Origin of the sequence: Vibrio sp. Of7-15, assembly GCF_022347565.1 — a bacterium.
Classification (GTDB): domain Bacteria; phylum Pseudomonadota; class Gammaproteobacteria; order Enterobacterales; family Vibrionaceae; genus NORP241.
Genome location: NZ_JAKRGH010000020.1, coordinates 1 through 57,671, shown reverse-complemented (window position 1 = coordinate 57,671; position 57,671 = coordinate 1). Strand labels below are relative to the sequence as shown.

The 57,671-nt window shown below is 41.4% G+C and carries 54 protein-coding genes, 1 pseudogene and 1 riboswitch (1 of these 56 running past the window's edge); of the genes and pseudogenes, 26 read left to right on the top strand and 29 right to left on the bottom strand.

Going from position 1 to position 57,671, the window contains the following annotated elements; translation table 11 throughout:
• A protein-coding gene (locus MHO82_RS18310; protein WP_239186154.1) for a DUF6701 domain-containing protein crosses the window boundary here: on the bottom strand, nt 1-904 show its beginning. 3,128 nt of this gene lie to the left of the window's left edge; 904 of the gene's 4,032 nt are visible here — the first part of the coding sequence; its start codon is at nt 902-904; its stop codon lies off the left edge, out of view.
• A gap of 217 nt (nt 905-1,121) precedes the next feature.
• Between MHO82_RS18310 and MHO82_RS18305 the strand changes: the two genes are divergently transcribed.
• Together MHO82_RS18305 and purT are read left to right on the top strand one after the other, a co-directional pair.
• Nucleotides 1,122-1,538 (top strand): globin domain-containing protein, encoded by a 417-nt coding sequence (locus MHO82_RS18305; protein ID WP_239186152.1) that lies wholly within the window; start codon nt 1,122-1,124, stop codon nt 1,536-1,538.
• Between the two features lie 124 nt (nt 1,539-1,662).
• Nucleotides 1,663-2,838 carry a formate-dependent phosphoribosylglycinamide formyltransferase gene (gene purT, locus MHO82_RS18300; protein WP_239186150.1) on the top strand — a complete coding sequence of 392 codons (1,176 nt, stop codon included), beginning with the start codon at nt 1,663-1,665 and terminating at the stop codon, nt 2,836-2,838.
• Nucleotides 2,839-2,907: 69 nt separating this feature from the next.
• On the opposite strand, the gene MHO82_RS18295 is transcribed toward purT, so the two are convergent.
• Together MHO82_RS18295 and MHO82_RS18290 are read right to left on the bottom strand one after the other, a co-directional pair.
• Nucleotides 2,908-3,552: a thiopurine S-methyltransferase gene (locus MHO82_RS18295; protein ID WP_239186148.1), complete on the bottom strand. Its 645-nt coding sequence runs from the start codon at nt 3,550-3,552 to the stop codon at nt 2,908-2,910.
• Nucleotides 3,553-3,624: 72 nt separating this feature from the next.
• Nucleotides 3,625-3,903: a hypothetical protein gene (locus MHO82_RS18290; RefSeq protein ID WP_239186146.1), complete on the bottom strand. Its 279-nt coding sequence runs from the start codon at nt 3,901-3,903 to the stop codon at nt 3,625-3,627.
• 224 nt (nt 3,904-4,127) lie between these two features.
• Between MHO82_RS18290 and MHO82_RS18285 the strand changes: the two genes are divergently transcribed.
• The 3 genes from MHO82_RS18285 to MHO82_RS18275 all read left to right on the top strand — a co-directional run bounded on the left by MHO82_RS18285 (nt 4,128) and on the right by MHO82_RS18275 (nt 6,823).
• Entirely contained in the window at nt 4,128-4,922 is a 795-nt protein-coding gene (locus tag MHO82_RS18285; protein WP_239186144.1) for a transporter substrate-binding domain-containing protein, read from the top strand.
• Nucleotides 4,923-4,942: 20 nt separating this feature from the next.
• Entirely contained in the window at nt 4,943-5,701 is a 759-nt protein-coding gene (locus tag MHO82_RS18280; protein WP_239186142.1) for a transporter substrate-binding domain-containing protein, read from the top strand.
• A gap of 210 nt (nt 5,702-5,911) precedes the next feature.
• On the top strand, nt 5,912-6,823 hold the full coding sequence (locus MHO82_RS18275) for a DMT family transporter (protein ID WP_239186140.1): 912 nt from the start codon (nt 5,912-5,914) through the stop codon (nt 6,821-6,823).
• A 15-nt stretch (nt 6,824-6,838) separates the two neighbouring features.
• Here MHO82_RS18275 and MHO82_RS18270 read toward each other — a convergent pair whose 3' ends face one another.
• Both MHO82_RS18270 and umuD read right to left on the bottom strand, forming a co-directional pair.
• On the bottom strand, nt 6,839-8,095 hold the full coding sequence (locus tag MHO82_RS18270; RefSeq protein ID WP_239186138.1) for a Y-family DNA polymerase: 1,257 nt from the start codon (nt 8,093-8,095) through the stop codon (nt 6,839-6,841).
• 9 nt (nt 8,096-8,104) lie between these two features.
• A complete protein-coding gene (umuD, locus tag MHO82_RS18265) occupies nt 8,105-8,506 on the bottom strand; it encodes a translesion error-prone DNA polymerase V autoproteolytic subunit (protein WP_239186136.1) in 402 nt (133 codons plus the stop codon).
• A gap of 168 nt (nt 8,507-8,674) precedes the next feature.
• Between umuD and MHO82_RS18260 the strand changes: the two genes are divergently transcribed.
• Complete coding sequence (locus tag MHO82_RS18260; RefSeq protein ID WP_239186134.1) at nt 8,675-9,490, top strand: transporter substrate-binding domain-containing protein; 816 nt, start codon at nt 8,675-8,677, stop codon at nt 9,488-9,490.
• Between the two features lie 94 nt (nt 9,491-9,584).
• Here MHO82_RS18260 and MHO82_RS18255 read toward each other — a convergent pair whose 3' ends face one another.
• Nucleotides 9,585-11,018, bottom strand: a complete 1,434-nt coding sequence (locus tag MHO82_RS18255) for an endonuclease/exonuclease/phosphatase family protein (protein ID WP_239186132.1) — start codon at nt 11,016-11,018, stop codon at nt 9,585-9,587.
• A gap of 335 nt (nt 11,019-11,353) precedes the next feature.
• Entirely contained in the window at nt 11,354-11,767 is a 414-nt protein-coding gene (locus tag MHO82_RS18250; protein ID WP_239186130.1) for a nuclear transport factor 2 family protein, read from the bottom strand.
• Between the two features lie 171 nt (nt 11,768-11,938).
• On the opposite strand from MHO82_RS18250, the gene MHO82_RS18245 reads away from it, so the two are divergent.
• Nucleotides 11,939-12,268 carry a helix-turn-helix domain-containing protein gene (locus MHO82_RS18245; protein WP_239186128.1) on the top strand — a complete coding sequence of 110 codons (330 nt, stop codon included), beginning with the start codon at nt 11,939-11,941 and terminating at the stop codon, nt 12,266-12,268.
• Nucleotides 12,269-12,445: 177 nt separating this feature from the next.
• Here MHO82_RS18245 and MHO82_RS18240 read toward each other — a convergent pair whose 3' ends face one another.
• The 10 genes from MHO82_RS18240 to MHO82_RS18195 all read right to left on the bottom strand — a co-directional run bounded on the left by MHO82_RS18240 (nt 12,446) and on the right by MHO82_RS18195 (nt 23,377).
• Nucleotides 12,446-13,123 carry a hypothetical protein gene (locus tag MHO82_RS18240; protein WP_239186127.1) on the bottom strand — a complete coding sequence of 226 codons (678 nt, stop codon included), beginning with the start codon at nt 13,121-13,123 and terminating at the stop codon, nt 12,446-12,448.
• 148 nt (nt 13,124-13,271) lie between these two features.
• Nucleotides 13,272-13,445: a hypothetical protein gene (locus MHO82_RS18235; protein ID WP_239186126.1), complete on the bottom strand. Its 174-nt coding sequence runs from the start codon at nt 13,443-13,445 to the stop codon at nt 13,272-13,274.
• 77 nt (nt 13,446-13,522) lie between these two features.
• The gene (locus tag MHO82_RS18230; RefSeq protein ID WP_239186124.1) at nt 13,523-14,290 is read right to left on the bottom strand and encodes a hypothetical protein; all 768 of its coding nucleotides are present in this window, start codon (nt 14,288-14,290) and stop codon (nt 13,523-13,525) included.
• A gap of 77 nt (nt 14,291-14,367) precedes the next feature.
• Entirely contained in the window at nt 14,368-15,120 is a 753-nt protein-coding gene (locus tag MHO82_RS18225) for a hypothetical protein (RefSeq protein ID WP_239186122.1), read from the bottom strand.
• Nucleotides 15,121-15,180: 60 nt separating this feature from the next.
• Nucleotides 15,181-15,930, bottom strand: coding sequence for a hypothetical protein (locus MHO82_RS18220; RefSeq protein ID WP_239186120.1), 750 nt, complete (start codon nt 15,928-15,930; stop codon nt 15,181-15,183).
• A gap of 56 nt (nt 15,931-15,986) precedes the next feature.
• Nucleotides 15,987-16,730, bottom strand: coding sequence for a hypothetical protein (locus MHO82_RS18215; RefSeq protein WP_239186118.1), 744 nt, complete (start codon nt 16,728-16,730; stop codon nt 15,987-15,989).
• Nucleotides 16,731-16,805: 75 nt separating this feature from the next.
• Nucleotides 16,806-17,537 (bottom strand): hypothetical protein, encoded by a 732-nt coding sequence (locus tag MHO82_RS18210; protein WP_239186116.1) that lies wholly within the window; start codon nt 17,535-17,537, stop codon nt 16,806-16,808.
• A 12-nt stretch (nt 17,538-17,549) separates the two neighbouring features.
• Nucleotides 17,550-21,755, bottom strand: coding sequence for a toxin VasX (locus MHO82_RS18205; protein ID WP_239186114.1), 4,206 nt, complete (start codon nt 21,753-21,755; stop codon nt 17,550-17,552).
• Between the two features lie 483 nt (nt 21,756-22,238).
• Nucleotides 22,239-22,973 (bottom strand): rhomboid family intramembrane serine protease, encoded by a 735-nt coding sequence (locus MHO82_RS18200; protein ID WP_239186112.1) that lies wholly within the window; start codon nt 22,971-22,973, stop codon nt 22,239-22,241.
• The gene (locus tag MHO82_RS18195) at nt 22,970-23,377 is read right to left on the bottom strand and encodes a hypothetical protein (protein ID WP_239186110.1); all 408 of its coding nucleotides are present in this window, start codon (nt 23,375-23,377) and stop codon (nt 22,970-22,972) included. Before MHO82_RS18195 ends, MHO82_RS18200 begins: the two co-directional genes overlap by 4 nt.
• Before the next feature lie 149 nt (nt 23,378-23,526).
• Here MHO82_RS18195 and MHO82_RS18190 point away from each other — a divergent pair.
• Nucleotides 23,527-23,880 (top strand): annotated as a pseudogene (locus MHO82_RS18190) (IS4 family transposase); the annotation flags it as partial.
• A 33-nt stretch (nt 23,881-23,913) separates the two neighbouring features.
• Here MHO82_RS18190 and MHO82_RS18185 read toward each other — a convergent pair.
• Both MHO82_RS18185 and MHO82_RS18180 read right to left on the bottom strand, forming a co-directional pair.
• Entirely contained in the window at nt 23,914-24,144 is a 231-nt protein-coding gene (locus tag MHO82_RS18185; protein WP_239186108.1) for a hypothetical protein, read from the bottom strand.
• A 141-nt stretch (nt 24,145-24,285) separates the two neighbouring features.
• On the bottom strand, nt 24,286-24,771 hold the full coding sequence (locus MHO82_RS18180) for a GNAT family N-acetyltransferase (RefSeq protein WP_239186214.1): 486 nt from the start codon (nt 24,769-24,771) through the stop codon (nt 24,286-24,288).
• A gap of 489 nt (nt 24,772-25,260) precedes the next feature.
• Between MHO82_RS18180 and MHO82_RS18175 the strand changes: the two genes are divergently transcribed.
• Nucleotides 25,261-25,710, top strand: a complete 450-nt coding sequence (locus tag MHO82_RS18175) for a SulA-like leucine-rich domain-containing protein (protein ID WP_239186106.1) — start codon at nt 25,261-25,263, stop codon at nt 25,708-25,710.
• A gap of 249 nt (nt 25,711-25,959) precedes the next feature.
• On the top strand, nt 25,960-27,372 hold the full coding sequence (locus MHO82_RS18170; RefSeq protein ID WP_239186104.1) for a basic amino acid/polyamine antiporter: 1,413 nt from the start codon (nt 25,960-25,962) through the stop codon (nt 27,370-27,372).
• Between the two features lie 73 nt (nt 27,373-27,445).
• Here the strand turns inward: MHO82_RS18170 and MHO82_RS18165 are convergent, their stop codons facing one another.
• The 3 genes from MHO82_RS18165 to MHO82_RS18155 all read right to left on the bottom strand — a co-directional run bounded on the left by MHO82_RS18165 (nt 27,446) and on the right by MHO82_RS18155 (nt 29,225).
• Nucleotides 27,446-27,835, bottom strand: a complete 390-nt coding sequence (locus MHO82_RS18165) for a transporter (protein WP_239186102.1) — start codon at nt 27,833-27,835, stop codon at nt 27,446-27,448.
• A 384-nt stretch (nt 27,836-28,219) separates the two neighbouring features.
• Nucleotides 28,220-28,969 carry a hypothetical protein gene (locus MHO82_RS18160; RefSeq protein WP_239186100.1) on the bottom strand — a complete coding sequence of 250 codons (750 nt, stop codon included), beginning with the start codon at nt 28,967-28,969 and terminating at the stop codon, nt 28,220-28,222.
• 97 nt (nt 28,970-29,066) lie between these two features.
• The gene (locus MHO82_RS18155; RefSeq protein WP_239186098.1) at nt 29,067-29,225 is read right to left on the bottom strand and encodes a hypothetical protein; all 159 of its coding nucleotides are present in this window, start codon (nt 29,223-29,225) and stop codon (nt 29,067-29,069) included.
• Nucleotides 29,226-29,639: 414 nt separating this feature from the next.
• Nucleotides 29,640-29,738, top strand: a riboswitch (glycine riboswitch).
• A gap of 83 nt (nt 29,739-29,821) precedes the next feature.
• Here MHO82_RS18155 and MHO82_RS18150 point away from each other — a divergent pair.
• From MHO82_RS18150 to MHO82_RS18135, 4 genes are all read left to right on the top strand, one after another.
• Nucleotides 29,822-31,198, top strand: coding sequence for a sodium:alanine symporter family protein (locus tag MHO82_RS18150; RefSeq protein ID WP_239186096.1), 1,377 nt, complete (start codon nt 29,822-29,824; stop codon nt 31,196-31,198).
• Between the two features lie 142 nt (nt 31,199-31,340).
• Entirely contained in the window at nt 31,341-31,715 is a 375-nt protein-coding gene (locus MHO82_RS18145; protein WP_239186094.1) for a hypothetical protein, read from the top strand.
• A 57-nt stretch (nt 31,716-31,772) separates the two neighbouring features.
• Nucleotides 31,773-33,887, top strand: coding sequence for a protein-disulfide reductase DsbD domain-containing protein (locus MHO82_RS18140; protein ID WP_239186092.1), 2,115 nt, complete (start codon nt 31,773-31,775; stop codon nt 33,885-33,887).
• A 4-nt stretch (nt 33,888-33,891) separates the two neighbouring features.
• Nucleotides 33,892-34,401, top strand: coding sequence for a protein disulfide oxidoreductase (locus MHO82_RS18135; RefSeq protein ID WP_239186091.1), 510 nt, complete (start codon nt 33,892-33,894; stop codon nt 34,399-34,401).
• A 44-nt stretch (nt 34,402-34,445) separates the two neighbouring features.
• Here MHO82_RS18135 and MHO82_RS18130 read toward each other — a convergent pair whose 3' ends face one another.
• From MHO82_RS18130 to MHO82_RS18115, 4 genes are all read right to left on the bottom strand, one after another.
• On the bottom strand, nt 34,446-34,661 hold the full coding sequence (locus MHO82_RS18130; protein ID WP_239186089.1) for a hypothetical protein: 216 nt from the start codon (nt 34,659-34,661) through the stop codon (nt 34,446-34,448).
• A 186-nt stretch (nt 34,662-34,847) separates the two neighbouring features.
• Nucleotides 34,848-35,144 (bottom strand): glutaredoxin domain-containing protein, encoded by a 297-nt coding sequence (locus MHO82_RS18125; protein ID WP_239186087.1) that lies wholly within the window; start codon nt 35,142-35,144, stop codon nt 34,848-34,850.
• Between the two features lie 94 nt (nt 35,145-35,238).
• The gene (locus MHO82_RS18120) at nt 35,239-37,188 is read right to left on the bottom strand and encodes a methyl-accepting chemotaxis protein (protein ID WP_239186085.1); all 1,950 of its coding nucleotides are present in this window, start codon (nt 37,186-37,188) and stop codon (nt 35,239-35,241) included.
• A 385-nt stretch (nt 37,189-37,573) separates the two neighbouring features.
• Nucleotides 37,574-38,371, bottom strand: a complete 798-nt coding sequence (locus MHO82_RS18115; protein ID WP_239186083.1) for a hypothetical protein — start codon at nt 38,369-38,371, stop codon at nt 37,574-37,576.
• Here MHO82_RS18115 and MHO82_RS18110 point away from each other — a divergent pair.
• The 3 genes from MHO82_RS18110 (at nt 38,370) to MHO82_RS18100 (ending at nt 41,880) form a co-directional block, all read left to right on the top strand.
• Nucleotides 38,370-38,849, top strand: coding sequence for a hypothetical protein (locus MHO82_RS18110; protein WP_239186081.1), 480 nt, complete (start codon nt 38,370-38,372; stop codon nt 38,847-38,849). The genes MHO82_RS18115 and MHO82_RS18110 overlap by 2 nt on opposite strands.
• 26 nt (nt 38,850-38,875) lie before the next feature.
• The gene (locus MHO82_RS18105) at nt 38,876-40,255 is read left to right on the top strand and encodes a class II fumarate hydratase (RefSeq protein ID WP_239186079.1); all 1,380 of its coding nucleotides are present in this window, start codon (nt 38,876-38,878) and stop codon (nt 40,253-40,255) included.
• Nucleotides 40,256-40,503: 248 nt separating this feature from the next.
• Complete coding sequence (locus MHO82_RS18100; protein WP_239186077.1) at nt 40,504-41,880, top strand: L-cystine transporter; 1,377 nt, start codon at nt 40,504-40,506, stop codon at nt 41,878-41,880.
• Between the two features lie 145 nt (nt 41,881-42,025).
• On the opposite strand, the gene MHO82_RS18095 is transcribed toward MHO82_RS18100, so the two are convergent.
• The gene (locus MHO82_RS18095; RefSeq protein WP_239186075.1) at nt 42,026-42,556 is read right to left on the bottom strand and encodes a 3'-5' exonuclease; all 531 of its coding nucleotides are present in this window, start codon (nt 42,554-42,556) and stop codon (nt 42,026-42,028) included.
• 710 nt (nt 42,557-43,266) lie between these two features.
• Here MHO82_RS18095 and MHO82_RS18090 point away from each other — a divergent pair.
• The 4 genes from MHO82_RS18090 (at nt 43,267) to MHO82_RS18075 (ending at nt 49,974) form a co-directional block, all read left to right on the top strand.
• A complete protein-coding gene (locus MHO82_RS18090) occupies nt 43,267-44,178 on the top strand; it encodes an alpha/beta fold hydrolase (protein ID WP_239186073.1) in 912 nt (303 codons plus the stop codon).
• A 362-nt stretch (nt 44,179-44,540) separates the two neighbouring features.
• Nucleotides 44,541-45,191: a DUF2760 domain-containing protein gene (locus tag MHO82_RS18085; RefSeq protein ID WP_239186071.1), complete on the top strand. Its 651-nt coding sequence runs from the start codon at nt 44,541-44,543 to the stop codon at nt 45,189-45,191.
• A complete protein-coding gene (locus tag MHO82_RS18080; RefSeq protein ID WP_239186069.1) occupies nt 45,191-47,053 on the top strand; it encodes an Hsp70 family protein in 1,863 nt (620 codons plus the stop codon). The genes MHO82_RS18085 and MHO82_RS18080 overlap by 1 nt, the downstream gene beginning before the upstream one ends.
• Nucleotides 47,054-47,136: 83 nt before the next feature.
• The gene (locus MHO82_RS18075) at nt 47,137-49,974 is read left to right on the top strand and encodes an Hsp70 family protein (protein WP_239186067.1); all 2,838 of its coding nucleotides are present in this window, start codon (nt 47,137-47,139) and stop codon (nt 49,972-49,974) included.
• A gap of 362 nt (nt 49,975-50,336) precedes the next feature.
• Here MHO82_RS18075 and MHO82_RS18070 read toward each other — a convergent pair whose 3' ends face one another.
• Nucleotides 50,337-50,759, bottom strand: a complete 423-nt coding sequence (locus MHO82_RS18070; protein WP_239186065.1) for an organic hydroperoxide resistance protein — start codon at nt 50,757-50,759, stop codon at nt 50,337-50,339.
• Nucleotides 50,760-50,962: 203 nt separating this feature from the next.
• Between MHO82_RS18070 and MHO82_RS18065 the strand changes: the two genes are divergently transcribed.
• The 3 genes from MHO82_RS18065 to MHO82_RS18055 all read left to right on the top strand — a co-directional run bounded on the left by MHO82_RS18065 (nt 50,963) and on the right by MHO82_RS18055 (nt 55,487).
• On the top strand, nt 50,963-51,841 hold the full coding sequence (locus MHO82_RS18065) for an AEC family transporter (RefSeq protein WP_239186063.1): 879 nt from the start codon (nt 50,963-50,965) through the stop codon (nt 51,839-51,841).
• A gap of 282 nt (nt 51,842-52,123) precedes the next feature.
• Nucleotides 52,124-53,302: a dicarboxylate/amino acid:cation symporter gene (locus tag MHO82_RS18060; protein ID WP_239186061.1), complete on the top strand. Its 1,179-nt coding sequence runs from the start codon at nt 52,124-52,126 to the stop codon at nt 53,300-53,302.
• A gap of 232 nt (nt 53,303-53,534) precedes the next feature.
• Nucleotides 53,535-55,487, top strand: coding sequence for a methyl-accepting chemotaxis protein (locus MHO82_RS18055; protein WP_239186059.1), 1,953 nt, complete (start codon nt 53,535-53,537; stop codon nt 55,485-55,487).
• Nucleotides 55,488-55,561: 74 nt separating this feature from the next.
• Here MHO82_RS18055 and MHO82_RS18050 read toward each other — a convergent pair whose 3' ends face one another.
• The gene (locus tag MHO82_RS18050; protein ID WP_239186057.1) at nt 55,562-55,912 is read right to left on the bottom strand and encodes a putative quinol monooxygenase; all 351 of its coding nucleotides are present in this window, start codon (nt 55,910-55,912) and stop codon (nt 55,562-55,564) included.
• Between the two features lie 165 nt (nt 55,913-56,077).
• On the opposite strand from MHO82_RS18050, the gene MHO82_RS18045 reads away from it, so the two are divergent.
• On the top strand, nt 56,078-56,353 hold the full coding sequence (locus tag MHO82_RS18045; RefSeq protein ID WP_239186055.1) for a hypothetical protein: 276 nt from the start codon (nt 56,078-56,080) through the stop codon (nt 56,351-56,353).
• Between the two features lie 353 nt (nt 56,354-56,706).
• Nucleotides 56,707-57,393: a MaoC family dehydratase gene (locus tag MHO82_RS18040; RefSeq protein ID WP_239186053.1), complete on the top strand. Its 687-nt coding sequence runs from the start codon at nt 56,707-56,709 to the stop codon at nt 57,391-57,393.
• Nucleotides 57,394-57,671: the final 278 nt, after the last annotated feature.

Below are 57,671 nucleotides of genomic sequence, written 5' to 3'. Positions count from 1 at the left end.
AGTTTTTCGCCGCAACCATAATCGGAGGCTCCTTTAGCGTGATCGGGATATCAGAAAAGGCTTCACACTCCATATTAACGGGGGTATAGACCACTTCTTCTTGCTCCAACGTGTGTTCCGTTTCACCGTGCCCTAGCCAAAACTTTTTACCTTCCACATAACCACTGCCCACCCCCGCTACAAAGCCAACAGTTTCAGCCACTGTTACCGCACTGCCTTTTGCTTCCGACAGTTCAATCGCAACCTTAAAGGATTCGAAATTCACCTCTGTCGAAACCGTAGTCATCCATTGAGGCTGCCCCCGTTGATAGTGACCACTAGGATCGTCACTTGCGTAGGTATTATTGGTCGATTGTATTTGCGTTAATACTCCCGGAACCGCATTTACATCACCTCGCCATGGGTCAAATTTTTTCAAACCAAAAGAGTCAAATAAAATAGTTTGAAAGCCTCCTACGACCTCCTTCTTTTTTTTGCTATACCGGATACTTTGCCGTGTATCAAAACGACCCGCGACAATTTGTGCTCCGGAAGAAAGCTTTAATACCCCTGGTTCAACCACAAAATAATCAATATCAGTCATGACAACTTGCTTAAATGGTACCCCTTTCATCTGTGCATGATGGGGCGCAATAATTTGACGAACTTCAGCTTGAGTCTTGCTCGTCGACAGTAACCGTATACTCGAAGGTAAATTTTCACCATCTTGCGTGATGGTCGGCATTAGAAAAACTAAAGGGGTTTGGGAATAAGTTTGGGTAAACGTGATCACACACTCTGATGGGTCTGTTGGCGTAATGCAGTTTGAAACCCGTAGTCGACCAAACTCAAATTGAGTCGCCTGAACAGAACCAAGCAAACAATAAAAGAATAATCCGCAGAAACACTGAAGATACCACTTCATAATGACCCCTACCACTTACTACCAGAGCCCAAACACATTTTTCATTTTTACTGTAAGGCCCTCATGTGTAATAAGAGCTCTGATGTGAGTGTAGTTGAAGCACCAAAATACGACTGAGCTCTCCCTCAATTGAAGTCATAAAGTGCTAATATCAATACATAACATTAAGTAAATTTTCCTATTCCTCCTACCTGATTATTTGTTTGGGGCGTTAATCATGGAACGACTTTCGCAGAGCCAAATCCACGAAATTTTTAATGACAGCTACCAACGCTGTCAGAGCAGTGGCCATTTCTTAGACGTATTCTATGAACTGCTATGGCATGAAAACACCACCTTTAGAAAGCTCTTTGAGGGTGTAGACATGAAACGGCAAAAGAAAATGCTGCACGCTTCCTTTCTGTGCATCATGATGGCCACCTTTTCTAATGAAGCTCAAAGTCATATCGAGCAGTTAGGTGATCGTCATGGCAAAAATGGTTTAGGGCTCACCGCCAAAGACATGGACATCTGGTTTGAATGTTTACTCGCTTCTGTATCGCAATGTGATCCCAAATACACTCCGCAAGTTGAATATGCTTGGCGACAATGTTTCACCTTTGGGCTTTCTTTAATGAAAGAACGTTGTGGTTAGCCATCATTAAGGGGCATAACACACCTATTCCACTTTTATTTTATGGATTAACACGCAAACGTTTGCCTTTACCTAAAAAAGCAGTATGATGCCGCCAATTTCTTTCGATATAGGAAGCCATTCCATGTTTGGTTCTGCAACCCGTACTGATTCAACCCGTGTTTTGTTATTAGGCTCTGGTGAACTTGGTAAAGAAGTCGCCATTGAATGTCAGCGTCTTGGTTTAGAAGTGATTGCTGTAGATCGTTATGCTGATGCACCTGCCATGCAAGTTGCTCACCGCAGTCATGTTATTGATATGCTCGATGGTGATGCATTAACTACCGTGATTGCACTGGAAAAACCCCACTACGTAGTGCCAGAAATTGAAGCCATTGCGACAGATAAGCTGGTTGAACTTGAACAGCAAGGTTTAAATGTGGTGCCTACCGCCAACGCCACCAAGTTAACAATGAACCGCGAAGGTATCCGTCGCTTAGCGGCCGAAGAACTCAACATTGCAACCTCACCTTTTAAGTTTGCTGACACTTTCGAAGACTTTACGGCGGCAGTTGAATTTGTTGGTACACCATGTGTTGTAAAACCTATCATGAGTTCTTCAGGTAAAGGTCAAAGCGTGATCAAATCTGAAGCTGACGTTAAAAAAGCATGGGATTACGCTCAAGATGGTGGCCGAACCGGCGCAGGCCGAGTCATTGTTGAAGGGTTTGTGGACTTCGATTATGAAATTTCCTTACTCACTGTCAGCGCTGTAGATGGCGTACATTTTTGTGCCCCTATTGGTCACCGACAAGAAGATGGTGACTACCGCGAGTCTTGGCAGCCACAAGCCATGTCAGAAGCCGCTTTACAAGAAGCACAACACGTTGCTCAAAAAGTCGTAACTGCACTCGGTGGCTACGGTTTATTTGGTGTTGAGCTTTTCATAAAAGGGGATAAAGTCTACTTCAATGAAGTCTCTCCTCGCCCACATGACACTGGCCTTGTGACCTTAGTCTCTCAAGACATGTCTGAGTTCGCTCTGCACGTTCGAGCCTTCACAGGTTTACCAGTAAGCAGCATCGTGCAGTATGGGCCATCCGCTTCTGCGGTAGTACTTGGTGAAGGTGTTTCTGAAAACATTCGCTTTGATGGTTTAGGGGCAGCACTTGTACAGCCTCAGACCCAAGTTCGCTTATTCGCTAAGCCAGACATTAATGGCCGCCGCCGTTTAGGTGTGGCACTTACCCGCCGCGACAATATAGAAACCGCCATTGAAGCTGCCATTGATAGCGCCTCAAAGATCAAGGTGATCTATTAAATTAAGCCAAGTCAGCGAGGCTAAAAACAAGGCTGCCAGCGTGATGCTGGCAGTCTTTATTTCTTTAGGTTATGGTTTTTCAATCAACCACACTTCTTCTGCGAAACGGCTCAACCCTTTTTTAATACGAGGGTGAGATTCATCGGCGTCATCACGATATAAGTGTGTCACCTCACACTCAGAAAAGAGTTCGTGTACATCCACAGCAGGCACAGAAAATGGAGGCCCTGCTAATTCTTGCTGGTCATAATCTAATGTCACCAGCAGCATGCGTCCACCTGATTTCAAATTACTCAGCACTTTCTCCACGTACTCTTTGCGCATTGATTCTGGTAACGCCACCAAGGCCGCACGATCGTACACCAATTCAACAGGTTCAAGAGGCGCAGAGAAGAAATCACCGGAATAAATGGTCAACTCATCAAATTCGTACATCACATGGTGATTATTTAACTGAGTCACCAACGGCGTGTACAGCTGCTCTGCAAAAAACGCCTTTACTGCGATGTCACTCAGCTCCACACCAATCACGGAATCATGTCTTTGTGCTAACCAATCCAAATCTAGCGATTTACCACACAGTGGGACCAATACTTTGTCTTCACGTTTGGGTTGCACATGATGCCAATAATTAATTAATGCAGCATTCGTTTCATCCAAATGAAAGCCAATTGCGTTTGCTGCCCATTTGCTATGCCAAAATTCAGCTTCCATTTTTTTCCTTCTACTTGCTGCTGTATTTAAGTGTTAATTAAATCATTAAAGACTGAATACAATCAACAGCAGTTACATTAACCGAATGGCGCGTTCTAGCTGCACAGGATCAACCTGCCTATCTTGCGCAATCACTTCAAACATTTTTTTCAATGCCGGATTTTGACTGTTTACTTCCTCATCCTGGAGGTATTTTTGCAAAAATCCATCTCGTAGTACCTTGTATGCCTTACGCTCATTCTGCTGTTGCTCGTATTTTGAAGACGTTTTTTTCCCGATAAAAAACACAAACAAACCCACAAGAATAGGAGCAATAACAGCTGCAAAAACAAGCCAGCCAATGTGAATCATAATAAACCTTTTAATACTTAATGCTTAAATCAAGAAGGCACTAATTTTAATGATTTTTCTGCCACTCGTGAAGCCTAAAACCACGGGTGTTTTTACTCTTACACAAATAAAACCGACAGTGACTAAAAAGCGACCATACTTTAAGTAACCATCTATATTGGGGCCAAATTTGTTATCAAGAATAAATGCATGTTGTTCTGCAATAATGAGCCAGGGAGAGCACAATGAATACACGGTGGTACATTCTTGCGTTAGCTCTATTACTTACTAGCTTCATCGCTCAATCGAATGAAAAAGTGGTCTCTGTGGCAACGCTAGGAGATTACCCTCCTTTCTGTTTTATTAATCATGAGAACAACGCCCCTATAATGACAACTCTTCCCCCTGGCTCAGATGTGAGCTTTTTTACAGGGTATAGCTGGGATGTATTACGGGAAAGCTTCCATATTATGGGGTATACCATCCAGCTAACTGTAACTCCTTGGCCAAGAGCCGTTAAATACGTAGAAATCGGAAAAGTGGATATTCTATTTCCAGCTGGGAAAAACTCAGAAAGGTTAAAAGTCTTTGATTATTCGAAGGAATCTATTAATGAAGCTAAATTTCTGGTTTATGTTACCAAAGATAACCCAATCCAGTGGACTGGGCTAGAATCTTTTAACAACCTTGTCGTTGGCATAAAAAGAGGCTTTAACTATGGCGACAAATGGGAAGCGGCTCACCAAATAAAACGACATGAAGTAAGCAACATAATGAATGGTTTTTTAATGCTTGATAATAAACGTATTAGCGGATTTTTAGGCTACGAGTTTAATTGGGACTATTTATTAAAACAGCATGGTTGGAATAAAAAATACCGTAAACTTCCCTCTTTTGACTCTTCTCGGGAGTATTTGGTTTCCCTCAAAACAAACCCACTAGGCCCCAAACTGTTAAGTGATTTTGATAAAGGCAAACAAATATTAATAAAAAGTGGTCGACTTAAAGAGATACAACAGCAATGGTTTGGCTCAGAATGACCTCCTACATAGCGAATAAAATGAAGGCATTAACTGTTTTCGTGTTATTTGGCGCTTTTTCCGCACCTTTACTAGCCCATACCAAGTGCATAACAATCAGCATGAATGGTGCAAAAGGCTGGATCCCTGTTTCTTATTATGAGAACAACAGGCTTACGGGGGTTGTCCCCACTATTATTACCAATATATTCAATGAGATAGGAGTTGAAGTAAAACAACAACCCATTATCCCATGGAAACGGCTCTTAAACGACTTAGAGATAGGGAAACTGGATGTTCTTACTGGCGCTTACTATAACGATGAAAGAGCCAAAAAATATCAGTACAGTAATGCCATTACCGTTGATGAGATTCGTATTTTTGTAAAAAAGGGGAAAGAATTTCCGTTTTATGATTTATCTGACTTAAAAGGGCTGATAGGTGTTCGGCCAATGGGAGGCAGCTATGGCCAAGGTTTTGATGACTATGCTAAGAAAAACCTTCATATTAACGAGAATAACAATACATTAGCCATGTTAAAGCTGCTATTGCAAGGCAAAGTAGACTATGCAGTTTGGGGCTACTACGACGGCCTTGGCAATATAGCTCAGCATCATTATCAAGATCAGATTACCGCTTTACCTACCCCTGTCTCTTCCAATAATGTTTATGCTCTGTTTTCTAAACAGTCTCCTTGTTTATCTCAGGTTGATCGTTTCAATCAGATACTAGAAAGAATGCATATCGATGGAGATATTGACGAGATCATTGAAGAACACCTTATTCATCACTTCCCATAACCTCTCACTACTCACCCATAGCCACTTATTATTCCCCATATCATCCACTAGGGAGAAAATTTTTCTAAGTTCTTATTGATAAAATTAAAATTTAGAAAAGTTATTCTCCTTTGAAGCACGTATATTCCTCATCACAAAATCAAAACAACAATAATTCTCACTTTTTATATCTAATGTGAATTTCACGAGATGTATAAATGGAAAATAATCATGAATAAGAAGTACTTACCAAGTTTATTATTTTTTTCAGTTTGTTTAATTTGGGGAACAACCTGGATGGCGATGGAAATTGCAGTCCATACTATTCCACCTATTTTAGCCACTGGAATGCGTTTTTTAATCGCAGCGCCGATTTTAGTGCTATTAGCAAAAGTCTTTAAGCAGCCATTGCTCTTCCCTTCTGGTAAGAAAAAGTGGATGCTGATCACGGCGGTATTCTATTTTGCGATCCCATTTACCTTAATGATTTTTGGCGAGCAGTACATCTCATCTGGTCTCGCTTCTATCATTTTTGCCAATATGCCAATCGCCGTCATGATCACGTCCAGTGCCTTTTTAGGCTTACGTTTAGCACGCCACCAGCTGGTTGGTTTGTTCATCGCTGTAAGCAGCTTGTGTATTATTCTCTTTAGTGAAATGAGCATTGGCGGGGAAGATTACATTGTGGGCTCTATGGCATTAGCTGGTGCTGTAATAATGCACGCTATGATGTACGTTATGGTGCAAAGACACTGTAAAGATATTCAAGTGATCACCTACAACGCACTACCAAGCTTAATTGCTGCTGTCTTACTATTTATCGTGTCATTCAATTTTGAAGAAATAAATCTAGCTGCGGTCACGTTTGAATCCCTGTCCGCCGTTATTTATCTTGGTATCTTTGCTAGCGTTGGCGGCATTGTTGCCTACTTCAAATTAGGGCAAATTTCGACGCCATTCACCGCTTCTATCTGTTTCTTAATTTTTCCATTAGTCGCACTCAGTTTATCAGCGGTTGTGTCCGGAGCCTCTATTTCACAAGAATCTATTTTTATGCTGCTGCCACTACTGAGCGGTATATTCCTAACTAAGGTTCCTGTTGAACACATTCGTATCCCACTACTTCGTAAGGAATCGGCGTAATAGGCAGTATCCTCCTTAACATTTCACTGTTGGAATATCTGACCATTTTGTCGTGTATTGAGGCGTGAGCATTTCACGCTTCATCCCCCATTTCGGAGCAATGCCTTGAGCCCCTAAAAACATGGTATCGGTTCCGTATTTTTTATTAATGTCGTCAAATACGCCCATTAAAGCCACGTTGTTTTGGGTTGGATTTAATAAATCTAACTGCTCATGGGTGCCATCACTCAAATCTAATAAGCCGACTCCCAACTTATAATACTTCACTCCCGGCTTATAAAGCTGTTTAGCCAGTTTAGTTACCACCGCCGTAATCTGAGTGGTATCCGCAGTACCATAAAAAAACCGATGAGTAGCTTTAAAACTCTCTGTTTTTTCATCAAAGGGAGAGTTTGAAGCAAAACACACCAAAATTTTGGAAAGAGAGCCTTGCTGACGTGCTTTTCGTGCCACAATACCCGCATGCTTACTGAGAGCCTGCTGCAATGATGGTAGATCCGTGATCCTATTTCCCATGCTGCGAGTCGAATAAATTTGCTTTTTATCGGCACGAGCACTTTCCCAGTTTGTACAAGGCTGGCCGTTTAATTCTCGGACTGTTCGCTCCACATCAACATTAAACTCTCTACGAACCAAACCAAGTGGAAAACGTGCTAGTTGAATGGCCGTTGTGATCCCTATTTGATGAAGTTTTTTGGTTGTCTGTTTGCCAATCCCCCATACCTCCCCCACTCCCATTTGCGCTAATACACGTAAACGTTCAGGCTCATTATCTAAAACACAAACACCTTGATAGCCTTGAATGTTTTTAGCTGCATAGTTCGCTACTTTTGCCAGCGTTAAGGTAGCCCCCATTCCGACGCAAACCGGTAAGCGACACTCTTTCCACACCGCTCGTCGCAACACAGCACCATGCGCACGCAAATCTGGAATGGCTTTGCTGCACCGTTCAAACGATAAAAAAGACTCATCGATACTGTATATGTGCTGCTCAGGGGCAAAACGACCGATAACATCCATCATTTTTGCAGACAGATCCGCATACAATTCGTAGTTCGAAGATAAGGGGATCACACCATGCAGCTGGCATAGGTCTTTCACTTTAAAATAAGGGCTAAATTTAGGGATTCCAGCTTCTTTAGCTTGGCGATTTGCAGCCACAATACAACCATCGTTGTTAGATAATACAACAATGGGCTTACCTCGCCATTCAGGTCGGAAGACTTGCTCAGCACTGCAATAAAATGAGTTAGCGTCCACTAATGCGTACATCGACCTGCCTCATACCAACAAAGGGCTTTTTCGGTGACAGCGAACAGAGCGAACAACCACACCCTCAATGCTAAACGTGTCAAAGTCATTAATTGGAACAGGTTGAATAGATTCATTAGCCGATAGCAATAGCCGCCGCTGAGTATCTAGTAACTTGCAAACAAACTCTCCATTAAGGTTCGCGACAATAACATCTTGGTTAAAGGGAGCCAGAGAACGATCTATGATCAAAATATCGCCATCGTAAATACCGACGCCTTGCATCGAGTCACCACACGCACGGGCAATAAAGGTGGCGCTGGGATGATCAATCAGTAACTCGTCCAAATCAAATGCTAATTGTGAATATTCTGCCGCTGGACTTTCAAAACCAGAAATGCCTGCACTGGCTGATATTGGGCTTACTTTCATATGACTTACCACTGTGATTATATACAGTATTATTTTGAGGCATTTTTATAGGAAATCAAGACACCTGATGGTTAAATGCTGAATAATGCAGCATGAGTAAAATTGACAGCCTGAAACAACGAACTCATACTTTTGAGATGGTATTTAATACCACCGCAGGGGAATAAGATGTTTGATGTATATAGCTATTCTATAAGAACTAACTTTCTTATTACCCTCTTTATCTCACTCTGTAGCTTTCTTCCTGTCAGCCATGCTTTTGATAAAAACACCCCTCTTATTGCCGCCACTCTTGAATACCCACCTTACGAATACTCTGAAAATGGAAAAGCAAAAGGCATCGCTGTGGAAATCATCAGAGAAGTCGCTCGAAGAACAGGCGTAAAACACGTTCAGTTTAACTTCTACCCTTGGAAAAGAGCCGTTTACTCAGCCAAAGTTGGCGATAGCCATTTACTGTTTAATGCAGGTAAAAACGAGGAACGCCAACTATGGGGACGATATTCAGACAGTGTGTTAATTTTACAAAAATACGTTCTTTTCAAAAGAGCGACTTCTACCATTGAAGTGGACAATACGTTTGATAACGTTTCAGATGTCGCTATTGCGATCAGAATGGGCTATTTGTACGGCACAGGTCCTTTCCGGCAAGCGGTCGATAGCGAAAAATTTGCTTCTGTTACCCTATCTAAATCAACACAACAGAGTGTCAATATGCTGCTTGGCGATCGCATTGATCTATTTATAGGCGATTATTTGCCCGTGATGCACTACATAAAAAAGCACCATCTAGAAAATCAAATTGATGTCATCAAGAGAAAAGAAGCCCCCACACAAAATTTAATTGTACTGACTTGGCCTACTTATTTATTGTTTTCAAAGAAAAATGTAGATGTACACTTTGTAAGTGAAGTGAAAGAAACATTAGATCAAATGAAAGATGATGGCTTTGTGGATGAAGTATTCCAGCGTTATATGTACTAATCAAATTCAACACAATAAAAAAGCCCAGTAACAGTCTACTGGGCTTTTTACATCACTTATCAATCATTAGACATAGCGCCTATAAACAAGGTTGTTATAGTTCTGCTTTAATCCACACTAAACGATGATCAGAAGAAATGTCTTTACCATTACCATACTTACCCACACGCTTATCATTCATTAATAAACGGCCTTCTTCAAAAGTCGCAGGCCAGTAAACACCAGAGTCTGTAATCGTTAAGTTTGCTGATGGAATCACGTGATCAAGACGCAACCCACTCGTACTAGTCACTTGGCTTGGGTATGGTGTATCCCAGTTTGACGCACGACACTCATACATTGCTAAACACTCAGGCCCTCCAAGGCTTGCAGGTGCCATTGGGCCAAAAGTCGCGAGATGGTTTACCTTCGTATGATCCATTAATGCCTTAATTGCCGTTAAATCACCATCGCCTTTTAATGGATCGGCATTAAGATCGCCCATCACAACAAACTTATCCGTCGCCGCGAGACCACCCGTTTTACCAGCATCATCATACATGTAGCTATCGCCTTCAATGTAATCAACCCAGAAGTTAATTTCATCGGCATTTTGAACTTTGTTCTTACCTGTATCAAAAATTGGTGGGGTTGGGTGAGACATCAGTAAATGCACTTTTTCTACACTGCCGTCAGCTTGAGGAACTAAAATAGGTGCATCCACATGGTTTTTAGAAGATAAACGCACTTCCGCCCACTCTTCTGCCGTATACCACTCATCACCGCATTTCATGCCTGCTGGGATTTTACTTGGATCACTGCAATCCGTAATCGTTGGAATGCTTGCTCCTGGCATGTCTTTCCATTTAAATTTCTGGAATGTACGTGTATTTTTAGTATCAATTTCGTACATAGACAACAGAGCAAAAGCGTACTGGCCGTGATAATTACCAAAGCCCCATGCGTCTCCAGGCAGCTTACCAGCCGTACCGTCATTATCTAAATCAAACTGACTCACTAAACCAGTATTGGTGGCGTAGTTCGCAAAGTACTGAAATGCAATTGGTTCAAGTACAATGCCATCTTGATCAAAGCTGTTTGAGTTTTGTGGAACCGCTAAATAATTTAAGCGAAAACCAATAATCGCATCGTTATTAGTGCCTGTACCATCATTATTAAACTCAGCCATCATCAGCACTGCTGGACGCTCCGTTTGAATGATGGCCGCAACATTACGGATTTGAATGATTTTCAGAGCCGTTTCTGTGTCTGCGTCAGACAAAGTGCCATTTTTCCAGCCTGAAACCAAAGCATCTTGCTCTGATTTATTCAGCTTCATTTCTGCTACTAGGTCTTCATACGTATAGCGATCAAATGACAAATTAAAAGCAGCAATACGGCCATCTCGCACTACAGGCGTCGGCTTAGGCACATCAGGAACCGTAGATGTATCACCCGATTGGTAGTTATTCACGGTGGTTTCTTCATTACAGCCCATTAATAGAGTGGTGCTGATAGCCAATGCGATGGTTGTTTTTAAAATATTCATTGATAGCGCTCATTCAAAGTACGGTAGTTAAGAACGACGCGGATGGTAAGGGATGATGTATTTTATAAATGAGATCTTGTTCTAACTTTTATGCATGTAAAACGTTTGCTTACCACTTTTTTGTGATTTTTTTGCGTACAAATCATATCAACCATCACAACAATACTCACTCTTATTCATAATATTTCTGATTATATAAACGTAATCCCTTTACCGTTTAAAATTAAAATGGTTCTAGAAAAATGAAGACTCTTCAAATAAATGATTATAAGAATAGTCCTCATACATCGACCCCACAGGAAAAGGGTTAATTGCAGTACGTTTATGGATAACCTTTAGAAACCATTCGGATTATCAATGATATAAAGCCAACCACCATCCGTGTACTTCATCACTTCCAGTGCCATTCCTGTTTGTACATTAGTGATTTCCCAATCAGAGCGGATAAGTGCGGTGTCACCATTAATGTGAATAGATACACCGTGTGTGATCATTTCCACGTCACCTTGCATATAACCTTTTAAAGTCTGCTTAATGGCCTCTCTACCTATCGCGAGGTTGCCTTCAGCATCTAAAACAAATACAGCATCTTCGTGGAACAGTGTCCCTAGTCCTGTAATATCTTTATTTGAAAAGTACTCTGCAAATAACTGATGCAACTCACTAGGTGTTTGCGGTTTTTTATAATCTACTGATGCATAAGAAAAAAAAGATAGAGTGCTTAAAGCAACAAGCCATAGTGTTTTCATGAATTTCCTTAATTTGGGATGTCCGGTGAAGATAGAGCGATAATATTGCAGTCAGTTACTAAAAGAAATTAGGCACCCCAAAGTAACTAGTTACCTTGGGGTAACCAGTAAGAATGTGCCAATTTGATACAAATTCGATATCATGAAAAATAAAAAATAAATGGAGTGACCATGAGTGAACAAGGTCGACAACCCGAAGGCTATTGTAGTGTTGACAGATACTTAACGTTGATCTCTACAAAATGGACTGCCCATATTATTTGGTTAGTTAGTCAGCATCATGAAATGCGGTTTGGGCAAATACAGAAACAACTGGCTTTAGTCTCTAGTAAAGTACTCAGTGAACGATTAAAACGGCTAAAGGAAGAAGGTTTTGTCTGGCGAAGACAAGAGGAAACGGTTCCGGTAACGGTGTACTACGGGTTGACACCAAAAGGAGAAGAACTTGCAGAAATTGTCGATATTATCGTAAGAAAATCTGACGATTGGGATAAGCTTTAGTTTAACCTTACACAGAATTATTTACAGGGTCCTGAAAAATACAACGCTGAATCAAACACTTGCTAATACGCAAATGCAGCTTAAATCCACCGCTTAATATGGTGGACCCAAAAACCTAGAAGACTGAATAGAACACATTACATTGATGTATTGATTATGTGTATTAACCAAATATTTTTATTGTTCGTTGCCTTTTATTTCAACCACTTCGCCAAATTGCTCATCAACAGTTTGAAACTCTATAGACAATGCATTATCTACTATTTCATCAAAGCATTTTTCAACAGCCATCTTTTCAATGGATTTACCACAATGATCAAATAGTTTCTTAGCTAAATCATCATGTGATATTGGCATATCAACTCTGCTTTCTTCGTATTTTTCATATGCATCCCAAAGAATTGGAACATCAAACTTTGCCACTTCAGAACCACTCTCTGAGTATATAAAAAATGGAGGGTATTCCACGTGCACCCAAAACGTTATATGAGAAGATTTAAAATCTTTACTAATTAAATTGAATATGGCCTTTTTTGCATTACTGTAAAACTCTTGTTCAACAGTACTCCAAAAACCATCATCTGTTAGATCAATGTTTTCAATTCTTTTAATTTTTTCTTCTTGAGCCCAGTCAACTTCTTCTATAAATCCATTTTTTACTTGTAACTTTATTAATTTCTCGGTGTTTAATGCAAGCTCTTCTTGTGAGTCAAAAACAGTAACCGCTCTATCCTCATTACCTTCACTTTGCCCAATAGTCCCTTTCGTAATTATTTGGGTGGTATGATAGATTATCTCAACCTTCCAAAATTCACGTGTTAATTCATTCTTGAACAGCCTAGTAATACACCACATATCGTCAATACCTCACTTACAACACTAAACACCACATATACCAAACTCGAATCAGACAGAAAACCTGTCATAAATACATGATTAATTATATATTTAAATTAAAATCAATTGAAGGTATTCACCCATTTAGAAGCTTCAACGGCAACAATCATCTGCCACCACCTAAAATCGCAATCATTGAAGTTATGAGGATTTTTGTTCTGTCTTTTAGAGTGCACTCCCACTCATATACAACCTCAGCATCAAGTACTTTCTGAACTAATGCTGCTTTATACGCATCGTTACACTCTGGAATTCTTTTCTTTTTCAGTTTTTTATTCATTTATAAACTCAGTAAACCTGCAAAAGAAACAACCCACCGAAGTGGGCTGTATTTGGAAACTATCAATATTAATGAATTTACTGCGTGACGGCTTCTTCTTCCTCATCTTTTTCAAGCGTCGCTGTTATATACCGCGTAATCACATCATGAATTTCAGGATATTGCTTTTGAGTACAATAAAAGCTAATCCAGTGAAAATAATATAGAGCTGTTAAGTTTTCATTTCCATTTATTCTATATTCCGGAATTACATAACCATATAAAACAACTCCATTTTCTAAACAAGACTCTTCTAATAAATTATCGTCTGAGTTGTATTCATAAGTTGCATTACTATCAAAAGGCTTTACTATTACTTCTGTATTCTTATGAAAATGTCGCATCTGAAAAGCCATCAACGCACTGGCACCTGCCCCAACAAATGCCATTGGGCCCACAAATATCACCGCTATTACACAAGCCACAATACCCACATAAGCAAAGCCTCGCGTTACTTTATAAAATCCTTCAGGAACTTGTTCTGTTTCGTAACGACGAATGCCATAAGGGGTGATCTGACAGAGGTAATCCCTTTTAGCGTAAGCAATAAAATTAATAAACGAACCCAGTAGAATACCTAAAATAACCAGCATAATACTAATTTCAGGTGTCGTTCTCGTCAAAAAGGCGCAACCAAAGAAACCAATTAAAATAGGAACAATGATAAATAACCTGAACTTTAATTTTAACTGTATTATGTTTTTCCATTCATAAACAACTTCAGCATCAAGAACTTTATTCGTTAACGCTTCTTTATACGCATCGTTACACTCTGGAAATCTTTTCTTTTTTAATTTTTTATTCATTTATAAACTCAACAAACCTACAAAAGAAACAACCCACCGAAGTGGGCTGTATTTGGGAACTATCAGCATTAATAAAATTACTGTGTGGCGGCTTCTTCTTCCTCATCTTTTTCAAGAGTCGCCGTTATATACCGCGTAATCACATCATGAATTTCAGGATGCTGTTCAGGTGTACAATTAATTCCAATCCAATGAAACTCATAAAGATCGTCAAGGCTATCATCTTCATGGCAGTTATAACTAGGAATATCATACTCATAAGTAATCAAACCATGGCTATGATCTCCACCAAAACTAGAATAATCGTAATCCTCCCCCAAGACAAAAGGCTTAATTTTCAATTCAGTATGTTTATGAAAACCCCTCATTTTAAAGGCCATCAATGCACTGGCACCTGCCCCAACAAATGCCATTGGGCCCACAAAAATCACCGCAATCACGCACACGACAATTCCCGCATAAGCAGAGCCACGCATGAATTTATAACATGCCTCAGGTACTTGCTCTGTTTCGTAACTACGGATGCCATAAGGGGTGATCTGACAGAGGTAATCCCTTTTAGCGTAAGCAATAAAATTAATAAACAACCCCAGTAGAATACCTAAAATAACCAACATAATGCTAATTTCAGGTGTCATTCTCGTCAAAAAGGCGCAGCCAAAGAAACCAATTAAAATCGGTATGATAATAAATAACCTAAACTTCAATTTTAATTGTAATGTGTTTCTCCACTCATAAACGACTTCAGCATCAAGAACTTTGTTCGTTAACGCTTCTTTATACGCATCGTTACACTCTGGAATTCTTTTCTTTTTCAGTTTTTTATTCATTTATACATTTAAAGATATTATAAAAAAACAACCCACCGAAGTGGGTTGATAAAATTAGTACTATTCACTAGCAAGCTGCTGTTTAAAAATTTTAGGTCGCGTTGTAATATACTGAGAAAGTACATCATTAATCTTAGAAAATTGTTCTTCTTTACAGTAGACCATAATCCAATGAAAACTTTTTAAATTTGTCAAATTAGAGTCTGTTTCACTAAAGTATGAAGGTATCGTGTGTTCAAATAATACAATACCATTACCAAATGAGCTTTCATCGCTATAAAAATGATACTCCACATCTGGTATGAAAGGCGTTATACGTGTTTCTATACTCTTATGAAAACTCCTCATTTGAAAAGCCATTAATGCGCTAGCTCCTGCTCCCACAAAGGCCATCGGCCCAACAAAGATAACCGCTATTACACAAGCCACAATACCCACATAAGCGACACCACGGGTTGCTTTATAGAATACCTCAGGTACTTGCTCTGTTTCGTAATTACGAATGCCATAAGGGGTAATCTGACAGAGGTAATCCCTTTTAGCGTAAGCAATAAAATTAATAAACGAACCCAGTAGAATACCTAAAATAACCAGCATAATACTAATTTCAGGCATTGTTCTCGTCAAAAAGGCACAGCCAAAGAAACCAATTAAAATCGGAACAATGATAAATAACCTGAACTTTAATTTTAACTGTATTATGTTTTTCCATTCATAAACAACTTCAGCATCAAGAACTTTTTTTGTTAGTTCTTCTTTATATGCACCACTACATTCTGGAATTATTTTCTTTTTCAGTTTTTTGTTCATTTATAAACTCAGCAGCCTGAAAAAAACAACCCACCAAAGTGGGTTGATATAGTAAGTTACTGCTCACTAGCAAGCGTTTTTTTAAAAATTTTAGGTCGTGTTGTAATATATTGGGAAATTACATCATTAATTTCCGAAATGTGTTCTTCTTTACAATAAACACCAATCCAATGAAAACTTTTTAAATTTGTTAAATTAGAGTCTGTTTCACTAGAATATGAAGGTATTGTATGATCTAATAATACAATATCATTATCAAATGAACTTTCATCGCTGTAAAAATGATATTCCGCATCAGTTGCAAAAGGTACTATATACGTCTCTGTGTTCTTATGAAAATGCCGCATCTTAAAGGCCATCAATGCACTGCCTCCTGCACCCACAAAGGCCATCGGCCCAATAAAGATAACGGCAACCACACAAATTACAATACCCACATAAGCCAAACCACGGGTTGCTTTATAAAACACTTCTGGCACCCGTTCTGTTTCGTAACGACGAATACCATAAGGCGTGATTTGACACAAATAGTCTCTGTTGGCGCAGCCAATAAAATAAATGAAGGCACACATAATCATTACAAACACCGCAATACCAACACTCGACCAAAAATCGTCTGTTAAAACCGCAAAAACAATCCCTAGGAGGGCCCCTGGAATACATCCTAACCAACGGTATTTTTGAACTAGAACATGCTCCCATTCATACACTACATCCGCATCGAGTACTTTTTTAATTAATGCTTCTTTATACGCATCGTTACACTCTGGGATTCTTTTCTTTTTCAGCTTTTTATTCATCTATACATTCAACGATATTACAAAAAACAACCCACCGAAGTGGGCTGCATTTGAAAACTATCAACATTAATAAAATTACTGTGTGACGGCTTCTTCTTCCTCATCTTTTTCAAGGGTCGCCGTTATATACCGCGTAATCACATCATGAATTTCAGGGTGTTGTTCTGAAGTGCAATAAATATCAATCCAATGGAAGCTTCTTAAAGCATCTAAATTATTGTCTCCGTCCTTTACATAATCAGGCACAACGTAACCATATAAATTAATCCCACTCTGAAGTGAGGATTCTTCAGGACAATATCTATAGTCTACATCAGTAACAAAAGGGGTAATTTCAATTTCAGTACGTTTATGAAAATTTCTCATTTGAAAGGCCATTAATGCACTACCTCCAGCCCCAACAAATGCCATCGGCCCCACAAAGATAACGGCAATCACACACACCACAATGCCCACATAAGCAACAACTCGCGTTGCTTTATAAAATATTTCTGGCACCCGCTCTGTTTCGTAACTGCGAATACCGTAAGGTGTGATTTGGCACAAATAATCTCTACTGGCACAGCAAAGAAAATACATAAATGCATTCATAATTATTACAAATACTGTAACACCAACAATAGCCCAAAAGTCCTTTGTTAAAAACGCAAAAACAACCCCTAAAAATATCCCTGGAATGCATGACAACCAACGGTGCTTATCAATAAGAACATGATCCCATTCATACACTACGTCCGCATCCAGTACTTTTTTAATTAATGCATTTTTATACGCATCGTTACACTCTGGAATTCGTTTTTTCTTCATTTTTCTGCTCTCTTAAAGTGGACACGTTAATATGACTTCATCGTTACTGCTCACGATTTTTGGTGAGCTAGCATCAAGATCATGCATCGGAGATAGTTCTTCCATGGTATCACCTACTTGGAGTTTAAAATTGTAATAGAGTACCGTCGATTTTTGCTCACCTTCATAAGGTGTATCTGCCTTAATCCCAAGAGTCACCACAATATTGTCCCCCGATTTTAGCCATTCAGGGAAAGTAAACACGTATTCACGCACTCCCTCTTTGGTCAGTTCCCATTTTCCTTGTTGTGCCATGATTTCCTTTGACACGGGCATCACCAAGGTAGAGCTCGGAGTCGCATACGATTCCGGTTTGCTTTCTCGGTGAAGTTGAATGGCTAACGCAACAGGTTGGCCCTCCCGTAATTGTGGGAAGCGCAACCTTACCTGCTGTTTATATTCCGTTAATGCTGGTATTGCTTGTGCGTGCTGCGGCGTGCCCAGTAAACGTTGATCGACTTTAGTAGTGGATATTTGTGGTTTCATCATGATTTTCAAGAGATTCTCATATTCTTCTAGTGCACTCCACCCTTTGTTTTCTTTCCCCCAAATGCTTTTTCTTAACCATTGCTCTAACGGGGTTTTAGCAAAATAATTAAGCAAAACAGTAGTCACTAAATAAACAATCCCTAACCAGAATAAGCCCGATGCCATCCAAGGCTGAAAAATGACACGAAGAGAACCAATACCCAACTTATTAAGACAAGATGCTAATGACATCCATCCCCATATTAATGCTTGTCCCCCTAAAGCAATGGTTTTAGCAAATAACAACCCTTTCTCTAAAGCAAAATCGGCGTCTTCGAAGTCCTTCCAAGTTTGCCACCCCTCTAACCCCGCAGCAATAAAGCCCGTTGCACCTGTTAACAGAGAGCGACTCACGTAAGATTTAGCAATTATCTTCTTATCTAACGAAATATTGTTATTTGTCAGAACCCTTGATAGAGAACGTCTCATCAAATCTGAATCATTCTTAACTAAATCAAACGTCATCCCTCGAAAAACATCACCAGTGGCATTAATAGACCAAGATACCGCAGACACATACACTCTGTGCGCTGCCGCCTTATCTTCACCCGGCACGGTATTTAATGCCTTAATAAACGTCCCTTGAGCGTCTGCCACGTTCATTAGATTGAGTACCGCGACAATGGTACCAAACCCACCTAAGCTGTTGTAGGCATCGCCTATTTTATTGATGAGCTGCAAGTTTTGATTGTTAAAACTTTCTATCGCATCGGGGACTTCTTTGACTAAATTCGCCACCTTAGCTTCTTGTTTAACAATATCATCCTTTATTCCCTGAGATTCTGGCGTATGCTTGGGTGTATTGTCCTGCTTATAAGTCAGGCCGCTTAGCTTGATGATTTCCTTCTTCAGTTTGACTCTGAACTGTCTTCCTTTCCCTTCATAATCTGGATTCATGTGGATACTGACTTCTTTTACCTGAGCCATGGCCCATAACCCCAGCTCACGGTTAAAACCAAGCTGTTTCCCCCCACCTCGATGCCGCCTTCCTATTACTGCCAACATCACTTTTTTATACGTGGACTCAATCCCAAGCTTAAGCGCCTCTTGCGTGCTTTCCACCAATTCATCTATGGGTATTAATAGTTTCAGTGTCGCTTTATAGAACAGAGAATCAGATTTAACGCCATACCCCAACACACCACCAAATTCAGCCCAACGGCCACCCAATGCGGCCCAATCACCATGGGTGTTGATTAAGCCATTTTCTTTGGCAATTTCATAACCTTTAAAGAAAAGCTCCGTTGAGAAAAAACAATGGGCTGTCGCCATTAAGTTATCCGGCGTTTCTTGCTCGATGGCTTCGAATAATTTGACATGAGCGCTTTCATCGTTGGCATTGGTATCCAGCACTAATAAGGTTTCCCCTACCAACTCGAATAAATACGCCATGTGGGAGCCTTCGCCAATATCCAAGCCTCGCTCTAATGGCTCTGGGCCAAGTACCTTCAAAGCATCAAGCAGATTATCAAACGCTTCTGGAATTTGTGCTTGAGCTTCGGCCTGCGTCGCTAGGTAGTCTTTATAGTAAGCATCCAACTGCTGCCATTCAACCTGATTATATGCCTTTAAATTGCGCTTATAATGATCAAGGTGTTTCTTGGTCGGCCTAAACCCGACAGCTGCCAGCTGGCTTTTAGCGTGTGGGTATGCATTAAGGATATTGACTACAGCAGGATCAACCTCTCGCCCCATTCTAGCGTAATATGGTAGTTTCGACATTTTCTCTTGATGACAGTGGTAATACAGATAAGTATCTAAATTTTGTTCAAATTCTATCCACTGTTCAGGGGAAAGGTCGGGCATTTCCTCTTCACTGACGGGGGTTCTCACCATAGAGCGAATGGTTTCGGCAATGGTGACTTTGCGCTGATTTTCATCATCAAGCACTGTTGAGAGTGTGAGTGCAAGTAAACGCAGGTAGAGATCGTTCAAATCTGCAAACGGATCATCCAGAGCTAACACAATATGATCGCACGATTCCGGCACCTGATAGCGGTACGCGCCTTCTGTTTGGGTTTCTTTTACCTTGATGTAGGCATTGTCTTCCTTATCGCCCGCCAACGGTGAGCACGTGAGGCCAAAGTGCTCAACGTCAGTCTTATTAACATCGGCCACACACTGTTCAATGGTGGAAATGTCTGAACGATGCTGCGCTTCAGGCTGGCTTAAATCCAACTCTCGCATCCACGATTGGCAGTGCTCTTCGCTTGCTAAGAAGTGATCGCACACTCGCTGAGTCCAACGTTTCACGGCGTAAGCAAAGTAATGCTTCTTCTTCGAGTCATACAACAGGTGAGATTTCGGGCTTTCTGGCTCGGCGTTTGCGCGCTCTTCCGCTGTTTTCCCGACAAAGCGCTGATATTCAATGCCGTTGATTTGGTATTCATCCAGCTGCCACTCATCGCTCTCTTCGTCTGCTTGGTAGATGACATACAGCCAGCCGTCTCGAATTTGACGTAAGGTGTAGTCCACGGGCAAAGATTGGAAAAAGCCGCCAGAGAACGTCTCTTTATCCTCGATGGGGTGACGAGGCTCGTTATTTTCATCCAGTACGTCCAATGCATAGCGCACTGGGGAGATGGCCAGGTACTGACCACCTTCTTGGCTGGTCACCGTCACGAAAGGGGTTTTGTCTTTCACGGTTTTTTTGACGATAACGCCCACGTTATTATCCAGCATTTTTTGCGTCGTTGGGTAATACACATCGTCGGCGTGGTTATAAGTTTTTAACGGCTCTAGATAGATCACGTTATCGGGGTAAATGTAGTCTTCGGTGCCTTTCCAGCTTGGGTTCAGTTTCACTGCCTCGGTGAGTTTCACGCCATTGTCGTACGCAATTTCGGATAAAGTGTCCTTATCAACGACAACGTGCTTAAAACGCGCGGTTTCTGAGCCCGTTAAAGGGATGATTTTGGACATGTCCAACAACACCCCATTTTGCTCTAAAAACGCTGAATCCACTGCGGAAAGTTGCCCTGGGGTCAGTTTTTCGCTGGTATGCAGTAAATACTGATCCGTAACAACGGTGCCATTACGCTTCCACAACGCCAAAATATGATGAAGCTCTTGCGACTCGACGTCATCGCTTAGCTCGCCATCTCGGGAATGGGTTAACTGAAATTGCCACTTCTCGGGGTTTGTTAGTTTGTATTCATGCACCAGCTTCCCATCAAGAAAGTGGTAGTAGTAGCCTTTGGTGGGCAAACCAAGCTGCTCGCCCACTTGCACCGCAGGACGCACAGGCACAAACGCTTCATTCACTATTTTGCTGCCTGTTGGATGCACTTGAACCTCATCCAGCGTCATGGAAGCATAACTAAGCTGACGTGACTGACTAATGAGCGATTTGGGCTCATCTTCCATCACTTTTAAGGTTAAGAAGGTGTGACCGTCTATTTCTTCCACATGCCATTGTTCCAATGCATCTTCAGCATCGGTTTTCGCCAATGAAAACGCCGTTAATGATCCTGTGTATTGCTTGTAGTGGCTAAGAGCACACGCAATTTCAATGCGGTACTCCAGTTTCGGTTCAACAGGCAGCGTCTCTTGTACAGGTTCAGAGGCGGAAGAAGTGGTTGGCGTTTTTTCTTCATGTCGGGCGTAGCCCGCTTGAATAACGCGCTTAGGTATTGGAATGTTTAACGGCATGTTATGGAAATAGTCTATTGAAAAATAAAGGCTAATTTACCATATTATCAAATAACAAATTGTTCAAAAGGCCCTGTCTAAATGCCTGAAGTACTAGGTGTTTTGTCTAGAAAGGAGGAGCTATAGAATTTTGAAACAAGTGTCCATTTAAATCTCGCCAAGCACAAAGACAAGACACTAAACATTCAAAAATACTTGCTCAAAATAGCCCTAGCAAAATTCGGTATAAAATGCATTGGAGTGATGACTCTCAGTAAGCCATTGTTCAATGGTAAGTCTTTACTTCCGCTTTTGTTTGGGCGTTTTTATACTTTTCAACAGTAGCTTTAAATGCTGAACTGACCTTTTTTGTATTTTCATTGATTCTCAATATCCACTAATTACCGATAAGCTCCATAACTTCTTTATCTGATTTCATCTGTTTAACTACCTAATTTAAAATGCTTCTTACTCTAGCCAACTAACGCCGACAACACCGGAAAATTAAAGTGGAGGTGAAGACGGTTCTTTAATTTTTCCGGTGCTTGCCCTTGCTAAGCGCGGTGGATTTAAGCGGCAATACAAAATTGCGCCTAATGCTCCCAAAAAATGGCCAACGTGATCAATTTTCATATCTAACGCTTGATTAAAACCACCTTTGAACTCTGAATCTAGGGCAAGTACGATTGCCAAAAACAGGAATAGTGAAATCGCTAAAAGCCACTCCTTGGTGGTTAATTCCTCTTCATCTGTAAAATAAGCAGCAGCCAAGCCGAAAACGCCACCCGATATCCCGCTGACTAGAATACTTTCCGAATAGAATAGTATAGATGGTATAGATGCCAAGCCGCTCACAAGAAGTACTGCCAAATACCTCTTGGCTCCAACCCTACGTTCATAGGCGGATGCTAGACCTAAGCCTATTACATTTGCAGCGAGATGAATCAGGTTACCATGGATAAATAGGTGCGATACTGACTGTAAGGGCCACTTTAAAAACTGATCAATGTCATTACTCAGTGCGAACGTTCCATACAGGCTCTCATCTACGGAAATGAAGTCAAAGTTTGTTGTCAGAAGAAATATAAAAAGAATTACAACCCCTGAACATATAGAAGCCCAAACAAACTTAAAGTTTTCACTATAGGTAATTGGAGCAGCCTTCAAACTACTCGGAGCAGGCTTTATGAAAATCAATAAGCCGACATAAGTCACAACTGCGATAAGAAATATAATCATTGAACTAAAGGTATATTGCTCTCAATATGTTCTTGAACATCTGGCAACAATGTTGCGACCTTTTCCACTCCCTTTAATTGTGCTTTTACTTTAATCTTTCGGTTGTTTTTGAATGTGAATTTCATAGGCCTTTGTAATAGCCCTTTTCCTATTTTCACGCTTTCAATGTCACTAAACTCAAAAAAATCATGCTCTTTAAATTTACCTAACAAGCTCAATTTGTGGAAAGATATACCTTTTTCAGTAACAGCTACAAAGTATGTTCTCATGCTTAGAATAAAAAGAGGGCCAATTAGTAAGAATAGCCAAATATTTGGTAGACTTACTGCCTGAAAAAAACCTATTAGCGAGTCCCCGTCATTCAGATTATCTTCAATGTGTTTTTTAGCCTGTTCTTTGTTCATCATTACTCCTGATTATGTTATCTCTGGTAAACGCTTAACGCCTGCAACTTACGAATCCCCACAAAATGCCTTTATTGTTCAATAAGTAGACATGCACCTTACCTTCTGATCCAATGGATTCACCACAAACACAAAAGAGTAAAGGCAAAATGCGTGATATTCATATTCTACACAGTTCGCTGGAAAGTCAGTGTCCTAACATTCACAAAAAGAGACTCAAATCACTTATGGACTCTGTGCAATCATTGCTTAACAATGATGCACTTACATTTACTTTATTAAGACGCTCTCTTCTTTCAAAGGCTAAGGCGAAACACTGTATCAAACGTGTTGACCGTTTATTAGGTAACCATCATTTACATCATGATAGGCTCGACATTTATCGTTGGCACTGCCATCAACTCTGCTCGGTTAATCCACAGCCTATTATACTCGTCGATTGTGCTGATATTCGCGAATACGAACGACTTATGGTGTTAAGGGATTCGATTGCCGTAGAAGGATGTTAGGAGTTCCTGTTAAACGATTTGTTATGTTTAGTTACTTAATTGCATTTCAGTGGCTTTAACTTTGACATCACCAGAGCCATCTCCTAACTCAACTACAAACTCTAGATAACCGTCTTGTTGATTAAAGCTGACCACACTACCAAATCGATTAGTAAACTCACCAGCGACTATTTTTACAGCGTCATTAATAACAAAAGGGAGCGTATTACTCCGATTTTCATTGTAAAACTGATCTTCAATAGCGTTTTTATAACTCATTATTTCGCCTAAAAACTCTTGTAAAAATAACGCCTTGCTAAGGTGCGGCTAACATCACGAAACCCAAGCAAAGCCACCGTAATCACTAAACTCAACCATACCAAAAATGCCAAAGGTTAGCCGTCACTCTTAAGCAATCTGTTAGCCGCACATAGCCCAACGGAAGTACGGCCTTTGACCATCCATTCGTTCAACATCTGCACCCAGCCTTTTGTAGAACTCGTGAGCTTTCTTATTGTGGGGGCTCGCAGTCCACGAAATGTGAGAGGCGGAACATGATTTAGCTTGCGACTTTAATGCATGCATTATTTCACGACCATAACCTTTTGACCTCTGTCTACCCACAACTAAAAGGTCATCAAGCCATATTGATGGTTCGCCACTGAAAGAAGAATACCTATAGTGGAAAAGCGCAAAACCTAAAACTTCGCCGTTTTCCTCTATCAATAAGGCATGTGCAAACGGATAATCACCAAACAGAGTTCGTTCGATTTTCTCTACAGTTGTTGAAATTTCGCCGCTAAAACCTTTCATACTACGGTCGAATTCAGCTTTTTTTTCAATAAGCCCCAACAAGATACTTGAGTCTGTCTTCGTCGCATTCCTTACGTTCACTTCCTTCTCCATAGCTAAAATTATTGGGTGACGGATAACATTAACTATATGACTGAGATCCGTATATATATTCCATTTCGGGATATACACGACGTTGCGCCACATATACCAAACCCGAATCATATAGAAAATCAGTCATTAATGTATGATTAAGTGTCTATGCAAATCAAATTTAGTTGAATGGTATTCATCAATTAAGAATGCTTTCCTCATGCAAGCAACCTTTCCCGTTCATCATTCTCGTGAAGTAATTCAAATTTCAAGGCTCTCACTTTCTGTCTATTTAAAGTAAAAAGTTGAACAGCTCATTTAGCAAAAAATCACCACAACTAAAAGTTTTACTTTATAAACAAATAGATAAATAAAAAACAAGAACCCTATTTAGCCGGACAAAATCCCAAATGAGATTGGAACTGACACAAAATATTTACTTGCACAGTACTTTAAAAACCACTACTGTATAAGCATACAGCACTGGTTATAAAGACATAGGTTAATAGCATGGCGATTTTTGAAAAACACAAGGCAGTGAAAAACTCAGCATTACCAACGTTCTCTCAATACACAAAAACGTACGGACAGATCGAACGCTATTCATCAACTCACCATGTAACTTTAACCTCTTCAGAGTTCTCGAATTTCTTAGCTGTCTTACAAGACTTAAGCCTTCAACAACGCTGGGTATTTTTTACTTCAAATGCTCCTGTTCCTTCAAAAGCGGTATTACTTTCAGCAGGTATTGATATCAACAAGATCGTAGTAATGAAACCATCTCGTACCATGACAGAAGAGCAGATCATCTGTAAAGCAATCTCATGCGGTACGGCGAGTGCCGTTATTGGTTTATTACCATCGACAACATCACAATGCCAAGCAATATCTGAGCAAGCAAAACGCAGCAATGTACGCACTTTTTTCTTTCCTTCTAATGCTGCGACCTTACTTCACTAATTTTTTCTTCCACTCTGTTTCGCCACCGATATCATTTTACGTGTTATTGGTGGTATTTTTTTATTTATCGTAATAAGAACGACATAGTTCATTAACGAGGCTAATGGCATGTTTTAACAGGATAATTACCATTACGTAAACAACACAGTGAATCCATTGATTTTAGTCATAAAGCCCATAGTAATTGAGATTAACAACGTAAAAGACCATATAATCAACTCTCGATAGATTATTAATCCAGAGGATTCTGTGGAGAAAAAACTAGGACTAAGCGCCATGACAGCAATTGTTATTGGCTCTATGATTGGGGCTGGTGTCTTTAGCCTCCCGCAAAATATGGCGGCTGTTGCCAGCCCTGCAGCAGTAATGATCGGTTGGGCGATTACAGGCCTTGGTATGATCTTCCTTGCTCTCTCTTTCCAATACTTATCTCAAATGAAGCCAAACATCACGAGTGGTGTTTTTGGGTACGCACAAAGTGGCTTTGGTGACTTCATCGGCTTTTGCTCGGCATGGGGCTACTGGCTAAGTGCGACACTGGCCAATGTTTCTTATTTAGTGATTGTGTTTAGTACACTAGGAATGCTTTTTGACTCTCCTGACAACATTATCTTTGGAGTGGGAAATACAGCTACATCGGTAATTTGTGCCTCATTATTACTGTGGCTTGTTCATGCTTTAGTTTCTCGTGGTGTGCAAACAGCGGCCACCATCAATCTCATTACAACCATTGCCAAATTAATCCCGCTATTCCTCTTTATTCTTTTTGCTTTTATTGCCTTCAAATGGGACACCTTTGTTTTTGATTTTTCAGGATTGCACTTTGGTGAAGAACATAATCTGCTTGATCAAATCAAAGGCACTATGCTAGTCACAGTATGGGTGTTTATTGGTATTGAAGGCGCTGTTGTGGTGTCGAGTCGAGCAAAACACCGTAAAGACATTGGTAGAGCCACCATTTTAGGGTTATTAATTGCACTGACTATTTATGTGCTTGTCACTCTGTTGGCCATGGGCGTAGTAAAACCACAAGAACTAGCCCAGTATCAAAATCCCTCTATGGCAACTGTGCTGTCACACATTATAGGGCCATGGGGGCAACTGATCATTGGTATCGGGCTTTTGGTTTCTGTTTGTGGCGCTTTTCTTAGCTGGACAGTATTAGCCTCTGAAGCGCCTTTCCTAGCCGCTAAAGAAGGCATGTTTCCAAAACGCTATGCCGCTCAAAATAGTGCTGGCTCCCCAACTAAAGCTTTATTTTTAACCAATGCTAGTGTGCAAGTCGCCCTAATTTTTGTCACATTCTTTGGTGGCACTTATGATTCGTTATTAATCATTGCTTCTGAAATGATCTTAGTACCTTATTTTCTTGTTGGTGCTTTTACATTGAAACTGGCGTTTGAAAATAAAAATCGCGGTAAGCTACTTTTCGTCGGTATATCCGCTACTATCTATGGCATCTGGCTTCTTTATGCATCAGGATTAAACTATTTATTACTTTCAAGTTTGCTCTATCTACCTGGTTTATATTTTTATGTAAAGGCAAAAAAAGAAAATCAGGTGAATATTTTTACTGATAAAGAAAAGGTTATCGCAGGGCTTCTGACAATAACAGCATTATCTGCCGTAGGAATATTACTAAACGAGCCAAATATTATGTAATTTAAATACTATTAAAAACAAAAAAATAAGCCTCAATAAATATTGAGGCTTATTTTTATGTAATAAAACAATATTAATGGGTAAGGTGTACTTTAAGTGTCTCGCCTTCTAGTGAATCTAAACAAATATCTGTTTGTGATTTGCTCATAATGGTCGTTAATTGAGAGTCATCCAGTGCATAAGGCAGCTGGATTTCTAAATCGTATATTCCCTCAGAACGAGCAAGCCGTAACAACCGGATCAAATTTGATTCATCACTAACTTGTGTAGAAAGTACCTTAAGAGCCTTATCCCATAAGCGCTCGTGTGGTGTTAAATCTGAGTGTACTGCTGCATTCCAAGCTACGCCAAACACTGGTAGAAACGATTTCATTGCTTCTGAAAACGTCCATTGTTTTTTACAAGATGCGGATAAGAATGCAGTGTAATCAAAAACCACATTATCTGATTCGTGTTTCCCCATTGGAAGCCCCCCGGTAAACCAATAACATCGCTAACGTCACTGTCAGTCGATGTAACACTCTTTTATATTATATAAAGCCAGTACAATATACACAATAAATGAGCAATGTGGTTTTTTAAAAGGCAATAAACTTAAATTTACTTTTAATTAATACATAACAAACCAAGTAAATTTACATTATTTAAACATAAATTAACTTATCTAAAACATAAATAGGTTGGAGATGGCAAGAATTGAAATTAATAAGAACTATCAATTTGGTCAAACGATAAAGTGAACGAAATAATAGAGCCGCCTATTCTATCGTTTTTTATATTAATGAAATTCATTTCATTTTATATAAAGGTTGATTCACTCAACCTTTATATACTACGAAAGTATTATTTACACGCCAATTTCAGAAACTAAAGAATCTATTTCTCTTAGATCCATTTCTCTTATTCTTAACTGCTCTTCTAGATCAGCTAACTTTTCTCTTTGCTTATCGTATTTCGTACACGCGTCAGATGACACATCCCAGCTTTTACCTTCACGATATAGCTGACAGTCTTTTTTAAACTTGGTAATTGTTTTATCAACTGCTGCTACTTTTTCTTCTAAATCAGCAACTTCATGTTGAAGCACCATCTGATTTTGAAATAACTGCTTGGCACGCTCAAGCATTGTAATTTGCAATTCAACTTTATTATTTAAAAAATTAACTTGCGATGTTAATTCACTGACTTTACCCGTTAGAACCGCATTACTTTTATTTGCATTAGCTAATTCATCTTGCAATGCTTGGTTCGATTCAATCAGATCCGTATTTTTCTTATCAAACTCTGCTTGCATCGATTGCTCTTTTGCCAGTAGCTCTGCCGCTTTATCTTGCATTGCTTGGGAACTCTGCGAAACCAACTTATCATTTAACTGCTTTTTTTCTTGCTCTAACGCAGTGTGACTCGTTTGCAGACTATGATAAGCATCAGACCAATTTGAAGTGGTGATACCAGAGCCAATCAATCCACCCGCAGAAAGCCCGACAACAGCAGCTGCGACTGCTATCCAATTAAACGCTTTTTTAGGCTCTTCAATTATGACAACATCCGCATCTTTGTGATCATCACTATGTTCTGTATCTTGCGTAGGACTCAACGTGCTCTCCAATTTTATACGTTAAAAACCACGTTATTGTAGCAAGCTTTAGCCGTTTTTCCCTCCGCTGAATGTCAGCTTTTGGCTAAAAAGCACATTACCTAAATAGCTCTGCGCCAATCACAAAAATGATGTAGGTCAGTAAGCCACCACCAACAACCGCAATCACAAACTTTTGTAATTTTTCGTTAGTCCCATACCGAATCAGCACAAAAGCCACCGCAATTAATAAACAGATCACCGAAATTTTTAGCATAAATACATACTTTCCCTTCAATTATCAGATCGTTAATGTACTTCTATTTTTCTTGATTGCCTACTCTTTCTATCCTAGCACTACAATTTAAGAAATGAATAATTTGAACGAGGAATCAACAACACAACTTGGTGTAAATGCCCTCCCCCTACTTCCATCATATGAAATACCTATCGGCCAAGACCACATACCCAGGATGTATTGATGAAAATCATATTGAACTACAGAAAAAATATGATAGAGTTCACAGCTCAATTTCACTTAGTGTTATTGACTGCTTTTAACCCAAAATAAAAGCATAAAATTTGTTGTTCCGATGAAGACTGCAGGAGAGTGACGGAATTCCGTCCGCCGAAGAAGTAAATCTTTCAGGTGCTTTATTCTAATTTTATTAGATTAGCGAGGACTGTAGTTGGAGGAACCTCTGGAGAGATCCGTTAAATCGGACGCCGAAGGAGCAAGCCTGTTGTTTAAACAGGTGAAACTCTCAGGCAAAAGGACAGAGGGGAAGATTAGCCAACAGCACCCGTCTGTTCCTCAGACGATCTGTCTCTAATCAACTCTTCTCCTTATAGTAGTTTTATAAAGGGGAAACCATGAACTCACTACACTCATTGTTACAATCCATCGACTCCTTTGTTTGGGGGCCTCCACTTTTACTGTTACTTGTTGGTACCGGTGCCTACCTGACTTTTCGTTTAGGTCTATTGCAGTTACGCCACTTACCAACCGCGCTAAAAATGGTATTTAGTAAAAACCCTCAATCCGGACAAGGCGACGTTTCCAGTTTTGCAGCCCTTTGTACTGCCCTGTCTGCCACCATTGGTACTGGTAATATTGTTGGTGTTGCTACGGCAATTAAAATCGGTGGACCAGGCGCTCTATTTTGGATGTGGCTGGCGGCTTTTTTTGGCATGGCAACCAAATACGCAGAGTGTCTTTTAGCCGTTAAGTACCGAGAAACAGACAGCCGTGGTCAGATGATCGGTGGCCCGATGTATTACCTTGAAAAAGGCGTTGGCAGTAAATTCCTTGCTAAACTTTTTGCCTTTTTTGCTCTCGGTGTTGCCTGTTTTGGTATTGGTACATTCCCGCAAGTCAATGCCATTGTGGATGCCGCTTACTTATCATTCAGCATTCCTCAAGAATACACCGCAGTTGTTCTTACTCTATTAGTCACCGTAGTCACACTGGGTGGTATTCAATCTATCGCAAAAGTCGCAGGCAAAGTGATCCCAACCATGGCGCTATTGTATGTTATTGCTTGTGTTAGTGTACTGGCCTTAAATTTTGAGCAGCTACCTGCCGCGATTTCACTGGTGATCACTTCAGCCTTTACAGGCACAGCAGCAACTGGTGGCTTTTTAGGGGCCGGTATTATGTTGGCTATTCAATCGGGTGTTGCACGTGGGGTGTTCTCTAATGAATCTGGCTTAGGTAGTGCTCCTATGGCCGCTGCCGCTGCAAAAACAGATTCTTGTGTACGCCAAGGATTAATTTCCATGACAGGCACATTTTTCGACACCATCATCATTTGTACCATGACGGGTTTAACACTGATCATTACCGGAGCTTGGCAAGGTGAATTGGCTGGTGCAGCCATGACAACTCATGCTTTTGCTATGGGCCTTAGCTCAGATATTCTAGGCCCAATGATGGTATCGGTTGGTTTAATGTTCTTCGCCTTTACCACTATTTTAGGCTGGAACTACTATGGTGAACGATGCATTACCTATCTATTTGGTGTAAAAGCGATTTTGCCCTACAAGGTTATCTTCATTGCGCTGGTCGCTTCCGGTGCCTTCATGGAGTTAGATCTCATTTGGATCATCGCTGACATTGTGAACGGTTTAATGGCAATACCAAACTTAATTGGTGTCATTGCATTAAGGCATGTGGTGGTTGAAGAAACCCGCTTATTTTTCAATAAACCGTCTTCAAACTCACCAAACTTACAACCAGTAGCCAACTAGTTGATGCCAGAGCCACTTGGAGCGATTCAAGTGGCTCTTTTACTAAGTAAACTAACCTCTAATACCTTTTTCTTTCTGAACCTCTGGAACTTTTCTTTTATACTAACGTCTCACTGTCGTTCATGTTGATTAATTGGAATATATGATTTCTCCTACACAACGCGCATTACGTGCACGTTGGGCCATACTTTTCGTCGTTATTGTTATTAGCGTGTGTTTTGCTCAGCAAGCAGGACAGGTCTCATCATGCCCAATAACAACCAGTTCATCCCTTATCTCATCCTTTGGGTTTGAACACGACGTGATGCCCTCGCCTATGGTAGAAGAAAAATGCACCTTAACGGATCACATGCTGAACAATCATCATTTTGATCTCCATGATGCTTTGTTGATTATGTTTTCCATTACTCTTATTACGGTGAGCGGGCTTAATCATATTTTCTATGCCATTAAATTATTACCTGCCCGCGCACCTCCTCGGCGACGGCACCTTACCTTGTGTGTCTTTAGAGAATAAAAACGACGGTTACTCACTGTATCTGTTTAACTATTTTTATTTTCGGAGAAATATCTTTTGAATAACCATCGTTCTATTTCTTATCGTACTTTCAGTGCGATGTTTTTGCTGGCGTGTGCATTGCTGCTTACCTTAGTGAAACCTGCGTATGCCGCCTCCACAGGTTGGCTAGTAAATCCACAACACCCACCACTGCAAGTACAATTGGAACTAACGGGACAGTTCAACCCACAACAAAAAGCCGTTGAAGCGGTATTAAGCGTCCAACTGGAAAATGACTGGAAAACCTATTGGCGATCTCCAGGTGAAGGTGGTGTATCACCAAGCCTACAGTGGGAAAATTCCACCAACATCAGCGATGTTCAATGGCATTGGCCAGCTCCAAAACGCTACCCACTGTTAGGCGTCGACACCTTAGGCTATAAAGGTGTGGTGCACTTCCCGATGACATTCTTTGTAGAAGACATTACCAAACCTGCTACTCTGGAAGGCACTTTAACCATGTCTTCTTGCACCAATATTTGTGTATTAACCGACTACCAGATCTACCTCAATTTTACCCCAGACGCCGTTCCATTCTCGCAAGAGGCGATGCACAAATACAACCAAGGCATGAGCGCGGTTCCTGCTGTTGTCGATACCACAAAAGATACACATGTATTAAATAACGCACGCGCTCATTGGCACGCAACAGCAAGTGAGCTAACCATACAGGTAAACAACAGTGTTGGCTGGAATCAACCGGATCTGTTTGTGGATGATCCTAGTGGTCAGTTGGAAGACGTTATTTTCTCAAAGCCAAACATCCAAATTAATGGTGAACAGCTGACGGCTACAGTTTCTGCATCCAGCTGGATTGGCGATATCGAGCTGCTTAACAAAACTCTCCATGTCACGGTTGTCGATAAAAACATATCTGCCGAATTGGTGGTCACCACTTCAAATCAACCAATAACAACAGAAAAAAGCAGTTTATGGTCAATCATTGCTGTTGCTCTTCTGGGTGGCCTTATTCTCAATATTATGCCTTGTGTACTACCAGTACTCGGTATGAAGTTGAGCAGTGTATTAACCGCTCATGGACTGGAAAAGAAACAGATCCGCCGTCAGTTTATCGCCTCAGCCGCTGGCATCATGGTGTCATTTTGGATTATTGCGGCCTTCCTACTGACTCTAAAACTATCTGGTCAGGCACTGGGTTGGGGCATTCAGTTCCAAAGCCCTTACTTTATCGCCATCATGATAGGCATTACTGTTCTCTTTGCTGCCAACATGTTGGGGCTGTTTGAAATTCAATTATCATCGGGCATGCAAACTTGGTTAGCGACACGCGGGGATCAATCTTATCTAGGTCATTTCTTGCAAGGTATGTTCGCAACCTTACTCGCAACGCCGTGCAGTGCTCCATTTTTAGGCACTGCGGTGGCCTTTGCTCTGGGCGCTTCAACTGTGGAATTATTTGCCATTTTCACCGCCCTTGCCATCGGTATGGCGCTCCCTTGGCTAGCCATTGCGGCCTTCCCTGGTTTAGCCCAATGCTTGCCTAAACCAGGGAAGTGGATGAATACCGTAAAAACCATTTTCGGTTTACTTATTCTCGCCACCAGCTTCTGGTTATTAAGCCTCTTAGCAATTTTTATCGGTACGCTGGCTACGGTGATCACTGGCCTTTTATTAGTGATCACCCTGCTCTATTTACTTGGCATGAAGCAAGGTAAAAAAGCCGTGATTTTGGTGTCAGCGATACTGACGTTTTCTTTTGCTTCTGCACTTATCATTGGCAGTGTTACTTCAGACAGCTGGGCGACACCACTCCCAGAAGATCATGCGTGGCAACCTCTTCAGGTAAAGGACATCTCTTCTCACGTTAACATGGGCAAAGTTGTGTTTGTGAATGTCACTGCCGACTGGTGTATAACCTGTAAGGCCAACAAAATCGGTGTTCTACTGCAACAACCTGTTTACGGAGCTTTACAAGCCGCTGATGTCGTCCCAATGGAAGGCGATTGGACCGTGCCTTCTGATTATGTAACGGAGTTCTTGCAATCGAACGGGCAATTTGGCGTGCCATTCAATATGGTTTATGGCCCTAATGCTCCGCAAGGCATTCCGCTGCCTACGATTCTAAGTACTGAGCAAGTAATGAAAGCCATCGAACACGCAAGAGGATAAAAAGATGACAACCTCCGCCGCTGTACGAATAAGAAAATGGGCAAAAGAAGCCCTAGTGGCCATTATCATTGTCACCCTAGCCGCCATTGCTATTGATATGTGGCGCAGCCAGTCTATGGTCTCTGGAAGTGCCCCTGATCTGCCTTACACCACTCTTCAAGGTAAAGAAGTTAATCTCATCGCCATGAGCCAAGAAAAACCGGTACTGGTTTACTTTTGGGCCACTTGGTGCCCCGTATGTAACTTTGTTTCCCCTTCGGTGGATTTTATGTCTGAACATTACGACGCAGTCACTATCGCTTTGCGATCGGGAGATGAAAAAAGAGTGAATCAATACTTAACAGCGAAGGAATATGGCTTTGCCACGATAAATGACCCATCAGGAAAGATCAGTCAGGAATGGAAAATAAGCGTAACCCCAAGTCTTTTTGTTATCGACAAAGGAGAAATTTCGTCTGTAACAACCGGGTTCACAACACCACTAGGCATGTGGATAAGACTATTATTTAGTTAAAAAAACATAAGCCACCGACTTACTATCGGTGGCTTATATTCTATTTATTCTTTTTCACAGAAATAAGTATCTGAGCTTTTTTTCTCTTTCTGTTTTTCTGCCCTAATTTTTGAGAGGTGATCACGCAAGGCGCTTGGTTCTAAAAAAGCATAATGATCCAACATGCCAATTTCAGCAAAGAGATCAAGCTCTTCCACCGTGAATATTGCTTTGTAATTCACATAGCCATCTTTTGATAAGCAGGATTTTAAGTCTGTCATCGGGGCTCTCTTCTGTCGTTTTCTATCCATAGCCGCTATCACAATATTCCTTATTGCTCTTTTCTTTTAAGTGTAGAAGAGATTAACAACTAATCGTCAACTTTTTGTCACCTACTTTCAAAATATGGCACAAGGTGAATATAAATCAACAGCAACAAAGCAACCAGAATAACAAATTTGTATCAATTATAATTCAAAGTCCAAATCAGCAAAATCTTCTGCTTCGCGCTGACGCTCTAAATACGCAACCAAGTCATCGTGTCCACCAATGTATTTTCCTTCTAAGAAAATTTGAGGCACGGTATTTACGCGAATATTGGCAACCGTTTCCACGTAATCCACCATCTCTGTTTTTTCTAAATCAGAGCCTAAAGACAGCGTGGTGTACTCTGTGCCACGATCATCGAGCAACGCTTTTGCTTTCACACAATATGGACAGTTTGGCTGCGTAATGACTAAATTTTTGTATTGGCTTAAAGACATGATTTTCACTCATTCAAAATAAAGGCGACAACATAATGTAATCGCCTTCAGCTGTAAAGCTTACCTTGTAGTGCAGTAATCATTGCCAATGGAATTACGTTCTGAACCTTTGAACCAGTGAGGTTAAGTCCGTTGACAACTTAGTAAGCTCTTCTGAGTTGTTTTCAGATTGAACAGAGGCATCATTTGCTTTACTGGCTTCAGTATGAACATCCGTTATGTTTCGATTAATTTCTTCTGCCACTAAATGCTGCTCTTCTGCTGCGGCTGCAATTTGTGTTGCCATATCTCGAATGGTTGATACAGATTCTTGGATAGATTCAAACACCGACTTTGTTTTTTCTGTCGTTTCTACGGTCTGTTTTGAATGATCTAGGCTACTTGATAACTTTTCAGATACCGTTTGAGTCCGGCGGGTCAACCCTGAAATCAGAGTATCTATTTCCTCAGTGGATTCCGATGTTCTTTGTGCCAATGTTCTCACTTCGTCTGCTACCACCGCAAAACCTCGGCCTTGATCTCCAGCACGCGCGGCCTCAATCGCCGCATTTAACGCCAGCAAATTGGTCTGCTCAGCAATGCCTCGAATCGTATCCAAAATCGTAGTGATATTACGTGATTCCTCTGCCAGCTCACTCATGGCACTGTTCGACTCAATAATAATGTCTTCCAACTGATTTACCGACTCCGACGTCTCTTGAATGAACAATCGTCCTTGTTCTACTTGCTGCTGGCTATCATCTGCTGCACTGGCGGTTTGCGTACAATTTTCAGCCACTTCATTTGAGGTGGACACCATCTCATGAAATGCCGTCGACACTTGTTCAATAGAGCGTGACTGTTGCTCTGAAATACCCCGAACCTCTACCGAGACCCCTTTCGCTTTATGGGCCACTTCACCAACCTGACTGGCATTATCCTTAATCTGGCTGATCAACGTATTAATGGTGCCAACAAAGCTATTAAATGCCCCCGCCATTAAACCAGATTCATCTTTACTACGAACTTCTAACCGCCTTGTTAAATCCCCTTCTCCACTGGCTATTTCTTGCAGCCCTGACGTAATCACTCCCATTGGTTTGGTGATTAAATTGGCAATCCAATAGCCAATCAGCATAAATACCCCAACCAAAAGAAAACTCACCACGATAATCACCATGATCAGCTCATCCACAATTTCAAAGACTTCGCTTTTAGGAACAAAGCCAATGAACTTCCAGCCTAATTGCGGGGATGAATATACATTCGCAAACCACGTTTCTCCTTCAAATTCGACTTCTTTAAAACCCTGTGTTGAGGCCAGATCTGCGTACACTCCCCCTAAACTTGTCATGGATTTAAAGTTATGATCTTTATTAGCAGGATCAGCTAATACCACTCCTGTGTCTTCCACCAACATGACATAGCCCGATTCACCAAACCGAACTTGTTTCACCATGTCGGTGAGTTTATTCAGGGTCACATCAACCCCAACCACCCCAGTAATACCGTCTTGGCCATTAAAAACTTTCAAATAATCGAGTAGCGGAGCCCCTGAACTAATGTCTTCGTAAGCTGGTGCTCGGGTTACTTGCCCACCAGCATTCACAGCAGCGGTATACCAAGGACGTTTTCTTGGGTCATAATTCGCTCCATTGTTGCCTTTTGGCCATTGAATATACCCGCCGTCACTAAGCCCTAAATACACATAAGATAAATCCGGGCGAGCTTCACCGAACCGCTTTAAGAAATCGTATACTTCCGCTTCAATAGGGCTGTTTTGCTCGGGTGTCATGGGTGCTGAGGGCTTATCGGTATATTTCATGACACTGCCATCAAGCTTGCCTAGCACTTCAGTACTTGCTAAGTAAACGGCGTCTTCCGCCAAGCCATTTAGGTACAAAGAAAAAGCATTATCTACCTGCCGTATTTCACTGGCACTGTTCTTTTGAAATGAGACAACAGCACTCTTTCTAAATTCATAAATAGAAAGAGATGCAATGATGGCAACAGGGACAACGACACTGGCTAAAAGCGCCAATATAAATTGAGTTCGGATTTTCATAATACGCTCTTTCCCACTCTTTTTATCGATTATTCAACTAAGTATAGTGCCATTAGTGACAATTCTATTTTTTATACCTTACGAAAAATTCAAAACAAACAGTTACTGCCATCACAGAACTAATAAAGTTTTTCTTAACCTTGAGATTAGTTGATTGAGCGCAAAGTAACCTGATAAAAAGAGGGGTTAAATGAAACTGTGCTTCAAAGAAGATTGGAGGTAATTATGGAACTGGGTTTCGTAACACTCTGTTTTGTGCTTATTGTCATGACCATCGGCTTTGTTGTTACCTTTGGTAAAGCACTATTCAAAGAGTATAAAAAATTATGACCGCTTACTAAAAAGGCTCTAATAAACCAGAGCCTTTAATTATTTAGCTCAAAGATTATTTTGGCGTGACCAGCAGTATCTTTTCACGTTTTTCGTAATTGAGCTTATCCAAGTCTTCCCCCCAATACTTTTTTACTAACGCATCTATCAACCCTGTTTCATCAGCGTATATCAACGCTTTCTCTAAAACAGAGTATTTGTGTGCAGACAGCGGGGACAAATAAAATAAAAAGTCCCTCTCATACTCGAAAACCAAGCTCGGCTCAATTTCCAAATCGGGGTATAGCGCGGCTTCAGAAAGTACTTCATTAACCCCACGAGGAAAATAATCATACTCCCGATTAGCCGCTACCTTGCCATAAATGGCTTGCCAATCGCCCACCTGCTCTCGATAAAGCAGCTCATTTTTTCTCCATACCTTGGCATCAAACCAATTTTTCCCCATTCCCGCGACCAGTTTGAGCTGCTGAAAAGAGGCCAAGCTATCCACACCTGAAAACCGGGCACTGTCGCCTTTTTTAATTAAAAATACACGTTTACCAATAAGGCCATTGGTTAACCCTATCTTAATAGGGATAAACTGCTCATTACGCTGACGAGATTCCAGCATCCACAAAAGATCAACCCCGCCACGTTCTAATAAATACGTTGCCCGAAGTTGGGGAATAGGGACTTTTTTAAGGGTTAACGGCTCACCCACACCAGAAAATGACTTCTCAAGTAGTTCAATATAGAAACTATCTCTTCCTCTATGCTCTGACAGTTCGGGAATCGAGAATTCAGTACTTTGAACGGATATCGAACCCACACTCAAAATAGCAATTAATACCAACTGAAAAGCTAATTGACCCATGATCCGAACCTCCATTTCATTGTTAGAGTATAGGCAGAAAGCGACCTTTCAACAGGCAGTTATTGACAATACCCATCACTTAGGTGATATTGATTATCAATTTCAAATGAAAACAAATATCACTATGATTCAGGATGACATTTACTTAAAACACTTAGAGCAGTTCGTTAGATTTGGAACAAAACCTGATGACCCCGATCTTCTGTTTGATTATTTACAGCACCCTGAAGTCATGAAGTCAGAAATCTGTATAGACTGCCAGCGAGCTCTTTATCAACGCCAATTTCAAACTTTATTAGAAGTTTTTTGCGACCATTGTGTCCCAGAGCACTGGCGGCATTTATGCTTAGATAGTATCAATCGCCCTTTGCTTGCTCTTCATCGACTCGCGTTAAGTAATGAAGATTGGGCACAAATTTACCAGTTTAAAAAAGAGCTCATGACGCTCAATAATTATTTTAATCACAATAACGAGTAACACACGGAAACCTGAAGGATTTTCTGATGAACAATACCCGCATAGAAAAAGACAGCATGGGTGAACTTGCTGTACCCAAAGACGCCCTTTACGGTGCACAAACTCAACGAGCCATCAACAATTTCCAAATCAGTGGCCAAGCAATGCCGCTGCAATTTGTAAAGTCTTTACTATTGATTAAATCGGCTGCCGCAAAAGCAAACGTGAGCCTTGGTCAAATTACCCCTGAAATGGGGGAAGCCATTGTACAAGCGTGTGAACAGCTCGGTAATGCAAATGATTTAATGAGTCACTTCCCGGTAGACATATACCAAACAGGCTCAGGCACTAGCTCGAACATGAATGCCAACGAAGTGATTGCCACACTGGCTACTCAGAAGCTAGGTAAACCTGTCGGTGCCAATGATCACGTTAACTACGGCCAGAGCAGCAATGATGTGATCCCTACTGCCATTCACGTCAGCGCATCCATTGCTTTATCAGAACAACTTATCCCTGCACTTGAATATCTCATCCAAGCAACAGAAGCAAAAGCCGATAAAGTCGATCATCACATTAAAACAGGCCGCACACATTTAATGGATGCAATGCCAGTTCGCTTAAGTCAAAGCTTAAATGCATGGGCTCAACAGATAAAACAAAATGTGGTTAATCTGCGCAGCTTACAGCCCGCTATTCAAACCCTTGCCCAAGGTGGTACGGCAGTGGGTACAGGCATTAATGCCCACCCAGAATTTGCTGCCGCCTTTGCTAAAGAGCTAACCCAAACCACTAACATTACGTTTAGCGCGGCGGATAACTTCTTCCCGCTTATTGGATCTCAAGACACAGCCGTGGCTCTGTCTGGCCAGTTAAAAACAACGGCCGTTTCTATTATGAAAATTGCCAATGACCTACGCTGGATGAACTCAGGCCCACTGGCGGGATTAGGTGAAATTGAGTTGGAAGCCCTACAACCAGGTTCATCTATTATGCCGGGTAAAGTAAACCCTGTGGTTCCTGAAGCAGCAACCATGGTGGCGGCACAAGTGATTGGTAACGACACCGCCATCACTGTTGGTGGGCAAGCGGGTAATTTTGAACTGAATGTGATGCTGCCAATGATTGCTAATAACTTAATCAGCAGCATTGAACTTCTGGCTAATGTATCGCGCTTACTTGCAGACAAAGCCATCAGCTCATTTAATGTAAATGAAGATAAACTCCAAGAAGCCCTAGCGAAAAACCCAATCTTAGTAACGGCCCTTAACCCAATTATTGGTTATGCCAAAGCCGCTGAAATTGCAAAACTCGCTTATAAAGAAAAAAGGCCAATTATTGATGTGGCAAAAGAGCACACAGACATCAGCCAAGAGAAATTAGAAGAACTCCTAGATCCCGCAAAATTAACCCACGGCGGTTTATAGTACAAAATATCACATAATAAATATTGATATTTAAAGGGTCAGTCATAAGTAACTGGCCCTTTTTTAATCTCCTTACTCACTTATTTGTTTAAATACCCACCAATATAACGGAATGATATATGTAATCATCTAATCTTATTTTAGGGAATATTGTTCTTACTATATTTTAGCGGCCTATTTTAAATTTTATTTTCACGCTCATTTCTTGCTGCACACTTTTTCAGCGTGATCGCCACAGGTAAGTCACTATGTCATTTTTTGTTCTTGTCAACCTAGCCATATTTATAGGTTTAATTTTTATCCTCCATGGACAACAACGTAAAGAGCACACCCTTTCTCGCTTAGTTTTACTTGGCTTAGTCTCGGGCAGCCTGTTTGGTTTAGCGCTACAGCTTATCTATGGTGAAGGCAGCCAAGCAATCAAAGACACTTTAGAGTGGGTAAATGTTGTTGGTAAAGGCTATGTTGGCTTACTGAAAATGATCATCATGCCGCTGGTTCTTATCTCTATGATTGCGGCGGTAGTAAAACTAGAAAAATCGGGCTCGCTGGGGAAAATCAGTGGCTTAACCATTAGTGTACTGCTGGTCACTACCATGATTTCTGCCCTTGTGGGTATTGGTATCACACAGCTGTTTGGTTTATCCGCAGAAGGCTTAACAGAAGGTGCGCGTGAAACAGCCCGTGTGACTGTATTAGAAAATCGCATTGATCGTGTCAGTGATTTAACCATTCCTCAAATGCTGGTTAGCTTTATTCCAACCAACCCATTTGCAGATTTAACAGGTGCACGTTCGACGTCTATTATTGCTGTTGTTATTTTTGGTATCTTAATGGGCGTTGCTGCACTAAAAGTCAGCTCTGAAAACAAAGATTTAGCAAAACCAATTCACACTTTTGTCGAAGTTGCGCAAACCATTGTGATGCGTTTGGTGAAAATGATCATGGCATTAACGCCTTACGGTATTCTTGCGCTAATGACCAAAGTAGTCGCCACATCAAATGCTTCAGACATCCTGAACTTATTGGGCTTCATTGTTGCTTCTTATGCCGCTATTTTATTCATGTTCGTGATTCATGGTTTCTTAGTGTCACTGGTTGGTGTTAAACCAACAGAGTTTTTTAAAAAAATCTGGCCTGTCCTAACTTTTGCGTTTAGCTCTCGCAGCAGTGCCGCTACAATTCCACTGAATGTAGAAGCACAGATTACGAAACTAAATGTTCCACCAGCCATCGCTAACCTATCTGCTTCTTTTGGCGCAACCATTGGTCAAAATGGCTGTGCGGGTATTTACCCTGCAATGCTAGCTGTTATGGTGGCACCAACAGTCGGCATTAACCCAATGGACATCAACTTCATCCTATCGTTAGTTGCGATGATCACCATCAGCTCATTTGGTATTGCTGGTGTGGGTGGCGGCGCAACCTTCGCAGCACTTATCGTACTACCTGCGATGGGTTTACCTGTTACCATTGCTGCACTGCTGATCTCAATTGAACCATTAATCGATATGGCTCGCACAGCATTAAACGTAAGTGGTTCCATGACAGCCGGTACAATCACTAGCCGCTTACTAAAAAAATCTGAGAAAAAAGAATCAGAACAAGCAGAAGCGAACGCTTAAGCGAATTAACGTCCCAATAAAAAAGGAGAGCAATTACGCTCTCCTTTTTTGCCTCAATAGCAAACAGAACACTACCTCAACCAAGATTTTTCTTATCGTTCAATTTTGGTCAATAACGATGGTTTCAATCATTAGAAATGACAACTTACAAAATTTCTAATGCCAACTTAGCCAAGTTATACGCATCCACATACCCTGAATGCTGGCGGCCTTCCCACTCAATATTCATCATATCTAACGCGGCCTTTTGGCCCATTCGATTATTTTTAAAGCGTTTGTTAATCCGAAATAACGTAGCTAAGTTCAGAAATTCCTTAAATGGTACTTCTAACCCTTTTTGCTCGCATTCTTCGGCTAAGATCAAATCGTCTCTGCCCCATGCAGCATAAATTTTATTCGGGCCACCAAAGTTCTTCATCATGGAATTCAGCACATCTTTGAGTGGTCGCCCTTGCTTCTCAATTTTACGTGGGCTAATGCCTGTTAGCTCATGACAGAAAAGAGACACTTCATCGTGCTCAGGCTTAACATAGTATTGTGCGCGCTTAACCACTTGGCCGCTCACTAAATCAATCTCGGCTAGGCCAACCTCAATGATCTCTCCCGTTCGCCCTTTACCATCTTCATTCCAACAACACATTTCCAAGTCAAAACAAACGACTCGATTAAAATTCATAACTCTTCCTAACCAGGGGCCAAACTCTTTTTTATTATCAGCAAAAGGCGCTAACAAAACCAACTACGGGAAATTAAGCGGCTGATTCTAACCTAAGCGAACGGGAAATATAACCTTATATCACTCAGCTATAATGACTAGAACCTCATCCAGCTTCTCTCAGAATGGCATAAAACAACCAAGGTGACTTGATTATGGCCTTGCTACTTACTTTTTCATAAGGAGCTGGTTCGATCTTTTTCAAAACGCTTTCCCTAATCTTTCTCTGCCAAACCACATCACCAATATGCCACATTTGCAATCTCTACAACCAACGTCATCTTGTCATAATCGAGCCCTGTTAGGCACGTTTGATACACCTGTCGAGGTGATGTTTTCCAAATAAAACAAAACGTATTCACGATAAGAATAAAAGCCAAATAAGTTTAGCAGGCTCACTAAAAGATGTTTAAAACTGTGCAGATACTAGATCAATAAAGAAGTAACGGTTTTGTTATTATTTTGTCAATACAGATAATAATATATCACCCAGTTAAACCAATCATAAAAATATATGCCACTTCGCCATCCCCATCCTACTCTGAATATTAATCTGGATTAATAGTTCACTATTTTCTTTTTTCATGCTCGTTATCCCATTCTTAGATGTGAATTTATTGTTAAAAGGTGATAGCTTAACAATTAGAGTCTTTACACCAGAGTAAACCGATATGGATATCAATAACGTTCAACAACGCCAAATCTTAACGCCGCTTTGCCATCAACAAAGTTTGCATTTGCAACATATCCACGATCCCACTCAACCGAGCAAAGGGACGATTTTTTTCCTGCATGGTGTGATTGAAAACGGAAAAATATTCTACTCGAAGAAAAATAAAGGATTAGCGCCCTTCTTAGCTTCCAAAGGTTATGACTGCTATGTTGCAGACTTGCGCGGCCGCGGTGAAAGTAAGCCAGCCATCAGCTCGCTTTCAAACTATGGCCAAACCGAAGCAATAAAAGAAGACATCCCCCACTTTCTTGAAAAAATAAAGCAACTGACAGGCAATTACCCCGACTACTGGATCGGGCACTCTTGGGGCGGTGTGTTACTAAATAGCTACTTAGCTCGTAACCCAGACATGATCGATCACATTAAAGCCTGTGCCTATTTTGGCTCTAAACGCTCTTTGTTTAATCGCCACCCTAGCCGTTTTTTTCAAGCCAATATTTTATGGTATTTCTTAGCACCGAAGCTGTCCAAAAAGCACGGCTATTTACCCGCGAAAAAGCTCAAATGGGGCTCAGACAGTGAAACCAGAAAATCCTTACGCCAAAGCATTGAATGGGCCAAACCGTCAAGCTGGGTAGACAGTGATGATCACTTTGATTATGCCGCTGCTCTTAAAGATGTTCATTTACCACCAACTCTGCATATTGCCGGAGTAAAAGACAAAGCCTTAGCTCAACCTATCGATATCAAAGAGTTCATGAAAGAGTCCGGGAAAGGCATTCAAAAAATATCCGTGTATGGGCAAAAACACGGCCATAAACACAACTACGGCCACATAGATATGCTCACCCATAAACACGCCCAGCACGATCAATTTCAAGATGTTATTTCATGGTTTGAGCAACACTAACTTTCCTTTTCAACAAAACAGCCGCAGATCATTTGTGGCTGTATTTCATATATTGGCAACTTTTCTCATGTTTACGAATGTCACAACACTGTATATATAATCACTATATTTACCGTTATTTCGGTGGTTGTTATCGTTTTTTCACCTACGCAGGGTAATTGAATCATTTAATAAAATGGCTCTTATTGGTTGCTTTTCTCTGATTCTGTCGTAATTTTGAACAGATAGACATTTTGTAAACAATTAAAGAGTAAAAAAAGCATCGAGTTAGATGTGATGGGGCTTGAATATGATAACATTCGGCCTAATTAACTCTTTATTAATTTGGGTGATTTCTGTTCACCGTAATTAGAGAAAACACTATGAACATTGATTTAAACATTATTCCGACCACTCTTGATATGGGCCATGCTGGCCTTGCGGCTGTGGGCGCTCTTTTCTTCTTGCTGTACATCACTAAAAAAAGCAAACCAGTAGAAGTTGAAAAAGTCGTTGAGAAAACGGTCGAAGTTGAAGTCGAAAAAGTGGTTGAGGTCGAAAAGCCAGTCGAGAAAATCATTGAAGTTGAGAAAGTTGTCGAAGTAGAAAAGATTGTTGAAAAAATCGTTGAAGTAGAACCAAAACTAAAAACATCAACGCCTGATTCAGCACTGCAGCTTCTTTCTCTACTTCAACAAGAAGCACGCTTCATTGACTTTATGAAAGAAGATTTAAAAGGCTTCGCAGATGCCGAAATCGGTGCTGCTGCTCGTGTTATTCATGAAGGTGGTCAGAAAGTACTGAATGATTACTTCAGCTTTGCGCCAATTCGCTCTGAAGATGAAGAAGCTCGTATTACACTACCAGAAGGTTTTAATGCCGCTGAAGTTCGTTTAACCGGTAATGTTGTTGGTTCAGCACCATTTAACGGCACATTAGTTCACCGTGGCTGGAAAGTTACCGAAGTTACTTTACCAAAACTGGCAGATGGCTATGACACTACCATCGTTGCTGCTGCAGAGGTGGAACTATAATGGATCAAACAATGCAAGAAAACACAGCTCAAGAGACTGATGCACAACACCGCTACAGTGTGGGTATCGATTTAGGTACCACTCACTGCGTACTTTCTTATGTGGATCTTCATGACGAAGATGCAGAAGTACAAGTGATGCCAATTGCTCAGCTAACTACGCCTGGCAACGTAGAAAATAAAGACCAATTACCTTCATTTATGTATCAAGCTCATGAGTCTGAGCTGGTTGAAGGCGACACAGCCCTACCTTGGGACGAAAAGCCAAACGCGATTGTAGGTGCAATGGCTCGTAAGCTTGGTAGCAAAACCCCAATCCGCTTAATCGCTAGTGCAAAAAGCTGGTTATGTCACGGTGGCGTAAACCGTCGCGATGCTTTCCTTCCTCTTAACAGCCCAGAAGAAGTCGAAAAAGCCTCTCCAATGGATGCAACCTGCCATTACCTTGAGCACCTACAGGCAGCATGGAACCACCAAAACCCAGAAACCCCACTTGCTGAGCAAGACGTAACGATCACAGTTCCTGCATCGTTTGATCCAGCAGCGCGTGACTTAACAGCAGAAGCGGCTAACAAGCTGGGCTTTAAACACCTAACGCTACTGGAAGAGCCACAAGCAGCCGTATACAGCTGGATCAAAAACAGCGACGACTCTTGGCGTGATCAAGTGTCCGTTGGTGATATTGTGCTTGTGGTTGATATCGGTGGCGGTACGACCGATTTATCCTTAATTGCTGTAACGGAAGAAGACGGTAACCTGAACCTGAACCGTATTGCGGTTGGTGATCACATCCTTCTGGGTGGTGACAACATGGACTTGGCGTTAGCTTACCGCTTAAAAGCGAAACTAGCACAAGAAGGTAAGCAGCTTCAGCCTTGGCAGATCCAAGCAATCACTCATGCATGCCGTGATGCAAAAGAAGATCTACTTAGCGATCCTGAACTACAAGCAGTACCAATCATCGTACCAAGCCGTGGTTCTAAACTATTAGGCGGCACGCTACAAACAGAACTAACCCAAGAAGAAGTTCAGCAAACCTTAGTGGAAGGCTTCTTCCCACGCTCTGACATTTCCGAGCACCCAGTTCAAATGCAGCGTGGAGCCCTAACTAAGATTGGTCTTCCTTACGCTCAAGATGCTGCCGTTTCTCGTCATCTTGCTAGCTTCTTAAGCCGTCAAGCAGCCGCAGCCGATGAACTCTTTGGTGAAGGAAGCAATGAAGGCTTCATCAAGCCAAGTGCCATCCTATTTAACGGTGGTGTACTAAAATCTGATCTGCTTTCAAACCGTTTAATGTCTATCATCAACAGCTGGCTAACAGAAGCAGGTGAAGATGAAGCTAAGCTGCTGGAAGGACTTGATCTTGATCTAGCAGTCGCAAGTGGTGCGTCATACTACGGCTCTGTGCGTAAAGGTAAAGGCGTACGCATCCGTGGCGGTATCGCAAGCAGCTACTACGTGGGGATTGAAAGCGCGATGCCAGCAATTCCAGGAATGGAACCACCAATGGAAGCGTTATGTGTGGCTCCTTTTGGCATGGAAGAAGGCTCTCATGTGGATGTACCAAGCCAAGAGTTTGGCCTAGTGATCGGTCAACCGGTTCAATTTAGTTTCTATGGTTCAACAGTACGCCGTGAAGATCCTGCCGGTACACACCTAGATTTCTGGCTACCAGAAGAGCTTGAAGAGTTACCACCTATCCAAGTAACTCTGCCAGTGGTTGATGGCCGTGAAGTGGGTGAAGTAGTGCCCGTTCAGCTTGCTTCTCGCGTGACTGAACTAGGTACATTATGCCTAGAGGCTATCCCAACCGATGGCGGTCAAAAATGGCACGTTGAATTCGACGTTCGCGAATCTAACTAACCCTACCCTGACGGCGAGCCACTAAGCTCGCCGTTATTTTATCCGTTTCTTTTCCTGATTTAATTAGCAAGAGAGTGAGTTGTATGTCCTCATCTTCTTCCCCACGCTTTCTCATTGGCATTGACTTAGGCACAACCCATACTGTTGTCGCTTACAGTGACATTAGCCAAGGCAAAAACATAGAACACAGCCCAGTCAGCATTTTTGAAATCGACCAGTTAATAGGCCCTGGTGAAGTCCTTCGTAAGCCTTTACTGCCTTCGTTTCGTTACCACCCAACAGAAGGACAAGTGGCTGATTCCGATCTTATTCTTCCATGGGATAGCCAACCTGTCGAAGGGGATATTCCTCAAGCCATAATTGGGGATTGGGCTCGCGAGTTAGGCGCAAAAGTAGAAGGCCGCCAAGTCGTTAGTGCCAAAAGCTGGCTTTCTCATACTGGTGTCGATCGTAACTCCGATATTCTGCCATGGGCTGCCACTGAAGGCGTTGAAAAAGTCTCTCCAGTGATTGCCAGTGCCAGCTACCTTAACCATGTTCGCCAAGCTTGGAATTACCATCACCCTGACGCACTGCTGCAAGATCAAGAAGTTGTGGTAACTGTTCCCGCCTCTTTTGATGAAGGGGCCAGAGCGCTCACCCTTGAAGCTGCGAAGCTTGCAGGATTGCCAAAAGTCCTACTGCTCGAAGAACCTCAAGCCGTCTGTTATGACTGGTACAGCAACAATCAGCAGCAAGCCAAAGAGTTACTAAAAGAGATCCCGCTGCTAATGGTGTGCGATGTGGGTGGCGGTACAACCGATTTAAGTTTAATCAAAGCCAGTTACGATGACCAAGACCAGCTTAGCCTAGAGCGTATTGGGGTTGGCGATCACCTAATGTTAGGCGGCGACAATTTAGATCTGGCGCTAGCACATTTAGCAGAGCAGCGATTAAGCGGTTCTAAAAAACTATCGGCTTCTGCGTTAACTAAGCTCATTCAACAAACACGTAAAGCCAAAGAACGCTTATTGGCCGAAGATGCTCCTGAAACCAGCAAGATCACCATGCTGGGCAGCGGATCTAAATTGATCGGCGGAACCAAAAGTGTTGAGATCACTCGCGAAGAAGTCCATGCCATTGCCCTCGATGGTTTCTTCCCAAAAACTGAGTTTTCTGAGCACCCAAATCAACGCCAATCTGCCGTTGTTGAATTCGGCTTACCTTACGCTGCGGATCCTGCGATCAGTAAACATTTAGCACAATTTATCGACACTCATGGCTCGGTGTGCCGTGATGCGCTTGGCTTCGAAGAAAATGACCCACGCCCAGCAATTCCAGCGGGAGTATTACTGAATGGCGGTGTATTTAATAGCCCCCTCCTGTCTCAACGTGCTTTAGAAAACTTCTCACACTGGAAAGGTGACAATGTCACCAATCTAGAAAACCCACATCCCGACCTTTCTGTTGCCTATGGTGCTGTTGCTTATGGTAAAGCACGCCATGGTGCACAACTGAAAATTGGCGGTGGTTCGGCTCGTTCTTTCTTCCTTGTTCTTGAAGATAAGAAAAAAGAAGCACAAGGTCTGTGTTTACTCGCCAAGGGGACAGAAGAAGGCCAAGAAATTCGCTTAAAAGGACGGGAGTTTGCCCTGACGTTAGGTGAACCAGTCCGTTTTAATTTAATGTCTTCTACTGATGATAAATACTCACAAACAGGTGCGTTAATTGATCTAAAGGGTGCGAATGTACTTCCTCTTCCTCCTTTCATTGCTACCTTGGAAGGAGAAACTGCACGTGAAGCGCTTCATGCTAACCAAAAAGATCGTGTTAACGTAACATTAGCTTGCCAGCTGACAGAAGTGGGGACCTTAAAGGTTGAGTGTGTCAGCCTAGACGACGAAACCAAACGCTGGAATGTTGAATTCGAAATTCGAAAAGATCTCGCTCGCCTTGAGAACACTGGTCAAGATTCTACTCTTGCCCAATCTCATTTACCCGCCAAACTGCCTAATGCCATTCAAGCCATAAGCTCTGTCTACGGTAGCACCAATAAAGATACTGGTAGTAAAGCGGTAAAAACCATCACCAAAGATCTTGAAAAAATGCTCGGTAAACGTGAAAACTGGGAAACACCAGCCTTACGTGAATTAGCCACTGCATTTTTAGAAGGTAAGAAACGCCGACGCAGAAGTGATACTCACGAGCGTAACTGGTTAAAATTAACTGGCTATACATTACGCCCTGGTTTTGGCTACCCGTCTGATGAGTGGCGCATGGATCAAGTGTGGCCTCTATATCAGCAGGGTATTCAATTTAAAACTATTCAAAGCTGGAGCGACTGGTGGACATTCTGGCGTCGTATTTCTGGTGGACTAGATCAAGACAGACAAGAAGCGATCCTAACTGATCTGGCTAAGTACCTACACCCAAGTGCACTTCGTAATAATAAGATCTTACAAGAATCTCAAGAGCGTAATTACGATGGCATGGTTCGACTTGCCGCTTCGCTAGAACATTTAGATGTGGAAGATAAAACCTTGCTCGCTGGTTGGTGTTTTAGCCGTTTGAAAAAACCTCAACATGCCCAAGCCCATTGGTGGGCCATTGGCCGAATCTGCTCTCGTACGCCATTTTATGGCAGTGCACACAATCAGATCCCACCCGAGCAAGTGGCCCATTGGCTACCACAGTTGCTAGAGCAAGATTGGAAAAAAGAGCCAATAATAGGCTTTGCTGCCGTTATGATGACTCGTATGACGGGCGATCGCACATTAGATGTGAACGACTCTGTACGCGAACAGGTAATAGCAAAACTCAAATCCAGTCGCTCACCTGAAAGCTGGGTTGAGCTAGTTTCAACGGTGAAAGAGTTAACGGAATCCGAAACAAAACGCGTCTTTGGGGATGCGCTACCCGCAGGATTACGCTTACTTAACTAGCTCTGATTAGCATGAAAATAGTAATACCTTAAGACATCAGCCCTAGAACACTTTTACGTTCTGGGGCTTTTTTTCCTGTAATTACGCACCTAACCTTCCTGTAATCACACAATTGCAGCAGAGTACATTTTTAAAGGACCCGAAACGAAAAAAGGCCAGCATTTCTGGATTTGAACCCTAGATACGCTACAAACGTATGCCGGTTTTCAAGACCGGTGCTTTCGACCACTCAGCCATCTCTCCGTAAGTGCGGCGAATAATACGGACTAAGAGAAAAACTGTAAAGGGCTTTTTTCACTAATCCGTACTGTTCGCATGCTTATTCATCACTTTGTGTGTTATCTACTCAAGCTAGACGCAATTTAGAGTTTGATTCCATTCACACTCACTGCTACATCGATGTTTCCTCTTACCGCATTGGAATAAGGGCACACTTGATGAGCAACTTTTACCAGCTCTACCGCCGCCGCTTCTTCTAGCTCTAAAGACACATCTAACGACACTGTCAGTGCAAAACCACCTTGGCTGTTTGGCCCAATTCCTACGGTAGCCGTTACTGGTGCTGAAGCTAGCGAAATCTTACCTTCTCGTGCCACATGCAAAATTGCATTTGAAAAACACGCAGAGTAACCCGCTGCAAAGAGTTGCTCAGGGTTAGTAAATTCACCCGAACCTCCCATCTCTTTTGGGTAGCTTAGGTCAACCGATAATTTTTCATCATCAGTCGATACAATGCCATTACGGCCTGCTAATGCTGTTGCTTTTGTTGAATATAATGTTGTCATTTTTGACCCTTAATATAGGTTGCGCGCAATTTATATTTGAGAGAATACACCCTTCAAAATATTTATGTCAATTAGATTTTACACAATCTATATTGATATTCCTAACACGATACCTCTCAATTTGCCCTAAATAGACTTTTCGCTACTAACATTTTCCTTTATTTCTCTGTATGTTAGAGACTGAAAACAAATAAGGTCACGGTATGTTTGAACAAGTCACTAGCATTTTATTTCCTGTATTTACCCTAGTAGTCATTGGGTTTGGTGTCGGAAAAACCCTAAAAACAGATTTTGTTCCCATTAACCGCTTAAACATGGATGTCTTTTTACCAGCACTGATTTTTTCGTCACTAGTCAGTATGCCGGTTGATCTCAACCAACTTCCACTCTTGCTAGCTGCCCTTATTGCCCTACTAGTTCCAGGGTTAATTATGACATTAAGCTATTTTACTTCTGCTTCTTACAAAACCTGGGCACCTGCACAAATGTTTCGTAATAGCGGCAACTTAGCGATCCCGCTATTTGGTTATACTTTTGGGGACTCTGCTACTGGCTCAGCCGTTCTGCTCTTTGTAGTTTCCACCATCTTACATATTATTATTGCTAGCTTATTACTCAGTAATAACGGAGCAGGATCAATAAAACACGCGCTGAAGTCCCCCGTTTTCATCGCTGCCATCGGGGCATTAACATGTAATTTTTCTGGTATTTCAGTATGGGAGCCGCTATATGAATCCACCCAATTGCTAGGACAAGCTTCAATTCCTATCATGCTGATCTCATTAGGATCACAAATGACCAAAGTTCAACGTTCTGGTTTGCGTATTGGGGTGATTTCAAGTGTGGTGAGTTTATTGACTGGAGCTGTTGCTTTTGGACTGATCTATCTGCTGATCCCTCTGCCTACCCAGCAACTACAAATGATGGTTTTATTTACTATGCTGCCACCAGCGGTCATGAACTATTTATTTGCAGAACGCTATCAAACAGAACCTCATAAAGTCGCCTCTATGGTCCTGTTCGGAAATGCATTTTCTATTATCACACTGCCACTTCTACTTTCATTGGCTTTATCAATATAATGAACCAGTACACGACACGAAAACCGATAAGTGTATACCATCTTCTAAAATAGAAACGTGAGTTCTGTGTACTAATTTCATGCTTCATACCTCGATTTTATTCTGGTTTACCTGCCAATGGATAGGACTGAGAGATATCTCTTACTCTGAACTTATTTTTAGCTACAAATATGCAACATGATGTATCTTTGTGGCACTATCTGCCACCTGAAACCCATAATAACAGCAGATAGTTTTAGCCTTAATTAATCCAACAACAGATGCATCTCAGGAGCTCAATACATGAAGCTAATTATAAAATTAGTCGCTGGCATTTTGATCGGTATCTTTCTCGGCTTTTTTGCCCCAGATATCATCATTCGCTCTTTACTCACCATTAAACTTCTCATCGGCCAATTAATTGGTTTTACCATCCCACTGATCATTCTTTTCTACATAACAAGTGGCATCGCAAATCTGCCAAAAAATTCAGGTTCATTATTAGGGAAAACCGTTGCTCTTTCTTATGGTTCCACCATTATTGCTGGTAGCTTAGCCTTTATTGTTGCTAGCTTTGTTCTTTCTGGCCTATCTGATACTTCCGAAGCCGCAGTAAGTAACGCCGACAAACTCACTAGCTTTATTTCTTTAGAAATTCCCCCTCTATTTGGTGTAATGACGGCTCTAGCCACAGCATTTTTGTTTGGATTAGGCATCAGTGTTATTGAAAGTAAACGATTAAAAGACATCGCTGATGAAGGGAGAAGTATCATTGATTTACTACTTTCTAAAGTGCTCATCCCTCTATTACCGCTTTATATTGCCGGGATTTTTGCTGAGATGGCCGCAGAAGGAACGGTGTTTACGACCTTAACGACGTTTGGTGCAGTTTTGGCGTTAGTTATTGTGATGCACTGGTCATGGATCACTATCCAATACGTAATGACTGGTTTAGCGTTAGGTATTTCGCCAATTAAACTCATTAAGAACATGCTACCTGCTTATTTCACAGCAGTAGGAACCATGTCGTCTGCAGCAACCATCCCTGTGACATTACGCCAAACAAAACTCAATGGTGTAAATGACTCTATTGCTAACTTTACCATTCCATTGTGCGCCACTATCCACCTTTCAGGCTCTACTATCACTTTGATCACTTGCTCAACCGCCGTCATGGCCCTCAGTCAACATATTGCAATTCCATCACTGATTGAAATGCTACCGTTTATCATGATGCTGGGGGTAACCATGATTGCAGCTCCAGGTGCTCCTGGTGGTGCTGTTATGGCCGCACTTGGGTTAATGGGATCTATGCTAGGTTTTGGGGAAGCCGAACTCGCGCTGATGATTGCTTTGTACATGGCTCAAGACAGCTTTGGCACCGCATGCAATATTACAGGTGACGGCGCCATCTCATTGTGGGTGAATAAATTTGCGTCAAAAGAACAAACCGAAACAGTAGTAACACAAACTGAAAGCTAAATAACTCACACCTTACCTTTAGCCTAAAAGCGGGTAGATTCAGTCTACCTGCTTTAAATACGATTCATTTCATTATTTTGTGCAACAAAAAGAAACTTGATTCATATTTAATACATACATAAAAGAACCCTTATTTATACCTGCTAATAAGCATTTTCTATCCAACACTAATAATCATATGCACCCTCTCTTGATGGTGTCGAGCAATGTATTCATTGATATGAGGATAGTTATGTTCAACCAATTAAAGTTAGGCACCAAAATAGCGTTAGGCTTCGGTATTTGCTTATTACTCATGACTCTATCTTCACTTGTTAGCTACCAAGGGCTAAGCCAATCTGAAAAAAGTTTTAACGATTATAGGCATTTAGCAAAAGAAACTAACTTGGCCGGGCGCTTACAAGCCAACCTTCTGTTAATCAGAATGAGTGTAAAAAGCTATATTATTTCTCATGATGAAAAATACCTTACTGAATACAATGACAGAAAAAAAGTCATAGAATCCCTGATTCAACAATCTCATCAGCTTATTGATACTCCAAGTCGTTCTAAGCTCATCCGTGAAGCTCAACAAAACATTCAAACTTACGATCAAACCTTTTTAAACGTACAGTCTCTTATCCGTAAACGTAATGACGTGGTTTCAAATGTGCTAGAAAGTAACGGACCAATCATGCACCAATCCATCAGTGACATTATTATGTCGGCTTATCAAGGGAACGACGCTCAAACTGCGTATTTCGGCTCTCAAGTTTTAGAAGGGCTATTGCTTGGACGTTTATATACTACTCGTTATTTAGTCACCAACCAAAAGTCAGATTACCACGATGCCATTCTCTACTTAGAAAAAGACCTTATTCAATCTGAAGCGATGCTACGAGATCAAATTCAAGACCCACAAAACATTCAATTGCTGAATACATTCTCAAGAGCCAGCCAAGAGTATCGCGATGGGTTTAAAGAAGTGTATGATCTGATCAGCAGCCGTAACGACCTTATTACGAATACACTAGACATGTTAGGTCCAGAGGCTGCCACGCAACTTGAAAACATCAAACTGTCTGTTATGTCTGAGCAAAATACACTTGGCCCACAAGTACAAAAAAGCAATAAAGAAACGGTTCAATGGGTATCTATTCTCACTGTTGTTGCCATTGCTGCTGGTCTTGCCATTTCTTGGCTGATAACCGCTCTTATTACCAAGCCGGTCAAGCAAGCGATGTTTGTTGCCAATGAACTATCTCAAGGCAAACTCACGACCAAGATTGCCGTATCAGGCAAAGACGAAATTGCTCAAATGATGCAAAGCCTAAAACTCATGGCAGAAAATCTAAACAAAATGATGAACAACATCAATACAGCCAGTGGTCAAATCTCATTATCGGCTGATAAGCTAGCCTCCGCCACAGAGCAAGCAAATCATGGAGCGATAGAACAGCAAAGTGAAACCGATCAAGTAGCCACGGCGATGAACGAAATGGCAGCAACGGTTCAAGAAGTTGCCACCAGTGCGGTCAATGCATCTACTGCCGCAGAAGAGGCTAATATTCATGCTCAAACTGGCTACAGCATTGTACAGAAAACGGTGCAAGACATTGAAAACCTAGCAAACCAAATGCAACAATCGAACACAGAGGTCGCCCAACTTCACTCCGAGTCCATCAACATTGGCAGCATTTTAGATGTGATCCATGGTGTCGCTGAGCAAACTAATTTACTTGCGTTAAACGCAGCGATCGAAGCCGCGCGTGCTGGCGAACAAGGGAGAGGCTTTGCTGTGGTCGCCGATGAAGTTCGCACCTTAGCCCAACGCACTCAAGATGCGATTGGCCAAATCGAACAGCTCATTACAAACCTGCAAGATGGAGCCAGCAACGCGATGGAGTCCATTACTGAGGGCCAACAACATGTTGAAAAAACGGTGGCTCAAGCACAATCGGCCAGCGAAGCACTGACAGCTATTCGTGATTCCATCTCACACATTTCGGATATGAACGCTCAAATTGCCAGTGCAGCAGAACAGCAAAGTATCGTGGCGGAAACCATTAATAAGAACATTAACAATGTACGGCGCATTGCGGATGAAAGTGCCCATGTTGCCGGAGATACTGCTCACTCATCCGGCAGTTTGGCAAAAGTGTCAGATGAGCTAAATTCAATGGTGAAACAATTTAGTGTTGCCTAATTAAAAGTACGCTATTTAAAATCAAAAAAGGGGCTCTCTGTCGGCCCCTTTTCATTGACTTTTAACTGACTACATTAAGCAAGTTTGGGTGCATCGAAGTCAGTTGGTTCATCAGTGTAAATACACACATTCCACTTAGCAACTAAACCAGTCTCTGCTACACACTGGGTTTCAAAAAACTCTTGGATCTCTTTGCGCTGGCAATGCGCTTCAAAAGCCGCATTATTAGCCCAGATCTCGTTAAATGCGATTGGGTAGCTCTCACCTTCTGCAAATGGACTTTCAATATGACGAGTCACCAAATACTGTAAGCAGCCATCTTCACGGTTTGAGTTTGGTTCAAGCGCTTTCAGCACTTCAAAAAGTTCATCTAATTTGCCTTCTTTAGGCTGAAACTGCGCGATACAATACACTTTTTGAGACATGTTTATTCCTAGATTAACCAAATAAGAAACAAGTAACACTACACTTAATCACCTAATAAACAAAGTAAAAAAACACGCTTTTAAAAACCACCTCTTACTTCTGCCATAATTTGACCACCCTATGAGATTTAGGTTTAATGGTACAAAAATTTATATGGCCATCTTATGAAATCTCCTGTCGATAAACTTCTTTCTCGTCATAACGAATTAACTCACAGCGATCACGTAAAAGTGACTTCACATACACAAAGAGATGTTGACGATTGGGTTTTACATACTGTGATGATAGAAGGCTGTAATGCCCCTTTTAAATTTAAACGTAAAGAGCCTTATAAAAGCTTAAAAGGCGCTAGAGTCAATATGACCTACTACCCTGTTATCGAGACGATCGCGGGCTTTGAGATAGAAACCATGAAAGTAGTAAGAATTAAGCGTAGCTAAACTATTTATCGCTATTAGGTTTCAAAAAAACCTGGTGTGTGGGTATACACATCAGGGCACTATTTATCAACGCCTCAAAATACGTCTTTAAACAAGCCATCTTACTTCAAACTTTTTCTCTGCTTACTTTCTATTCAATTTTGTTTTCTATGTCTCATTTTCTCCTAAAAAAACATTTTTTTATTACACCCTTAATAACAGTAAGCAACTGAATAATAATTATTTTATGGAATTTCATACAACACATGTACGCTCGAAAAGCGTTGCTGAATAATGTGATCTGATACACAATTACATTTAGACACATACTAACAGTGGTTCACACTAACAACACAGCATTTAAGGTCGCATTCATGAAGGTTGTCGATTTTCTAAAACACAAGCGTGAATTCCTCTCAAAGCACCCTTTTGAGCTTAAAGACTGGATGTCACCAACTATTCGGGATTACTGGATCGAATTCCTCAATAAAGCCAACAACAGCCAACTAATTTCCTGGGTAAAAGAACACCAAATGCAGGCTACAGTAAATAACAAAGAAGTAATTAAAGAGCCTAAGCCTATCGAACTTCACCCAGAAGCAGCCGCGTTATTAGAAGAATTTACAACGCAAATTGGCGAAGAAATACATGTTGGCGATTGGCTTACTGTAGATCAAAACCGCATCAATAACTTTGCTGATGTGACGGATGATCACCAGTGGATTCACACTGATCCAGAGCGTGCTGAAACAGAGTCACCATTTAAAACAACCATTGCCCATGGTTTTTTAACTCTGTCGTTATTATCACGCCTAACTGATAGTGTCGATCCTGAGAAGCCACAGTATCCAACAGCAAAAATGACCGTAAACTACGGCTTGAATCAAGTTCGCTTCCCATACCCTGTTAAATCAGGGAATCGAGTTCGAGCACGCAGCCGACTATTAAAAGTCACGCCAATCAAACGCGGTTTAGAGATTGAAAAAGAGATCTCAGTAGAAATTGAAAACTGCCGCCGTCCAGGTTGTGTCGCTATTTCTGTTGTGCGTTTGTATTTCTAATATTCGCAGTACATAAGCTCAAATAACTTGAAGCCTCAATCACTGTATTGAGGCTTTTTTATTACCGTTCGGATGGACAGACATTCCTACGAACTTGCGCTCAAGCGGGACTCGCCCCGGTGTATTCATAACCAACAAATCTTAAATTTCAGATACAAAAAAGCCCTGTCATTTCTGACAAGGCTTCGTTGTTGTGGCGGGTCGGCCGGGCTTGCGCTCAAGCGGGACTCGCCCCGGTGTACTCATAACCAGTAAAATATTAAATTCCAGATACAAAA

Excerpts from the sequence above, each read along its gene's own strand:
- MHO82_RS18305 (WP_239186152.1), top strand. The coding sequence starts at position 1,122 with ATGGAACGACTTTCGCAGAGCCAAATCCACGAAATTTTTAATGACAGC.
- purT (WP_239186150.1), top strand. The coding sequence starts at position 1,663 with ATGTTTGGTTCTGCAACCCGTACTGATTCAACCCGTGTTTTGTTATTA.
- MHO82_RS18295 (WP_239186148.1), bottom strand. The coding sequence starts at position 3,552 with ATGGAAGCTGAATTTTGGCATAGCAAATGGGCAGCAAACGCAATTGGC.
- MHO82_RS18290 (WP_239186146.1), bottom strand. The coding sequence starts at position 3,903 with ATGATTCACATTGGCTGGCTTGTTTTTGCAGCTGTTATTGCTCCTATT.
- MHO82_RS18285 (WP_239186144.1), top strand. The coding sequence starts at position 4,128 with ATGAATACACGGTGGTACATTCTTGCGTTAGCTCTATTACTTACTAGC.
- MHO82_RS18280 (WP_239186142.1), top strand. The coding sequence starts at position 4,943 with ATGAAGGCATTAACTGTTTTCGTGTTATTTGGCGCTTTTTCCGCACCT.
- MHO82_RS18275 (WP_239186140.1), top strand. The coding sequence starts at position 5,912 with ATGAATAAGAAGTACTTACCAAGTTTATTATTTTTTTCAGTTTGTTTA.
- MHO82_RS18270 (WP_239186138.1), bottom strand. The coding sequence starts at position 8,095 with ATGTACGCATTAGTGGACGCTAACTCATTTTATTGCAGTGCTGAGCAA.
- umuD (WP_239186136.1), bottom strand. The coding sequence starts at position 8,506 with ATGAAAGTAAGCCCAATATCAGCCAGTGCAGGCATTTCTGGTTTTGAA.
- MHO82_RS18260 (WP_239186134.1), top strand. The coding sequence starts at position 8,675 with ATGTTTGATGTATATAGCTATTCTATAAGAACTAACTTTCTTATTACC.
- MHO82_RS18255 (WP_239186132.1), bottom strand. The coding sequence starts at position 11,018 with ATGAATATTTTAAAAACAACCATCGCATTGGCTATCAGCACCACTCTA.
- MHO82_RS18250 (WP_239186130.1), bottom strand. The coding sequence starts at position 11,767 with ATGAAAACACTATGGCTTGTTGCTTTAAGCACTCTATCTTTTTTTTCT.
- MHO82_RS18245 (WP_239186128.1), top strand. The coding sequence starts at position 11,939 with ATGAGTGAACAAGGTCGACAACCCGAAGGCTATTGTAGTGTTGACAGA.
- MHO82_RS18240 (WP_239186127.1), bottom strand. The coding sequence starts at position 13,123 with ATGTGGTGTATTACTAGGCTGTTCAAGAATGAATTAACACGTGAATTT.
- MHO82_RS18235 (WP_239186126.1), bottom strand. The coding sequence starts at position 13,445 with ATGAATAAAAAACTGAAAAAGAAAAGAATTCCAGAGTGTAACGATGCG.
- MHO82_RS18230 (WP_239186124.1), bottom strand. The coding sequence starts at position 14,290 with ATGAATAAAAAATTAAAAAAGAAAAGATTTCCAGAGTGTAACGATGCG.
- MHO82_RS18225 (WP_239186122.1), bottom strand. The coding sequence starts at position 15,120 with ATGAATAAAAAACTGAAAAAGAAAAGAATTCCAGAGTGTAACGATGCG.
- MHO82_RS18220 (WP_239186120.1), bottom strand. The coding sequence starts at position 15,930 with ATGAACAAAAAACTGAAAAAGAAAATAATTCCAGAATGTAGTGGTGCA.
- MHO82_RS18215 (WP_239186118.1), bottom strand. The coding sequence starts at position 16,730 with ATGAATAAAAAGCTGAAAAAGAAAAGAATCCCAGAGTGTAACGATGCG.
- MHO82_RS18210 (WP_239186116.1), bottom strand. The coding sequence starts at position 17,537 with ATGAAGAAAAAACGAATTCCAGAGTGTAACGATGCGTATAAAAATGCA.
- MHO82_RS18205 (WP_239186114.1), bottom strand. The coding sequence starts at position 21,755 with ATGCCGTTAAACATTCCAATACCTAAGCGCGTTATTCAAGCGGGCTAC.
- MHO82_RS18200 (WP_239186112.1), bottom strand. The coding sequence starts at position 22,973 with ATGATTATATTTCTTATCGCAGTTGTGACTTATGTCGGCTTATTGATT.
- MHO82_RS18195 (WP_239186110.1), bottom strand. The coding sequence starts at position 23,377 with ATGAACAAAGAACAGGCTAAAAAACACATTGAAGATAATCTGAATGAC.
- MHO82_RS18185 (WP_239186108.1), bottom strand. The coding sequence starts at position 24,144 with ATGAGTTATAAAAACGCTATTGAAGATCAGTTTTACAATGAAAATCGG.
- MHO82_RS18180 (WP_239186214.1), bottom strand. The coding sequence starts at position 24,771 with ATGGAGAAGGAAGTGAACGTAAGGAATGCGACGAAGACAGACTCAAGT.
- MHO82_RS18175 (WP_239186106.1), top strand. The coding sequence starts at position 25,261 with ATGGCGATTTTTGAAAAACACAAGGCAGTGAAAAACTCAGCATTACCA.
- MHO82_RS18165 (WP_239186102.1), bottom strand. The coding sequence starts at position 27,835 with ATGGGGAAACACGAATCAGATAATGTGGTTTTTGATTACACTGCATTC.
- MHO82_RS18155 (WP_239186098.1), bottom strand. The coding sequence starts at position 29,225 with ATGCTAAAAATTTCGGTGATCTGTTTATTAATTGCGGTGGCTTTTGTG.
- MHO82_RS18150 (WP_239186096.1), top strand. The coding sequence starts at position 29,822 with ATGAACTCACTACACTCATTGTTACAATCCATCGACTCCTTTGTTTGG.
- MHO82_RS18145 (WP_239186094.1), top strand. The coding sequence starts at position 31,341 with ATGATTTCTCCTACACAACGCGCATTACGTGCACGTTGGGCCATACTT.
- MHO82_RS18135 (WP_239186091.1), top strand. The coding sequence starts at position 33,892 with ATGACAACCTCCGCCGCTGTACGAATAAGAAAATGGGCAAAAGAAGCC.
- MHO82_RS18130 (WP_239186089.1), bottom strand. The coding sequence starts at position 34,661 with ATGACAGACTTAAAATCCTGCTTATCAAAAGATGGCTATGTGAATTAC.
- MHO82_RS18125 (WP_239186087.1), bottom strand. The coding sequence starts at position 35,144 with ATGTCTTTAAGCCAATACAAAAATTTAGTCATTACGCAGCCAAACTGT.
- MHO82_RS18120 (WP_239186085.1), bottom strand. The coding sequence starts at position 37,188 with ATGAAAATCCGAACTCAATTTATATTGGCGCTTTTAGCCAGTGTCGTT.
- MHO82_RS18110 (WP_239186081.1), top strand. The coding sequence starts at position 38,370 with ATGATCCGAACCTCCATTTCATTGTTAGAGTATAGGCAGAAAGCGACC.
- MHO82_RS18115 (WP_239186083.1), bottom strand. The coding sequence starts at position 38,371 with ATGGGTCAATTAGCTTTTCAGTTGGTATTAATTGCTATTTTGAGTGTG.
- MHO82_RS18105 (WP_239186079.1), top strand. The coding sequence starts at position 38,876 with ATGAACAATACCCGCATAGAAAAAGACAGCATGGGTGAACTTGCTGTA.
- MHO82_RS18100 (WP_239186077.1), top strand. The coding sequence starts at position 40,504 with ATGTCATTTTTTGTTCTTGTCAACCTAGCCATATTTATAGGTTTAATT.
- MHO82_RS18095 (WP_239186075.1), bottom strand. The coding sequence starts at position 42,556 with ATGAATTTTAATCGAGTCGTTTGTTTTGACTTGGAAATGTGTTGTTGG.
- MHO82_RS18090 (WP_239186073.1), top strand. The coding sequence starts at position 43,267 with ATGGATATCAATAACGTTCAACAACGCCAAATCTTAACGCCGCTTTGC.
- MHO82_RS18085 (WP_239186071.1), top strand. The coding sequence starts at position 44,541 with ATGAACATTGATTTAAACATTATTCCGACCACTCTTGATATGGGCCAT.
- MHO82_RS18080 (WP_239186069.1), top strand. The coding sequence starts at position 45,191 with ATGGATCAAACAATGCAAGAAAACACAGCTCAAGAGACTGATGCACAA.
- MHO82_RS18075 (WP_239186067.1), top strand. The coding sequence starts at position 47,137 with ATGTCCTCATCTTCTTCCCCACGCTTTCTCATTGGCATTGACTTAGGC.
- MHO82_RS18070 (WP_239186065.1), bottom strand. The coding sequence starts at position 50,759 with ATGACAACATTATATTCAACAAAAGCAACAGCATTAGCAGGCCGTAAT.
- MHO82_RS18065 (WP_239186063.1), top strand. The coding sequence starts at position 50,963 with ATGTTTGAACAAGTCACTAGCATTTTATTTCCTGTATTTACCCTAGTA.
- MHO82_RS18060 (WP_239186061.1), top strand. The coding sequence starts at position 52,124 with ATGAAGCTAATTATAAAATTAGTCGCTGGCATTTTGATCGGTATCTTT.
- MHO82_RS18055 (WP_239186059.1), top strand. The coding sequence starts at position 53,535 with ATGTTCAACCAATTAAAGTTAGGCACCAAAATAGCGTTAGGCTTCGGT.
- MHO82_RS18050 (WP_239186057.1), bottom strand. The coding sequence starts at position 55,912 with ATGTCTCAAAAAGTGTATTGTATCGCGCAGTTTCAGCCTAAAGAAGGC.
- MHO82_RS18045 (WP_239186055.1), top strand. The coding sequence starts at position 56,078 with ATGAAATCTCCTGTCGATAAACTTCTTTCTCGTCATAACGAATTAACT.
- MHO82_RS18040 (WP_239186053.1), top strand. The coding sequence starts at position 56,707 with ATGAAGGTTGTCGATTTTCTAAAACACAAGCGTGAATTCCTCTCAAAG.